General features: G+C 39.0%; 40 protein-coding genes. 10 read left to right on the top strand and 30 right to left on the bottom strand.

What is annotated here, in order from left to right; genetic code table 11:
• Window positions 1–427 precede the first annotated feature (427 nt).
• The 9 genes from DXB63_RS04825 to DXB63_RS04865 form a co-directional block, all read right to left on the bottom strand.
• Entirely contained in the window at window positions 428–1,060 is a 633-nt protein-coding gene (locus tag DXB63_RS04825) for a hypothetical protein (protein WP_158563639.1), read from the bottom strand.
• A 48-nt stretch (window positions 1,061–1,108) separates the two neighbouring features.
• Window positions 1,109–2,560, bottom strand: coding sequence for an MBOAT family protein (locus DXB63_RS04830; protein ID WP_122125274.1), 1,452 nt, complete (start codon window positions 2,558–2,560; stop codon window positions 1,109–1,111).
• Window positions 2,547–3,515: an SGNH/GDSL hydrolase family protein gene (locus DXB63_RS04835; RefSeq protein ID WP_122125275.1), complete on the bottom strand. Its 969-nt coding sequence runs from the start codon at window positions 3,513–3,515 to the stop codon at window positions 2,547–2,549. The genes DXB63_RS04830 and DXB63_RS04835 overlap by 14 nt, the downstream gene beginning before the upstream one ends.
• Window positions 3,484–4,842, bottom strand: a complete 1,359-nt coding sequence (locus DXB63_RS04840; RefSeq protein WP_122125276.1) for an SGNH/GDSL hydrolase family protein — start codon at window positions 4,840–4,842, stop codon at window positions 3,484–3,486. The genes DXB63_RS04835 and DXB63_RS04840 overlap by 32 nt, the downstream gene beginning before the upstream one ends.
• Before the next feature lie 210 nt (window positions 4,843–5,052).
• Window positions 5,053–5,346 (bottom strand): PG0541 family transporter-associated protein, encoded by a 294-nt coding sequence (locus DXB63_RS04845; RefSeq protein WP_122125277.1) that lies wholly within the window; start codon window positions 5,344–5,346, stop codon window positions 5,053–5,055.
• Between the two features lie 17 nt (window positions 5,347–5,363).
• On the bottom strand, window positions 5,364–8,501 hold the full coding sequence (locus DXB63_RS04850; RefSeq protein ID WP_122125278.1) for an efflux RND transporter permease subunit: 3,138 nt from the start codon (window positions 8,499–8,501) through the stop codon (window positions 5,364–5,366).
• 13 nt (window positions 8,502–8,514) lie between these two features.
• Window positions 8,515–9,543 (bottom strand): efflux RND transporter periplasmic adaptor subunit, encoded by a 1,029-nt coding sequence (locus DXB63_RS04855; protein WP_122125279.1) that lies wholly within the window; start codon window positions 9,541–9,543, stop codon window positions 8,515–8,517.
• A gap of 21 nt (window positions 9,544–9,564) precedes the next feature.
• The gene (locus DXB63_RS04860; protein WP_122125280.1) at window positions 9,565–10,914 is read right to left on the bottom strand and encodes a TolC family protein; all 1,350 of its coding nucleotides are present in this window, start codon (window positions 10,912–10,914) and stop codon (window positions 9,565–9,567) included.
• A 17-nt stretch (window positions 10,915–10,931) separates the two neighbouring features.
• Complete coding sequence (locus DXB63_RS04865) at window positions 10,932–11,576, bottom strand: TetR/AcrR family transcriptional regulator (protein ID WP_122125281.1); 645 nt, start codon at window positions 11,574–11,576, stop codon at window positions 10,932–10,934.
• Between the two features lie 242 nt (window positions 11,577–11,818).
• Between DXB63_RS04865 and dnaG the strand changes: the two genes are divergently transcribed.
• Window positions 11,819–13,801 carry a DNA primase gene (gene dnaG / locus DXB63_RS04870; protein ID WP_122125282.1) on the top strand — a complete coding sequence of 661 codons (1,983 nt, stop codon included), beginning with the start codon at window positions 11,819–11,821 and terminating at the stop codon, window positions 13,799–13,801.
• A gap of 399 nt (window positions 13,802–14,200) precedes the next feature.
• Here the strand turns inward: dnaG and folE are convergent, their stop codons facing one another.
• The 14 genes from folE to DXB63_RS04940 all read right to left on the bottom strand — a co-directional run bounded on the left by folE (window position 14,201) and on the right by DXB63_RS04940 (window position 25,670).
• Window positions 14,201–14,788 carry a GTP cyclohydrolase I FolE gene (gene folE / locus DXB63_RS04875; RefSeq protein ID WP_122125283.1) on the bottom strand — a complete coding sequence of 196 codons (588 nt, stop codon included), beginning with the start codon at window positions 14,786–14,788 and terminating at the stop codon, window positions 14,201–14,203.
• A gap of 1 nt (window position 14,789) precedes the next feature.
• The gene (locus DXB63_RS04880; protein WP_122125284.1) at window positions 14,790–15,245 is read right to left on the bottom strand and encodes an SPOR domain-containing protein; all 456 of its coding nucleotides are present in this window, start codon (window positions 15,243–15,245) and stop codon (window positions 14,790–14,792) included.
• 72 nt (window positions 15,246–15,317) lie between these two features.
• Entirely contained in the window at window positions 15,318–16,073 is a 756-nt protein-coding gene (gene tpiA / locus DXB63_RS18195; RefSeq protein ID WP_122125285.1) for a triose-phosphate isomerase, read from the bottom strand.
• Between the two features lie 27 nt (window positions 16,074–16,100).
• Complete coding sequence (locus DXB63_RS18200) at window positions 16,101–17,423, bottom strand: BT_3928 family protein (protein ID WP_122125286.1); 1,323 nt, start codon at window positions 17,421–17,423, stop codon at window positions 16,101–16,103.
• Complete coding sequence (locus DXB63_RS04895; protein WP_122125287.1) at window positions 17,413–17,955, bottom strand: DUF1599 domain-containing protein; 543 nt, start codon at window positions 17,953–17,955, stop codon at window positions 17,413–17,415. The genes DXB63_RS18200 and DXB63_RS04895 overlap by 11 nt, the downstream gene beginning before the upstream one ends.
• 126 nt (window positions 17,956–18,081) lie before the next feature.
• Window positions 18,082–18,948 carry a peptidoglycan DD-metalloendopeptidase family protein gene (locus DXB63_RS04900; RefSeq protein WP_122125288.1) on the bottom strand — a complete coding sequence of 289 codons (867 nt, stop codon included), beginning with the start codon at window positions 18,946–18,948 and terminating at the stop codon, window positions 18,082–18,084.
• A gap of 18 nt (window positions 18,949–18,966) precedes the next feature.
• Window positions 18,967–19,428: a nucleoside-diphosphate kinase gene (gene ndk / locus DXB63_RS04905; protein ID WP_122125289.1), complete on the bottom strand. Its 462-nt coding sequence runs from the start codon at window positions 19,426–19,428 to the stop codon at window positions 18,967–18,969.
• A 226-nt stretch (window positions 19,429–19,654) separates the two neighbouring features.
• Entirely contained in the window at window positions 19,655–21,751 is a 2,097-nt protein-coding gene (recG, locus tag DXB63_RS04910; RefSeq protein WP_122125290.1) for an ATP-dependent DNA helicase RecG, read from the bottom strand.
• The gene (locus DXB63_RS04915) at window positions 21,739–22,410 is read right to left on the bottom strand and encodes a 2-C-methyl-D-erythritol 4-phosphate cytidylyltransferase (protein ID WP_122125291.1); all 672 of its coding nucleotides are present in this window, start codon (window positions 22,408–22,410) and stop codon (window positions 21,739–21,741) included. The genes recG and DXB63_RS04915 overlap by 13 nt, the downstream gene beginning before the upstream one ends.
• A gap of 11 nt (window positions 22,411–22,421) precedes the next feature.
• A complete protein-coding gene (locus tag DXB63_RS04920; protein ID WP_122125292.1) occupies window positions 22,422–22,970 on the bottom strand; it encodes a DJ-1 family glyoxalase III in 549 nt (182 codons plus the stop codon).
• Between the two features lie 8 nt (window positions 22,971–22,978).
• Entirely contained in the window at window positions 22,979–23,767 is a 789-nt protein-coding gene (locus DXB63_RS04925; RefSeq protein ID WP_122125293.1) for an energy transducer TonB, read from the bottom strand.
• 39 nt (window positions 23,768–23,806) lie between these two features.
• Complete coding sequence (locus DXB63_RS04930) at window positions 23,807–24,226, bottom strand: biopolymer transporter ExbD (protein WP_122125294.1); 420 nt, start codon at window positions 24,224–24,226, stop codon at window positions 23,807–23,809.
• Window positions 24,227–24,228: 2 nt separating this feature from the next.
• The gene (locus DXB63_RS04935; RefSeq protein WP_122125295.1) at window positions 24,229–24,957 is read right to left on the bottom strand and encodes a MotA/TolQ/ExbB proton channel family protein; all 729 of its coding nucleotides are present in this window, start codon (window positions 24,955–24,957) and stop codon (window positions 24,229–24,231) included.
• Window positions 24,957–25,670 carry a pyridoxine 5'-phosphate synthase gene (locus DXB63_RS04940; RefSeq protein ID WP_122125492.1) on the bottom strand — a complete coding sequence of 238 codons (714 nt, stop codon included), beginning with the start codon at window positions 25,668–25,670 and terminating at the stop codon, window positions 24,957–24,959. The genes DXB63_RS04935 and DXB63_RS04940 overlap by 1 nt, the downstream gene beginning before the upstream one ends.
• A gap of 200 nt (window positions 25,671–25,870) precedes the next feature.
• On the opposite strand from DXB63_RS04940, the gene DXB63_RS04945 reads away from it, so the two are divergent.
• On the top strand, window positions 25,871–26,743 hold the full coding sequence (locus DXB63_RS04945) for an NAD kinase (RefSeq protein ID WP_122125493.1): 873 nt from the start codon (window positions 25,871–25,873) through the stop codon (window positions 26,741–26,743).
• An 81-nt stretch (window positions 26,744–26,824) separates the two neighbouring features.
• Here DXB63_RS04945 and DXB63_RS04950 read toward each other — a convergent pair whose 3' ends face one another.
• Both DXB63_RS04950 and DXB63_RS04955 read right to left on the bottom strand, forming a co-directional pair.
• Window positions 26,825–28,843 (bottom strand): LruC domain-containing protein, encoded by a 2,019-nt coding sequence (locus DXB63_RS04950; RefSeq protein WP_122125296.1) that lies wholly within the window; start codon window positions 28,841–28,843, stop codon window positions 26,825–26,827.
• Window positions 28,844–28,950: 107 nt separating this feature from the next.
• Entirely contained in the window at window positions 28,951–31,416 is a 2,466-nt protein-coding gene (locus DXB63_RS04955) for an outer membrane beta-barrel family protein (protein ID WP_122125297.1), read from the bottom strand.
• Window positions 31,417–31,826: 410 nt separating this feature from the next.
• Between DXB63_RS04955 and DXB63_RS04960 the strand changes: the two genes are divergently transcribed.
• Complete coding sequence (locus DXB63_RS04960; RefSeq protein WP_122125298.1) at window positions 31,827–33,116, top strand: MATE family efflux transporter; 1,290 nt, start codon at window positions 31,827–31,829, stop codon at window positions 33,114–33,116.
• Between the two features lie 211 nt (window positions 33,117–33,327).
• Here the strand turns inward: DXB63_RS04960 and DXB63_RS04965 are convergent, their stop codons facing one another.
• A complete protein-coding gene (locus tag DXB63_RS04965; protein ID WP_122125299.1) occupies window positions 33,328–34,227 on the bottom strand; it encodes a diaminopimelate dehydrogenase in 900 nt (299 codons plus the stop codon).
• A gap of 240 nt (window positions 34,228–34,467) precedes the next feature.
• On the opposite strand from DXB63_RS04965, the gene ruvA reads away from it, so the two are divergent.
• The 4 genes from ruvA to DXB63_RS04985 all read left to right on the top strand — a co-directional run bounded on the left by ruvA (window position 34,468) and on the right by DXB63_RS04985 (window position 44,767).
• Window positions 34,468–35,052: a Holliday junction branch migration protein RuvA gene (gene ruvA / locus DXB63_RS04970; protein ID WP_122125300.1), complete on the top strand. Its 585-nt coding sequence runs from the start codon at window positions 34,468–34,470 to the stop codon at window positions 35,050–35,052.
• Between the two features lie 15 nt (window positions 35,053–35,067).
• Window positions 35,068–42,459 (top strand): cell surface protein SprA, encoded by a 7,392-nt coding sequence (sprA, locus tag DXB63_RS04975; protein ID WP_122125301.1) that lies wholly within the window; start codon window positions 35,068–35,070, stop codon window positions 42,457–42,459.
• 211 nt (window positions 42,460–42,670) lie between these two features.
• The gene (locus DXB63_RS04980; protein WP_233522793.1) at window positions 42,671–43,594 is read left to right on the top strand and encodes a radical SAM protein; all 924 of its coding nucleotides are present in this window, start codon (window positions 42,671–42,673) and stop codon (window positions 43,592–43,594) included.
• 18 nt (window positions 43,595–43,612) lie between these two features.
• On the top strand, window positions 43,613–44,767 hold the full coding sequence (locus DXB63_RS04985; RefSeq protein ID WP_122125303.1) for a DUF4468 domain-containing protein: 1,155 nt from the start codon (window positions 43,613–43,615) through the stop codon (window positions 44,765–44,767).
• An 82-nt stretch (window positions 44,768–44,849) separates the two neighbouring features.
• Here DXB63_RS04985 and DXB63_RS04990 read toward each other — a convergent pair whose 3' ends face one another.
• The 4 genes from DXB63_RS04990 to DXB63_RS05005 are packed head-to-tail and all read right to left on the bottom strand — an operon-like array spanning window position 44,850 to window position 51,216.
• Entirely contained in the window at window positions 44,850–45,821 is a 972-nt protein-coding gene (locus DXB63_RS04990; protein WP_122125304.1) for a DUF4466 family protein, read from the bottom strand.
• 24 nt (window positions 45,822–45,845) lie between these two features.
• On the bottom strand, window positions 45,846–46,253 hold the full coding sequence (locus DXB63_RS04995) for a hypothetical protein (protein ID WP_122125494.1): 408 nt from the start codon (window positions 46,251–46,253) through the stop codon (window positions 45,846–45,848).
• Window positions 46,254–46,273: 20 nt separating this feature from the next.
• Complete coding sequence (locus DXB63_RS05000; protein ID WP_122125305.1) at window positions 46,274–48,115, bottom strand: RagB/SusD family nutrient uptake outer membrane protein; 1,842 nt, start codon at window positions 48,113–48,115, stop codon at window positions 46,274–46,276.
• Between the two features lie 20 nt (window positions 48,116–48,135).
• Entirely contained in the window at window positions 48,136–51,216 is a 3,081-nt protein-coding gene (locus DXB63_RS05005) for a TonB-dependent receptor (protein WP_122125306.1), read from the bottom strand.
• A gap of 379 nt (window positions 51,217–51,595) precedes the next feature.
• Between DXB63_RS05005 and DXB63_RS05010 the strand changes: the two genes are divergently transcribed.
• From DXB63_RS05010 to DXB63_RS05020, 3 genes are all read left to right on the top strand, one after another.
• Window positions 51,596–52,447, top strand: coding sequence for a T9SS type A sorting domain-containing protein (locus tag DXB63_RS05010; protein ID WP_122125307.1), 852 nt, complete (start codon window positions 51,596–51,598; stop codon window positions 52,445–52,447).
• 428 nt (window positions 52,448–52,875) lie between these two features.
• A complete protein-coding gene (locus DXB63_RS05015; protein ID WP_122125308.1) occupies window positions 52,876–55,029 on the top strand; it encodes a cadherin-like beta sandwich domain-containing protein in 2,154 nt (717 codons plus the stop codon).
• Between the two features lie 151 nt (window positions 55,030–55,180).
• Window positions 55,181–57,289: a glycoside hydrolase family 97 protein gene (locus tag DXB63_RS05020; protein WP_233522804.1), complete on the top strand. Its 2,109-nt coding sequence runs from the start codon at window positions 55,181–55,183 to the stop codon at window positions 57,287–57,289.
• Window positions 57,290–57,671: the final 382 nt, after the last annotated feature.

Genomic DNA, 57,671 nt, shown 5'->3' on the forward strand with positions numbered 1-57,671 from the left:
CTTTATTATTAACACACAAATAATACCGCCTATTTTTTAAAGAAGTTTCGTAACTTTATTGTAATATGCTGAGCCAAAATGTGTTGTGGAACATAAAAACGCCGTCTCTCCGAGAAAGCGGCGGGGAAACGGCACATTAATATATATTGTGCGCGGGAATACCATTTATAAATGGAAAGGAAAAGGCGGGAACTTGCGTTTAACCAGGGCAAGACTTGCGTTCGGCCATGCGTAAACGGCAGGTTCACCGGGCGCAAACGATACAAACACCGGGACTGAACGATACAAACTGCAGGGAGAATGGAAACAAATACAAGGGAGAATAAACGAAGAAAACTGACTGATTTCAACTCCTATATATATTTATATTTATATAAATATAAATATATATAACGGAGTGGAAAATTAGGAAGATAGAGGACAATAACTATCTCCTCTTAAACACAAGTGGAGTATCATCTTTTGCTCTAAGTTCTTTTTTATCATAATCGACATTCATCAACGTATGGCGATCACCGGAAACAAATACCAAAACATCCTCCGCTGATAAATACCATTTCCCTGATTCTGTTTCTCCATCCTTAGCCATAAGTTTATAAGTATGATCGGAATTAAGAGAAAGAGCTTGGTCAACTGCTTGGTATTCGCCGGTTAAAAGTTTATCACCTGACTTAGCCTGTGGGTTAAAGTCTATAAATTGTGTAATAAACAGCTGGTTGTCATTACCTTCTTCTTCAGCTCCTTTTTGTTTTAATATTCCACGGAATTGACCAAACACAGGTTTACCACCTGATTTTAAATCAGTATATGCTTTTTCTGCATCTAAAAATGCTCCATCTATTACCACTGGAAGATTCACTCCGGTAGATGATTCTTTTAAAACAGCTGCATCCGCCAAGTAACTGAAATTCCCTTCAAAATAATATTCCATTGCAATCGTTATCTGAGTAGCAGGTATAGTGTCATACTGAATTTGGGCAGACTTCTCATTTTTCTTTTGTCCGCAAGAGCTCACCATCAACACAACAATAGGCAATATCACATAAAATAATTTTTTCATAATCATATTTGTTTTAAAACGTAATCAGACAAAACTACATAATATTTTTTAGAACTGAAAATAAATGAACGGCTGTATCTCAGCACTTTTCATCTGAATTACCAGATAAATAAGAGCTATTAGCAGAAATGCTTTGCCAAGTAACGGTAATGCCGTCACGCCACGCCGGCAAGCATCTTGCCAATTATCCGGAGCGAAATGGAGCAAGAAGCCTAATGTCATCAGTGCAAAGACTTTCCAGTACCCTGCAACTAATTGTCCGAATAATTGAGGTGTGAAATCTCCGAATATCTGTCCAAGCATCGTCAATGAATCATCAAAGGTACTGTTACGGAAAAAGATCCAGCAGAAACAAACAAAGTGGAAAGTGATGATGATCCCCAAAAACTTACGGATGCCATGACTTCTCTGAGTTTTCGCTTTTCCGGTAATACTCCGCCAAAATTTATGAACGGCAAGGGCGATACCATGAAAAGCGCCCCATACCACAAAGTTCCAAGATGCTCCATGCCACAATCCGCCGAGTAACATGGTCATAAACAGATTGAAATAAGTACGCAATTTACCTTTCCGGTTTCCTCCCATCGAAATATACAAATAATCTCTCAGCCATGTAGACAAAGAAATATGCCAGCGATGCCAAAAATCGGTAATAGAGTCCGCTTTATAGGGAGAATTAAAGTTGATAGGAAAGCGAAAACCAAGTAACAGAGCAATGCCTATCGCCATATCGCTATAACCGGAAAAATCGCAGTAAATCTGCATGGCATATCCATAAACGCCAAATAAATTCTCAATACCCGAATATAACCCCGGATTATCGAATATACGTTCTACAAAGTTGACACTGATATAATCCGAAATAATAGCTTTTTTAAACAATCCGCTTACAATAAAGAAAACTCCTTCACCAAACATTTCTCTTGAAACAAACAACGGACGGCGTATCTGAGGAATAAAGTCACGTGCCCGTACAATAGGCCCTGCCACCAACTGTGGAAAGAATGAAACATAAAAAGCATAATCCAACGGGTTATGCAAGGCTTTTATCTCACGGCGGTAGACATCTATCGTATAACTCAGACTTTGAAATGTAAAGAAAGAAATTCCTACGGGAAGAAAGATATCATAAATGGTATTAAAGAAGAAATTAGTATATTTAAAATAGACCAGCAACCCAAGATTGATGCAAAGGCTGAGTGTTACAATCAACTTTCTTTTTATCTTTCCTCCGGTATGATCCATCAATAAAGCCAACAGGAAATCGGCTATCGTCACGATACCCAACAAGAAAAAATAGAACCCGCTACTTTTATAATAGAAATAATAAGAAAAAGCTATTACAAACAAGATACGTGCCGTATTCTTCTTTTGCAACAACATATAAATAAAACTAAAACCGAGAAACAACCACAAGAAAAATCCGCTACTGAATATCATCGGCTCTTGAGGATTGTATTCCAATACGTCTTTCAGACGTTCCCAATCAATTTGAAACATAATCGTTATATGCTTTTATCAATGCTTCGTAAAGCAAATTTCCCTGTACGGTATATCCGGCTGCTGTATAATGCACCCGGTCACGTACCATATAATTTCCATTCACCCAGTTCAAACAAGCCCGTTCCCGTCCGCCTACAATATTATACATATCCCAAACGGCATAACCACGTTTCCATGCATATTCTACAATTGTTTTAGCCACTAAAGGAGTACGGGTATTGATACTTCTATTTCTACGATAACGGATATAGGAACCGGGAGGGGTAGTCAGTAAAATTGCAACATTCGGACAAGCCTCGCGCAACATACCAATCAATGCATCCATCTCCTGCTCGTGTACAGAAGGTGTATATCCACGCCCATGACTTTCATTTGTACCGAAAGACAGAATTATCAGATCAGGATGCAGACTTGCTATTTCACTTACCTGCATTGCATTTGTAAAACCGGCACAAGTGGAACCGTTAATACCTATCATCTGGTACACAACACCCGGTTTTCCGGTTTCGCGAGCTATACCACTGGTATGGTACGTTATTGTATCCGGATATACCGCTTCTCCACCAAATTCATTCTCCAAATTACGACGAACGGTTAAAGGTAATACATGACCACGTATATGAGAATCACCGATATGAACAATGCGGACCGGTTCTCTACGTACCCGCAATTTTTCAAAAAAAGGAATAAGCACATGAGCTGTATCCATGATAATGTTCTCACGTGTGTTCTTAAAAGTTTTCGGCATGGAGTTTCCCACCATAACAGGATCTTCCGGACGACGATATTCCGGAGTTTCTTCGGATAAAGAAGAAGGACGCCCCTCTTTCGAAACCACAGGCAAACGATCTTGTCCATAAATCAAGGGCACGACAAAGATATTGCAGCAAATCAATAGAATGAGCAGACGAATTATTTTATTATTTCTGCCTATCATACTGCTCCTTTCCATAAATCAATGTTTCATATAGCAAAACTGCCAAATGCTTTCCGCCACGAAAGTTTATATGCGTATAGTCATAATTCGCCATCGAAGGTTTTGCATGTACCAGTTCGGCCATGCTCCCCTCTCCGCCCATTGCTTCAAACATATTCCAAAATGCAATATTGCTCTCTGCTGCAATGGACTGTTGATAACGAATCAGGTTTTTAACCCCGGGCATCGTACGTAGCTCACCAGTCTCTGTCCTGTAATCACGATCGCCGACACTGAGCAGTAGGATTCCTGCCTGTGGAAATGCATTCTTCAAATGCTCTATCGTCGCCAACATTCCTTTTTCATAATTATCGTAATTCTTTCCACGTTCAGTAGCTACATTCAATCCGTATTGAAGAATAATCAAGTCATAAGGACGTTGTTTATTAAACTGCCTCAACGCCTTTTCCGGTATACCCCGTAGAGAAAGTCCGCTACTTCCTCGTAAGCTAAAGTTATCTACGGCCACTCCATTATAGCCGTCCATCGCCACACCATAAAAAAGTGCGGAATCCGCTTTTTGTACTGTCCAACGTACACGCCCTATATTTCCTTCGGTTTGCGCCATGCACAATGCTCCTTTTCCTTCAAAATGATGCTCAGTCCCATTTCCTCCATTTATGGAAGATGTAACATCAACCTCACCGACCGCAGCAAAATAGAGCGTCGATACTTCACAAGTATCAAGATGAGATGCATATTTTGTCTGACCTTTTAATTCCACATATGCACCGGGGCGAGGAATAAAATAGCCGCTTGAAACTCCCTGTTTGGATTTGTCAAAATAGACGGTGTCCGTCACCAAATGACTCCTCCATCCACCAAACGAATGTCGGACGGTAGGGCGATAACCATTTGTCATTGAAGTAATGGGAAGAAAACCGACTCCGCAACCTCCATATTCGGATTGGAGCATACTCCGCAAATCTCCCGTAAAAATATCCGCTTCGATAAAAGAGTCTCCAAATACGGCAATGTATACCGGATGTTCCAATTCATTCCGCCTATCCAATGCTGCATAAAACGGCCTCATCCCTCTTTCCGTAGAATCCGCATAATCTTCGATACAGGTAAGGCCGGCCTTGCACGTGTCTATAAATTCCGGTTCTACCGGCAGAAGAAGCGGTACAGAGTCCTCTTCCAGTTCCTCTTCATCCGGTTCCTGTAACTTAATATCCGACAATACGTCTACCCGCCTCAATGGTTCTCCATTTATTTCCAATGAAGGCAAAAGATGAAGCGCCAATAACGCCAATACCACAACCAATGTCAGTATAAATGTATAAGATATATAATTTCTCATTTCTCAATACGTATGTAAACGCCGCGCAAACTTACAAAAAATAAGTTGGACGTAAGAAATCCTATCTTAAAAAAACAGGGGCTCCACCATTTTATAGATAAATTCCTTAGAAACTCCTTTCCCATGAATCTCAAACAAAATTAATGAGATAAAAAAATAGCCGGAAAGCCCAACAGGTACTTCCGGCTATTCATTTCAACAGTTATTCTATCAAATATTCTTTTCTACATTCCAGACAAAGGCTCTCAAACCGAGCATCTCGGTTGCCTTATCCATCTTATGAAGAATCTCCAAAAGCGGGTCTACCTGTTCATCATTCACCATTGTTATAATAGCAGAGCACATAGAAGGCCAGGCATGACTGCCATAGTGCGGTTCTCCTGTCTTGCTGCCACGACCCTGTACTTGTTCAAAGTAGGTAAAGCCACGACAATTCTGTCGGTCGAGCACTGCCATAATACGCTCATAAAATGCTTGGTCAAATGTTATAAATACAGCTTTCATGTTCAATCCTTGTTTAATTATTTACTATTTTCCAAATCCTCTATTGCCTGAATCTGACGCATTTTACGACGTTGACGTTTTACACCCGTACCGGCAAACATACAATAAAGTACAGGAACAAGCACTAAAGTAAGCAACGTAGAAACCGTCAGACCACCAATCACGGAAATACCCATCGGCTGCCAGGTTTCAGAACCTTGACCACCACCAATAGCCATCGGCACCATACCGAGGATTGTAGTCAATGTTGTCATCAATACCGGACGAAGACGACTCTTACCTCCCGTCACCACAGAGTGAATGATGGAAGAACCACGCTCGCGGTTCAGGTTAATATAATCGACCAGCACAATACCGTTCTTCACAACAATACCCACCAACATAATCATACCAATCATGGAAATAACATTCATGGTGGTTCCGGTCATAAATAACGCCATAAATACTCCGGAGAAAGAGAACGGCAATGCGAACATGATAATAAACGGATACGTCAATGATTCGAACTGAGCTGCCATCACTATAAATACCAAAAGAATAATCAATACCATCAGCGTCATCAAATCACCGAAAGACTCCTGTTGGTCTTCATAAGAACCAGCCAACTTGATTGTTACTCCCTGCGGAATATCCATTTGAGCAATCTGTTCACGCGTTCCCGCTACTACTTTGTCCATAGACTCTCCGGCGATAACACCCTGAACCGTATTGATACGTTCACGGTCTTTACGCTCGATGGTAGGAGGAGCAAAACGTTCCACTACCGTACCTATATCACGGATACGCACTCCCTTACCCTGATTATTATAGACCAATATATTTTCAATTGCATCTACACTCTGACGATATTCCGGTGCATAAACCACACGGATATCATACTCTTCACCGTCCTCACGGTACTTAGACTGAATAGAGCCATTGATACGGTTACGTACATAAGAAGCAGCGGTAGAAAGATTCAAGCCGTTCAACGCTAATTTCTCACGATCAAAGTCAATCTGGTATTCCGGTTGATAGTCACCACGACTGATCGTAATATCCGCCATACCTTTCACTTTACTTAAACGTTCCTTCAACTCAGTAGCAACACGGTCTGTCTCATCAAAATTATAGCCATAGACTTCTACGTCAAGCGTAGACTGTCCACCCATACTCTGACCACGACTACCTCCCACATTTACCTGATATTTCTTAATCTCAGGAATAGCAGCAAGGTCTTCACGCATCATTTCACAAATCTCTACCACCCCTCTTTCACGATCACCCGGATCACTTAAATTGATGTTAAACGAAATGATATGCGTACCATTATCACTCATGGAAGCAAATATATTATCCGTATCAGCCTGTCCTACTGTAAAGTTTAGAACTTTTATTTCCGGATATTTCTTCGTCCATTCCTGTTGTACTCTCAAAGCAAGATCGCGAGAAATCTCTGTACGTGTACCGATCGGCGTTTCAATCGTTACACCGATACGCCCGTCATCACTCGTCGGGAAAAATTCTGTTCCTACATATTTCACTAATACCATACTGAGTACAAAGAAGCTCAAAGCAGCAAACACTACAGTCTTACGGTGACGAACAGACCAATCCAGTAACTTAGCATAAGCTACATCCAAAGCATCCAAGGCCTTTTGAATCGGTCCGTAAAGAACATCAAACATCTTACTATGCTTCGGATTCAGTTTTAACAACTGTGAACAAAGCATCGGAGTCAGAGACAATGCGGAAGCTGTGGATATAATCATGATAATGGTTACCATCCAACCCAATTCATGGAACATCACACCCATCATACCCGGAACCATCGTTAACGGGAAGAACACAGCCAACAAAGTCAAAGTAGAAGCGATAACAGAAATTGCCACCTCATTTGTGCCATGCACAGCTGCCTGTTTCGGTTCACTACCTCGTTCAATATGGGTCGTAACATTCTCCAAGACCACAATAGCATCATCCACCACCATACCAATCGCAATAGACAGAGATGATAAAGAGATAATATTCAACGTACTTCCCGTGATAGCCAGATAGATAAATGAAGCAATCAAAGACAGCGGGATCGTAATTAAAATAATAACCGTAGATCTCCATCTTCCTAAAAAGACAAACACCACAATTCCCACGAAAATCAATGCATCACGAACTGTATTTGCCAATGACGAAATCGTATTACGGATATTATCGGAAGTATCTACAATTATACCCAGTTTTACATCGGAAGGCAACGCAGCCTGCAAATCCGGCAATGCTTTCATTACTTTATCTGAAATCTGCACGGAGTTCGCCCCGGTCTGTTTCTGGATAACAATCATCGCACCCTGAACTCCATTATTATAAGTAAGCTGTGCACGTTCCTCTACAGAATCGACAACACGTGCCACATCTTTCAAATAAATATTTTTACCGTCATAGCTGCCCACGACAATTTGTTCCATTTGCTTAGCATCCTTGAATTCTCCTTCCACACGCACGGCATAGGTTTCCGTACCCACATCGAAATTACCACCCGGAATATTCTTATTTTCCGCTGCAATAATTGCAGAAACAGTTTCAATACTAAGATTATATGCCTCCATACGTATCGGGTCTACATAGACTTGTACTTCACGTTGGGGGGCACCGGAAATAGAAACCGTACCTACACCACCGATACGCGCTAAAGGATTCGCCACTCCGTCATCCAAGATTTTATACAACGCCGGCAAACTCTGTTCTGCCTGTACAGACAGCAATACAATCGGAATCATATCCGTACTGAACTTGAAAATGATAGGGCTTTCCGCATCGTCCGGTAAACTGGATTTAACCATTTCCAGCTTATCACGCACATCATTGGTAAGCACATCAATATCCTCGCCAAATTCAAACTCCATTGTTATAACGGAGATATTCTCTCTTGACTTAGAAGTAATATGTTTCAGGTTACTAACCGTATTCAAAACATTTTCCATCGGACGCGACACGTTGTTCTCCACATCGGCGGCACTCGCACCCGGATACGCTGTCATGACCATTAAAGTATTGGTCTCAATATCCGGATATAAGTCTATAGGCAACTTTTGTAAAGAGAAAAGTCCGAATATCACCACCGCCAAAAAGACCAGCGATGTCATAATAGGTCGTTTGACCGATCCTTCGTATAAACTCATACTCTACTATTTTTTATTTTTCAACTTCAACTTCTATACCATCTGCCAATCGGGATTGTCCTGCAATAACCACCTGTGAACCATTGTCCACACCCGATTTCAACTCATATTCACCTGCCATACGACGACCCAATTCAACCTTATTATAAGAGACTTTACCATCCTTATACACATACACAAAGCGTTCGCCTGATCCGATTTGTTTCACAATAGCACGATCCGGCACAACCACGCGGTCAAGCACTCCGAAACTCAAGGTCACACGGGCAAACATACCCGGACGCACACGTTGGTCACTATTATTCAAGACCACTTCCACAGGGAAAGTACGTGTAGATGAATCAATAGTAGGATAAATTAAGTTCACTTTACCTTGAAACTCCTCATCACCGTATACATCTAATTTTATAGCAGCAGGCATTCCTTTTTTCATATAAGCAAAATACCCCTCGGATACATTGATTATTAGCTTAACCGGAGTAATCTGTTCTACTGTCAGAACCGGGCTTCCACCGCTATACATATCTCCGTTATCATAATTACGGGCTGTTACAATACCATCAATCGGACTTACCAAATAAGTGTTCTCTTTAAGGTTTTTATAAGCTGTCTTCGCAACGTCCAAACTGGTCTTCTTTGCATCCCACTCAGATTTAGACACTCCTCCTACTTTGTAAAGTTCATCCACACGATTAAATTCTACCTGAAGATTGTCCAACTGTGTTTTGGATTGTTTCAAATTCGCCATATCCATCTGTACCAGCTTCTGCCCTTTCTTCACATGATCACCGACCTCTACAAATATCTCTTCAATACGTACAGGCATTGACGGCGCTATATTATTTTTCACATCAGCTTCAACAGTAGCTGTAAAGTTCTCTATCTGATCTACAGGCTCTGTTTTTACTAAAGCTAATTTTACTTTCACTTTATTCTCTTCCTGTGTAGTTTGCCCGTCTGCTTTCTGTTCTCCTCCTCCGCAAGAAATTAATGAAAGAGCTGCAGCCCAAATTACTAACTGAATTTTTCCAAATCGTTTCATATAATGTTCTATTTAATTTACTTAGTTATTCATACTGTCATCTTCGTGTCCCAAAACCTTATCCAAGTCTGCTTTAGCTATCAGATAGTCATAAATAGACTGGTTATAAATCAATTGTGCCTGTGTAAGCGCAACTTCCGAGCTATTCAATTCAAGAATAGTTCCATTTCCCACCTCATAACGTTTCTCGGCAATCATACGTCCTTTTTCTGCCTGAAACACAGCTTCTTTATTACTTACCACCTGCTCCGTACTTGCAGACATATTATCCATATAGCTTTGAACTTGCATATTCAACTGACGCTGTACATTTACACGATTATCAACCAACTGACTCAACTGAATCTTCGTTTGCTTCGTCTTCGTAAAATTACTAGCTTTAAACAATGGTATACTCAGGCTCAAACCAAATGTAGAATATGGGAACCACTTGTAGTGAGCTATTTTAAAATCATTATTCAATGACGTATACATATAATTAAAAGAAGCGGCAAGAGTAGGCAGGAAGTTAGTACGCTGCACTTTCAGACTCCGTTGCAACATCTTCTCATTTAAATCCAACTGCTTCAAATCGCTATTATTGTTCAGATTTATCGGATCGGAATTAAGTTGACGTTTAAACATTTCCATTTCATAATCCTGCAACTTTCCATTAATCGCTATTTGCAAATCAGGTTCAACCCCCAACAATACTTTCAATTGAAGTTTCGCCAAGTTCACTCCATTTGCAGCAGATACGACAGAAGGTTTCAGGCTACGCATCTGCACTTCCGCACTAATTTTATCATATTCGCTAACAAGTCCTTGCTCAAATTTAGCTTTTACGATATTATAATTCTCCTCACTCTGCGCATAGCTTTTCTTCAAAACTTCATAACTATCCTGAGACAAGAGTAATTGATAGAATGCCTTTGTCACCTGATTGACCATATCTAATTTAGAAGCGCGAGATTTTTCCAACGCTAAATCAACATCAGTTTTTGTCAACTTAATACTCTGATAGAGAGCCGGAGCATAGATAGGAAGACTGACTGTCAAGCCACCACTATAGGAATTATCACTACCCATTTGGATAGTCTGAGGCTCACCACCTAAATCCATCACCACCGTCTGCTTTTTAATAGCCCTTGAATAACTTCCAGCCAAAGCCACTTCCGGAAATAATCCGGCAAAAGCTTCTTTACGAGCTTCTTTCTTCAATTTTATTTCCTTATCCGCTACTCTGATCGTAGGATTCTCACTTAGAGCAATCTCCAAAGCCTGATTTAAATCTAACCTCAATGTGTCTTGTGCTTTTACTAATGGTATAACCATTAACAAGGACAAAGCCAGCAAAAGTTTTTTACTAACCATAAACTTAATTGTGTTCATATATTTATTATTCTGATTTATTTTTGGGAGCGATATTCTTTAATAAAGTTTTCCAGAATTTCCTGTCCTCTTTCCGTGGAAATTCCACGCATATAGACGAACATAATGGACTCGTACACTTCTACAAAAGAATAAGCACTGCAAAGATTAGTATTCATCAAGATATTTACTTGTTCACGAACTAACAAATTTATAATTTCGAAATTTACATCACTACGGAATATACCTTGTTCAATTCCTTTATTAAAAAAGGCGACCGTATTCTCCGAGTTTTCTTCATGGTTATGCTTAACCATAGCTTTCACTTTCGGATATTTACTCATATCCTCAAAAAAGCGTTTATTTTTCTTATGGTATATCTCAAGGCTTTTCTTATAAAACTTCAGCAAAACTTCTAACACATTCTCGGATTCATTCAATACCTGTTGCAAAGCTTTTTCCGTTTCCTTTTGCTGACGTGATACACATTCCATCAATAAAGATTCTTTATCTTGGAATATTTCATAAAGCGTACGTTTCGATATAGAAAGAGTATTCGCTATATCATCCATCGTAATTGTCTTAATACCATATTTAGCAAAAGCATCAATGGCTGTTGCTACTATGCGCTCTCTAAGTTCTACTCTGGAGGCAGATAAATCGTTAATATTCTCATGTATCATCACAAATATTTAGCTGATTTTTTTAACTTTTCATGTTAACGGGACAAATATAGATAGAAAACTCCAAAGGCAAACATAGTTTTTTATGTTTTAATCTCTAATTGATAATTATTAATTTTTACCATGCTATATTGAAATATTAGTTAAACAGCCCGGCCGGTTCATTTTAGTATCCACCCCGACTTACATATATGAATAGATTTTTGTAATTTCGCATCCACAAAAGGAGAAAAAACAAGATAATGATAGACCAAGCGACTATAGACCGAATAATTGATGCAGCACAAATTGTGGATGTAGTATCAGAGTTCGTAACCTTACGCAGGGCAGGAGTCAATTATAAAGGCCTGTGTCCTTTCCATAATGAGAAAACTCCGTCATTCGTAGTATCTCCTTCAAAAGGCTTATGTAAATGCTTCAGCTGCGGAAAAGGTGGAAATGTGGTACATTTCATTATGGAGCATGAACAACTTTCTTATTATGAAGCATTAAAATTCCTTGCCAAGAAATATAATATAGAGGTAAAAGAACGGGAATTGACTGATGAAGAGAAACAAGTTCAAAGCTTGCGGGAAAGTTTATTCATTGTCAACGGATTTGCGGCGGAATACTTTCAAAGTATCCTTTATAACCATATCGACGGGAAATCCATCGGTATGGGTTATTTCAGACAAAGAGGTTTCCGGGATGACATTATTAAAAAATTCCAATTAGGATACAGCACCGATCAACGAGATGCCCTGGCACAAGAGGCAATGAAAAAAGGGTATCAACAGGATTATCTCACCAAAACCGGACTTTGCTATACAACGGACGACGGACGAATACGCGACCGTTTCTGGGGAAGGGTGATTTTTCCGGTCCACACTCTTTCGGGAAAAGTTGTCGCATTCGGAGGACGTGTATTAAAGACAGATGCCAAAACAGCTAAATATGTCAACTCTCCCGAGTCGGAAATCTATCATAAAAGCAGCGAACTTTACGGCATTTATTTTGCGAAACAGGCTATTGTAAAACAAGATCGTTGTTTCCTGGTAGAAGGTTACACAGATGTTATCTCCATGCACCAATCGGGCATTGAAAATGTTGTTGCATCCTCCGGAACATCCCTTACCTCGGGACAAATACGATTAATTCATCGTTTTACAAATAACATAACCGTACTTTACGATGGCGACCGAGCCGGAATCAAAGCCTCTATCAGAGGTATTGATATGCTATTGGAAGAAGGAATGAATATCAAAGTAGTTCTTTTACCGGACGGCGACGACCCTGATTCATTTGCACGTAAGCACAATGCTACGGAGTTTCAGGCATATATTGAAAGTCATCAAGTCGATTTTATCCGTTTCAAAACGAACCTGTTACTTGAAGAAGCAGGCAAAGACCCGATTAAGCGCGCCGAACTGATTTCCGACATAGTCCGAAGCATTTCAGTTATACCCGAAGCCATCGTACGTACCGTATATACCAAAGAATGCAGTCAGCTTCTGCAAGTAGACGAGAAGTTACTCATAGCAGAAGTTGCCAAACTGAAAGGGCAACAAGCTGAAAAAGCTGCAACACCAATAAAAGCGGGAACAGAAGGAAATCCCTCCCCAAACGGTGAGGAAACAACTCCTACTGATACATACAGCACTTATATCCCGCAAGAAGGGAAAGAACATACAGAATTCTATCCCAAAGAACAGCTTATTATGCAAATTCTGATACGTTACGGTGAGAAAGTAATGTGCCACATCTCTAATGAAGAAGGTGAAAACATTCCAATAACCGTCATTGAATATATTATCAATGATCTAAAACAAGATGAATTATCTTTTCATAACGCATTACACCGTACTATTCTATCAGAGGCCGGAACACATATCCACGACAAAAGCTTTGTGTCCGAACGCTATTTCCTTGCACATCCTTCACAGGAAATAAGCAAACTGGCTGCCGAATTAGCAAGTGACCGTTATCAATTAAGTAAATATCACTCCAAAGCACAACACGTCATAGCGGATGAAGAACGTCTTTACGAACTTGTACCACATTTAATGATTGATTTTAAAAGTGCTATCATCAAAGAAGAACTAAAACACATACTCCGTGCATTACAAAATCCCGATAATATTAAGGATGAGACAAAATACATGGAAATAATGAAGCGTTACAGAGATTTATGTCTGATACAGAGTGAGATGGCAAAACATCAAGGTGACCGGGTGGTTATCCCCTAATCTCAAATTCATAAAGAACACCCGATTTTCTCATTTTCTTCATACAGACGAACATTATCAATACCATAAGGGAATAATAATTTTCCTCCTAAGGAATAAGCAAATTCAAGCGTATCGGTGCACCGAAAGATGTAGTGCGTTAGGCAAGAAGACGTAGTGCATCAAACACAAAGATGTAGCGCATTTATATAGACCATGCAAAAAGCGCGACAAATTTTCAGCGTTCATAAGGGAGATTAATGTCACAAGTTTTCTTTTTTGAGGCTTTTTAAAAGATAAAGTACTGATAATGAGCTCCGCGACAAAAATAAACGAGGGGTATATAAATTCTATAAAATATAGGTAGAAAAACGCTGATTTCTCTACCTTAAATATCATAAGTAAGTATCAGAAACAAAATCAGGAATTACGAATCAGGTTCATAAATTCCTCACGCGTTTTAGCCTGATTAAATGCTCCGGTAAAATCAGAAGTAGTAGTAACAGAGTTCTGCTTCTCCACCCCACGCATCTGCATGCACATATGACGTGCTTCTACCACCACCATTACACCCAAAGGATTCAATGTATCTTGAATGCATTGCTTAATCTGAAGTGTCATGCGCTCCTGTACTTGCAAGCGATGAGAAAATATATCTACTACACGGGCTATCTTACTCAACCCCGTAATATAACCGTTAGGAATATAAGCAACATGCGCTTTACCATAAAAAGGAAGCATGTGATGTTCACAAAGAGAGAAGAAATCTATATCTTTTACAATCACCATCTGACTGTACTCCTCTTGAAATTTAGCAGAACGAAGCACTTCATGAGGATCCATTGTATATCCTTTTGTTAAATTAAGCATAGCTTTTGCTACCCGTTCCGGTGTTTTCAACAACCCTTCACGCTCCGTGTCTTCCCCGAGTAAAGAAAGTACCTCTTTATAATGAACCTTCAATTGTTCAATTCTCTCTTGTGGCAATGCCCCTTGTAGTTCTTGCATGTTATAGTGAAATATTAATGACCTCTTTAACAATAGACACCTCTTTAAAAACTCCGGTTGCTTTCAGTTTACGCATGGTTGCATCTGCTTCCTCTATACTTTTAAAATCTCCTACCCGGCATAACCATCGGGGAGATGAAAAATGAGTATAAACCGGAAGTTCGGGAAAATACTCCTTAACCTGAGACGCTTTTGCCGCAGCTTCTTCCCTTGCTATACGAGAATTGTTTCCCGCATAAACCTGAACGCGATAACCTGTTGTTTTAAGAACCTTTTTTTCACCCGATCCATTATTTGAATCCGGTTTTCCAATCAAAGCTCCTATACGCGAATCCTGATGGATAGTTACTTTCCCTTCACCCGCCTTACGCGTTTCAAGGTCTTTTAATATATCCTGAGACTGTGAATAAAAAGGCATCATCAGAAAACAGACAAAAAAGAATAAAAAGGTTCTCATACATGTATCCGTTAAGAAATAAATTAAAAACAAAAATGTACAGGCGAAACAAGTCCGCCTGACAATATTTTATTAATTAAAAGCGTCGATGATGCCTTTGAAATCAGCTACTTTCAGCGCAGCTCCACCAATCAAACCACCGTCAACATCCGGATTAGCGAACAATTCTTTAGCATTGGAAGGCTTACAGCTACCACCATAAAGGATAGAAGTATTTTCTGCAACTTCTTTGCCATACTTATCAGCTACCAAAGAACGGATGTAAGCATGAATCTCCTGTGCTTGTTCAGGAGTAGCAGTTTTACCCGTACCAATAGCCCAAACCGGTTCATAAGCCAAAATAATTTTAGAGAAGTCCTCAGCAGACAAAGAGAAAACAGAAGCCAACTGAGCAGCTACAACTTCGTTTTGTCTGTTTGCTTCACGTTCTTCCAAAACTTCACCGATACAGAAGATAGGAGCCAAACCGTTAGCCAAAGCCAATTTTACTTTCTCAGCAAGTATCTCTACTGTTTCGTGATAGTAAGCACGACGTTCAGAGTGTCCTAATATAACATATTTTGCACCGGTAGAAGCTACCATAGCAGCAGAAACTTCACCTGTATAAGCTCCGGATTCTTTATCTGCACAGTTTTCTGCTCCAACACCGATTTTAGCCGGATTAACAAGCGGAGTAACGGATGCAAGATGGATAAACGGAGTACAGATGATCACATCACAATTTTGTTTTTCTGCAGCCAATGCTTCATTCAATTCTTTAGCCAAAGCAATACCCTCCTGAAGGGTTTTGTTCATTTTCCAGTTTCCTGCAACAATGTTTTTTCTCATTTTGTTCTAATTATTTTAAAGGGTTAATTAAACAGTCTCTTTATTCTCGTTTTCTTTTTTCTTCTTTTTCTCTCTTCTTCTATCCAGACGCTTTACAATAACTATATCCAGACCGATAAACAACAATAATGGAATAGCAAACCATAAAACAACATTTATAATTGTATGTGTCATACTATCCGGCACTAATTGGCCAACCTCTATTTTATCCAGTTTGTCTGTCAGAACATATTCATCAGGCAAATTATTATCACTCCATTTACGATAAACCGTACCGTCTTTCAAGAGCAATAACCCCGGATTGGAACGTATAATTGTTTTCAACGTTATATCATCCGTCAAACAAAAAGGATATTCCGCCCCGGTTTTATCTTTCCATTGCTCTATATCTTCCTCTAAAGAAGAAGTCAAGCAATAGAAACCATAACCGTTTTCCACACTATAATCATAAATTTCATTTATCAAGTCAATATTACTGTCATCCGCTTCGCTCATGCGATGAGCAATCAACAGAAAAGTATATCCTTTATCTTCCAATACCTGTTCCGTAATATCTTCTCCGTCAGCTATATTCATAATAGAAAAATCATGAATAGCAGGCTCATAACCTTTTTCCTTCACAATCGTACGCGAGTCAACAAACGTCCATGTACTGTCAGGATAGTCAGCCAGTGTAAACTCTTTCCTCACACCGTCTTTCTCCAATATAAACACGCTTTCATAAACACTTTGCTTCGCACCTTCCGGTATGGACATGGCTTGAGGAATATTTGTCCCTATCTTATAAGGACGGAAATCAAAAATCGGCAAGTAATACAAACAATAGGCAGAAACGCCAACAATAAATACTAACGTATAAACGGCCACAAGCCACTGTGACTTCTCACTCACGAAACGTACAATGCGATTGCCCCATTTAAAAACAGAGATAGCAGCAATAAGTAAAAAAACATTCTTCCAAAATGTTTCCCAATTAGTCAGTATCCATGCATCACCGAAACAACCACAATCTGAAACCGGATTCTTCAATGCCAAATAAAGAGTAAGCGGAGTCATAACAAGCATCACCAAAAGAATAAGCACGGTACTCAGCTTACGCCGTATACCAAAAAGCAAATAGACGCCCAAAGTAAACTCCAGCATTGCAAGAAGAATAGATGCCAAAATAGGAACAAAATCCGGAATGAAAGATGTCCACCCAAATGCTTCAAGATAATCTTGGATTTTATATTGCGTACCCAGCGGGTCTACTCCTTTTACGAAGCCCGAAAATATAAAAACAATAGCCAGGACAAAACGACAAAAGTTCGTCCAGACTCCTTGTATCATATGTAAACGATTATTCTCCAAATTCCAATTTGATTAATCCAAAGACCGAATAATTAATCATATCCATATAATTCGCATCAATACCTTCCGATACGACCGTCTGCCCCTCATGGCTCTCAATCTGCTTCGTCCGGTATATTTTCATCAGAATCAAATCCGTATAAGAACTGATCCTCATACTGCGCCATGCCTCATCATAGTCGTGATTCTTGGCAATCATCAGTTCCAAAGCCTCTTTCGCATACTTATCATAAAGAGCTAATGCCTCATCTTCTGTCATATCTGCAGATTCGGAGTGTCCCAATTCCAATTGAATCAATCCGATGATACCATAATTTACAATAGCAATAAACTCGGAACGAATCCCTTCATTGACCATCGTGACGCCTTTAGTTTCAATACTCCGTATTCTGTTAGCCTTGATAAATATTTGATCTGTCAATGATGTAGGACGCATTATTCGCCATGCCGCACCATAATCATGCAATTTCTTGGCAAACAAATCACGACAGATAGCTATTACATGTTCAAATTGTTGTTTAGTATCTTTCATATCTTTATGAATAGGCAGCAAAGGTAGTAATAATTAAGTAAATAAAAAACGTAAGAACATCTAAAAAAAATGACCTGACGTTTTTAAACATCAGGCCATTCTTATTCCAAACACTATATTATCAATTTATGAACATCTCAATACTTGCCCCGGTCTCAAGATTGTTGTCTTCGTGATACGGTTTAACTTACAGAGTGTATTGACCGATACTCCGTTACGAACAGCAATCTTAGAAAGAGAATCACCTTTGCGTACTTTATAATACTTAATCGCACCATTAGATGCAAGAGAAGTATGTGATGAAGAATGACTTCTATTCTTGACAAACAAATAAGAGTCAGCCGTCACGTCTTGACGAGCAAAATCAAACATCAACGCCGGATTTATCGCTACACCGAGAAAACGTATTTCAAAATGAAGATGAGAACCGGTTGAGCGCCCCGTATTACCACCCAAGCCTATAGGTTCTCCGGCTTTCACCGTTTGGTTTATATTAACTAATTGCTTAGACAAATGTCCGTACACAGTTTCTATTCCATTCTCATGACGAATTACAACATAATTACCGTATCCTCTACGTTCAAACTTCACGATTCGCACTTTTCCATCAAATGCTGCAACAATCGTATCGCCAATATTTACTTTCACGTCCAATCCGTTATGCATACGTCTCCAGCGCGGTCCGAAAGGTGAAGTAATTCTTGTGCTGGGAGTAGGCATACAAAAACCTGTCAAATCAATACGGAAAGAATCAGGAATAGAAACAGAATTGCCATATGCATGAACATATTCATTGTTCCAATTAGGATACAGACTATATGCCGGATACTTAGATTGTTCGGCTTTTATCTGTTTTTGTAATGCAAGAGAGTCTACTGCTTTCAATTTTCTGTCGATAGGAGCCTGTCTAGCGATCAAATCCTGCGAAAAAGAATTCAGGCTGACCATTGCTACGATAGCTACTGCGACTGTTTTGATACAATTAAAATTCATTCGTTTAAAAATACTTTTTTAATATTCATCATTCGCATAAAGGTAATCAAATACCGCTTGCTTATAATCAAATATCTCTTCAGGTTTAAAAAATCGTTTTAATTCAGCCTCCGCTGTTTCAGGAGAATCCGATGCATGAATTATATTTTCTTGAAAACTCATGCTATAATCTCCTCGAATTGTACCGGGTGCCGCAAGACGTCCGTTTGTTGGCCCGGCCAATGTACGAACTGTCTGAATAGCATCTACACCCTCAAAACAACATACGATAACAGGAGCAGCCATCATGGAATCTTTCACACGCTGAAAGAATGGTTTCGTACTAAGATGTACATAATGCTCGCTTAATACCGCATCTGTCAATTGCATCATTTTCATACCTGCCAACCTTAATCCTTTCCGCTCGAAACGATGAGTTATCTCTCCGACTAATCCCCTTTGAAGAGTACAAGGCTTTAAAATTACCAAGGTCTTTTCCATATTACTTCTGATAACAATTTAATACAAACGTTGACGCTTTATCGAAAAAATTCTTTCAAAGATAACATTTTCTACTGAAAAGACAGCTATAACATTAACTATTTTTTTAATTACCCATGAAATATCATTGAAGGAATCTTTCTCTAACTCGCTATAAACAGGGTATGTAGAACAATAATATGTTATGCAACATATTATATAAACTCGCCATATATTTAACTGGTTTTCAACTTATGGAAGCCCAGTTCACATTCGTTTTTCTAAGTTTCTTTAACTGATTCCACAAAATTTGATTTTCCGAACTTGTACTTTCAGGATCATTATCTACGATATTTTGAGCTATCTCACGAACATACTGCAATAGCTGTCCGTCACGAGCAATGTCTGCTATCTTTAAATCAAACGCAATACCGCTTTGTTGGGTACCTTCTAAATCTCCCGGTCCACGCAACTTCAAATCAGCTTCGGCAATCTCAAATCCATCATTCGTTCGAACCATTATTTCAAGTCGCTTACGAGTATCCTCTGTCAACTTATAATTCGTTACCAATATGCAATAAGATTGCTCTGCTCCACGCCCAACCCTGCCACGCAACTGATGAAGTTGTGACAAGCCAAAACGTTCCGCATTCTCTATCACCATTACAGAAGCATTAGGAACATTCACCCCTACTTCAATAACCGTAGTAGCTACCATTATTTGTGCTTCACCACTAACAAAACGCTGCATTTCTTCATCCTTTTCAGTTGCTTTCATTTTGCCGTGTACCTTACATATCTTATAATCAGGAAAGACTTCACAAATATGTATATAACCCTCTTCCAGGTTTTTAATATCCATCTTCTCACTCTCTTTAATTAATGGATATACAACATAAACCTGGTGTCCTTCTTCTATCTGTTTCTTAATAAAAGCATAAAGGCTTTCCCGACGATTATCAAATTGATGTCTTGTTTCAATAGGCTTACGTCCCGGAGGTAATTCATCAATTACCGAAACATCAAGATCACCATATAATGTCATCGCCAATGTTCTGGGAATCGGAGTAGCGGTCATAACCAAAACGTGTGGAGGAGTAACATTTTTATTCCAAAGTTTTGCACGTTGAGCAACACCAAAACGATGCTGCTCATCTATCACAACAAGACCTAAAGAGGAAAAATTCACCGTATCCTCAATCACGGCATGAGTGCCTATCAGCACATGAATATCTCCAGTAAGCAGACCGGACAATATTTCCTGCCGTTTTTTCCCCTTTACCGAACCGGTTAATAACCCTACGCGAACATCCATTCCAAAAAGTAGTTGACGAACAGTTTCATAGTGTTGGTTTGCAAGAATTTCCGTAGGCGCCATCATGCAAGCCTGAAAGCCATTATCTATCGCCATGAGCATGCTCATCAAAGCAACCAACGTCTTACCGCTACCTACATCTCCCTGCAACAAACGATTCATCTGCCTACCACTACCCACATCTTTACGAATCTCCTTGATCACCCGTTTTTGTGCTCCTGTTAATTCAAAAGGGAGATTATCATGATAAAAGGTATTAAATACATTCCCTACTTTACTAAAGATAAAGCCTCTATACTTTCGTTGTCTGTCTTTACTATAACGCAATATATTTAATTGCACATAAAAAAGTTCTTCAAACTTCAGACGCAACTGTGCCTTACGTAACAATTCCGGATTTTTCGGAAAATGAATATTGCGTAAGGCATCAGTTAAAGGCATCAGATGGTGTTCTTCCAGAATCTTTTTGCTTAATGTCTCCTCCAATGGAGAAGTTATCCGGGAAAGAAGAGTCTCCGTTAATTTCTCAATCGCATGTGAATTGAGAAAACTACGCTTCATTTTCTCTGTTGTATTGTAATATGGTTGAAGTCCCATAGTAGACAAGGTAAGTTCCGAAGCATTGTCAATATCCGGATGTGCAATATTGATACGACCATTAAAAACCGTAGGTTTCCCAAAGATAATGTATTCCTGATGTACTTTATATTTATTTATCAAAAACTTAATGCCTTGAAACCATACCAAATCCACAACTCCCGTTCCATCAGAGAAATGTCCTACAAGCCTGCGTTGCCGTCCTTCACCAAAAGTTTCGAAGCTAAGAATCTCTCCTTTCAGCTGAATATAAGGCATATTGCCATCTATCTCATGAATATAGTAAAGACGGCTGCGATCTACATATTTATAAGGAAAATAATAAAGTAAATCATGCAAAGAATAAATACCTAATTCTTTATTAAGAATTGCCGCCCGCTGAGGTCCGACTCCGGGAAGATAGGTAATATCTTGCGTGCTTAAATCAAACATTCCACCAAAACATTAGCTACTATCAAATCAAAAGGAGTTGTCAACTTTATATTTTCACGATTCCCCTCCACCAAAGAAACAGAAGCACCCATTGTTTCAACGACAGAAGCATCGTCCGTAAACTCAGGAGTATATTCTTGCTTATATGCTTCTTTCAATAAAGATATCGAGAAGACTTGAGGGGTCTGTACCAACTTATAGGCATCTCTATCTACTGTTTCACTACCTGTTCCCAATAAATGCCGAACTGTTTCAACCATTCCAACAACAGGTATTACAGCCTTTTTCTTCTTTGCTTCCGAGAAACATCGTCCGATTACCTCTTGTGAGACAAAAGGGCGCACACCATCATGCACCCCTACCAAACCTTCGCCTTCCACCAAAGCTAAACCATTCTTTACCGAATGAAAACGACTATTCCCACCATTAACGATTCGATGTGGTATTGAAAAAGCATATTCCTTACATAAAGACTTCCAATAGTCCTGTTGTTCAACCGGAAGCACTAATATCATATCTATAGAAGAATCATATTTATAAAAAGTCTCTATCGTACGCATCAGCACAGGTTTTCCTCCGATGGGCAGAAACTGTTTCGGAATATCCGCCCCCATACGTAACCCTTTACCTCCTGCTACAATCAGAATATACTTTTTCATTCATACAGTTTTTATTCGATAATCATTCCGGCTTTTAATTCACGCACTTTATCCTTCCCACAGAAATGTTCCAAAATAGTAAATGCAAAGCACATAGCAGCACCGGGACCCTTACCTGTAATAAAGTGACCATCCTGCTCCACTAATTTTGCAGTATATTCCGCTCCATCCAAATATTTTTCAAACCCCGGATAACAAGTTGCTTTTCGTCCTTTTAGCAGACCGAGTTTCCCATAAACCATTGGAGCGGCACAAATAGCAGCCAAAGGTTTCTTTTCTGCATCAAAGGTTAGAATCAACTTTCGCAAGCCTTCATGCTCACTTAAATTCAAAGCACCCGGCATTCCTCCGGGAAGCACTAGCATAGCTGCATCTGAGAAAGACTCATTTTCAAATAAAGTATCGCAAATCACAGAAACACCATGCGCACCCGTGACCTGTTTTTCACCATTGACAGACACTGTTTTTACATTCAACTCACCACGTCTGAGGACGTCTACCGGAGTTAGAGCTTCTACTTCTTCAAAGCCTTCCGCAAAAAATACATAAATTGTTTCCATAACTGTTCTTATTTAAGTTTGAAATAATAAGTTATCGTTCCTGTCTGATTGTTCACTCCATCCACACTATTAAAACGGGCTTTCTTTGCAGCATCCTCTGCCGCCTTCCGCAAAGAAGGATTTACAGTATTCGTACGCTTATTAATACTGGTACTGATTACTCTTCCTGAAGGATCAACCGTAATCGTTACAACCACACGTCCTTCATCCTGTACATTATATATAGGGCGAGGCAAACCTCCCTCTCCTAAAGAACGTCCATTAAGGTCAAATGTTCCATATCCTCCTGTTCCTGACGATTTACCCGTAGAGGAATTTCCATCTTTACTACCTTCGGCTCCGCTTCCTGTTGTTCCGGAACCTTTATTCTCCATTGTTGAACCTTTTCCAAAAGCTCCTGCAATCCGCTTATTAGCAAGCTCTGCTGCCGCTTTCTCTGCTTCTGCACGTTTTTCCGCTTCCGTCTTTTCTTTCGGTTTGTTTACTTCCGGTTTCTTCGGCTTTTCGATTTTCGGTTTATCTTCTTTTTTCTTTGGGGGAATGACAACTGTAGGCTCCTCTGTCTGAGTTATCATTTCCTGTTCTATTTCTTCAGGAATGATATCTTCTTGTTGAACCGCATCTTCCTGCCGGATATCAACCTCAGTCATCGTTGCCGAATCATACATTCCTTGCGAAATTTCAGTATTACCCAACATAACAGGTACACCACCTTCTTCCTGATTCTCCGGTTTATGTATATAAATAATGAACAGAAGAATTAGAATAGCGATATGGACAAGCACTGTCCCAATCATACCTATTATTTGTCGATTATCTCTTTTCACTTAATTATTTTATTTCTTCATTTCAGGCGGACGAGTTGCCAAAACCATCTTAAAATGGTTTTCATTAGCAATATTCAATATCCTCACAATCTCGCGATAAGGCACCGTTTCATCAGCATATAAAGCAACATACATTTCCGGCTCACGATTTGCACATTCCCTTAAGAAATCCGGTAATTCATTCAACTCGATTGGCATTTCCGCATCATTCCCAAAGGCAGCATAATAATTCAATTCTTTATCAATAATTACCCTTGCCAGTGGCTTGGCCGAAGTTTGCTGTTTCCCTTGCGGAAGCAACACCTTGATGGCATTCGGAGAAACTACCGTTGAGGTTATCATGAAAAATATCAATAACAAAAATATGATGTCCGTCATAGACGCCATACTGAAGTTCGGAGATATTTTCGTTCTTCTTTTTAATGCCATAGTTACGATTGTTTCTGCGCAGGTTCATTGAGCAAATCAAGGAAAGCTATGGTTTTAGCTTCCATCTTGTTAACGACACCGTCGACTAACGTTACCAAATAATTATAAGCAAACATGGCAATAATACCGACGATAAGACCACCTACAGTAGTTATCATCGCTTCATAGATACCACCGGACAACAGTGTTATATCTATATTATTACCGGCATTCGCCATTTCCCAGAAAGCACGTACCATACCGGTAACCGTTCCAAGAAATCCAATCATAGGAGCTCCTCCTGCAATAGTTGCCATAATAGGAAGCCCTCTTTCCAAATTAGATACTTCCAGATTACCAACATTCTCTATGGCTGCCTGTACATCCTGAATCGGTCGCCCCATACGGGAAATTCCTTTCTCAATCATACGAGCAGCAGGAGTATCTGTCATCTGGCAATAATTTATAGCAGATTTAATTTCTCCACTTTGGATATAATCCTTGATTCTATCCATAAAACGGGGGTCCTCTTTTTTTGCCTTACGAATAACATAAATACGCTCAAAAAGAATATAGAAACAGGCTACTGAAAGCAAAGCAAGGACTATCATTATCCATCCGCCTTTCATAGCCATATCCAACATATTCATTTTTGTTTCCGAAGAAACCGGAGTAAGTACCGGATTCGTCATATCATTTAACGAGTCCACCGTTTGCGTAGCAACTTGTGCCAATATTAATAAAGTATTCATTAGCGAAGACATTTTTTATATTCCTGAATAGTTTTCTCCAATCCCAAGTAAAGTGCATCACTAATCAAAGCATGCCCGATAGACACTTCATCCAGCCATGGAATGTTTTGATATAAATAGTTAAGATTCACCAAGCTAAGGTCATGACCGGCATTAAGTCCCATTCCTAATTTACGGGTAATCTCTGCTGCGGCAATGAAAGGAGCAATCGCTGCTTCACGATCTTTAGAGTAGCCTGAAGCGTAAGGCTCTGTATAAAGCTCCACGCGATCAGCACCGGCTTTCGCCGCATATTCTATCATTTCAGCATCCGGGTCAACAAAAACAGACGTACGTATCCCTGCTTTCTTAAATTCATCCAAGACATCAGTCAGAAAACCTAAGTTCGCTTTTGTATCCCAACCGGCATTAGAAGTAAGTTGTGTAGGAGAATCCGGAACCAACGTCACTTGATGTGGTTTTACTTTCAATACCAAATCAATAAATGCCGGAGCAGGATTACCTTCAATATTAAACTCGGTCTCTAACAGCGGACGTAATTCATAAACATCGGCCTGACGGATATGACGTTCATCCGGGCGGGGATGAACAGTTATTCCATCTGCCCCGAAAGATTCACAATCCAATGCCACCCGTACCACATCCGGCGTATTTCCTCCACGAGCATTACGTAATGTAGCAACCTTGTTTATGTTTACACTTAATTTCGTCATAATACTTATCTTTTTATCGGAAGTTTCTCTAATACATTCTCCAAAATGCAAAATAAACAGGCATTATAATGAATGAATGAAAAAAAAATCCCAAATTTGCATATCTTACTTTAGCGTACAAAAGTAATAGTTATTACCGAAACAGGAGACTTTTACTTTTAAAAGATTCATAAAATTTAATGATTAAATTAGTAAACAATATGAAATTTGCCATATTCGGAAATACCTATCAAGCTAAAAAGTCTTTTTATGCACAAACGCTTTTCTCTATTCTTGAAAAGCATCATGCCGAAGTGTATATATGCAGGGACTTCTATGAATTCCTGACCAATGACCTTAAGCTGAACATTCCTACTGCCGGATTATTTGACGATGATAACTTCGATGCGGATATGGTAATTAGTGTCGGTGGTGACGGAACATTCTTAAAGGCTGCCAGTAAAGTGGGAAGCAAAGGTATACCGATTCTTGGTGTCAACACAGGACGTCTGGGCTTTCTTGCCGATGTTTCACCAGAAGAAATGGTAACGACCTTTAATGAAATCTATGAGAACCGTTATACTGTGGAAGAAAGAAGTGTTTTGAAAATATCTTGTAAAGGACAAGAGTTGGAAGATTACCCTTATGCTTTGAATGAAATAGCGATACTAAAACGCGACAGTTCCTCCATGATTAGCATTCACACAGCTATCAACGGAGCTTACCTCACGACCTATCAGGCAGACGGTCTAGTCATTGCCACTCCTACCGGCTCTACCGCCTATTCTCTTAGTGTAGGAGGACCGGTTATCGTGCCGCATTCCAATACAATTGCAATAACCCCTGTAGCACCGCATAGCCTAAATGTACGTCCAATCGTAATACGTGATGATTGGGAAATAACATTGGATGTGGAAAGCCGCAGCCATAACTTTCTCATTGCCATAGACGGACGCAGTGAATCTTTCAAAGAGGGAACTCAAATAAGCATCCGAAAAGCGGATTATGCGATAAAGGTGGTAAAAAGACACAATCATGTATTTTTTAATACGCTACGCACTAAGTTAATGTGGGGAGCAGATACCAGATTATAAATTTCAATCCTATATAAAAAAAGCCACTATCAGGACCTAACTTTGATAATGGCTTTTTAATTTCTATTTTAAATATCTTATCTATTTGGCATAAACCTTCTCCTTATTAGGATGTGCATACCAAGTTTTACTTTCATTACCGTTAGAGGAAACCCACACTTGATACTGAGGATAAGCATCATTTATTGAAACACTTTCAAGCGGATAAATCCATCCTTCGGCATCTGCACTCATACGTGGAATATCCAATCCCCAAGCATGCCCTTCATTTGTTTTGTAGAAGCTATTTTCTCCATTAGTAGCATCATCCGCTACCCCAAAGGACACTTTCCCAAATATTGTCGGTTGATAATCAGGAAGATGAATTTCACGTTCTCTTCCATTAACAAAAATGAACGGATTAAACTTACTGAAAGAAACCTCAGAATCAGCAACTGCTTTCTTTAATTCAATACGCATATTGACATCTGCAGAAGATTCAACATGATCTATATTAGGATAGGTATTGACAAGACCTTCCATATTATTAAAGAACTCTCTCACATTATCTTTAATTCTGATAACAGTACGTCCCGCATCGTTAGTTGTTTCCAAACCTGCGCCAATAACTCTTGCTATGTTACTTAACTTCACGGGTAACTCTATACCAAAACCACTTTCACGAAGACCACCCAAAGCTCTTACTTTAAATTCAAGAACTATGGCTGTAATCTCACCGGTAGAAGCATCCTGTTCCTTTGTATAGACATAATCGGTTACAAAATCATTGTGATCCCAGTCTCCCTTATAAGGATACATATCCTCAAAAGCCAATGTACCGAACACTTCGGATTTTATAATTCCAGCAGACGGATCCTCATCACCTTCAACAGGTATCTCAACATCCGGTTTTATAACCGGAGTAGCCGTCACAGTAAATAAGATATCATTATAATCTCCATCATAAGCACGATGACCAATCTCGCGATTTTCCATTCCTACGATATTACAGCCAAACTCATCACTCCATCGGGCAATACCCTGAGTAGTCTTTGGAGAACCCACCGTAGATAATTCAAACGTAGAAAAACGGTATTTATTGACATCTTTAATTGAGTTTTCATCATACTCTTTCTGATTATACCCCTCTTGTATCAAAGCCCAGCCAATATGTATTCCTTTTGGAAAGACTTTCACATAGTTTTCACCATTCCAATATAACAATTGAACTCTACGCCCATACGGCATTTCCCTCTGATTCGTATTATTAAAGATAATCGTTTTATGCAATGCTTTCGAATCATTCGGTTGTTTCAAACTAGCATGACCACCTTCGTATTGATAATAGCAAAGCATATTTCTGATGTTCACATTGGCATTACTAAATCCACCGTCACCAATATATGTTACCCAAACTTCACAACCAAACTCATCTTTAATCTCCATATCCGTACAATACTCCGGATTGACCAGATACTTATCATCTCTTACATTTTTCGCTTCCGGATACCATTCACTAACCAATTTAGTAAGTTCCTTAGATATAGTAACATCACTCACTAAATCCCCGTCCTTAAGCGGACACCCTTTATTATCCAAATCGTTCAGATAAGTATAAAGATTCATATCTTTATTAATAAGCTTACCGCTATATTCTTCCACAGCCCGTGTTTTTGATTTAGCGATAGTAGACTCGTCCGATTGTGGTCCCCTAAGGATAACATCTCCTCCGGCTTCGAGTTCATACGTTTGCATTCCTCCAAATCCAGGCCAATCCGTCAATACATATAATTGAGAACATTCATTAGGAATTTTGCTCAATTCAACATTCAACTTACCATTAGCATCTGTTACTCCATAAGCAATAGATGTTACACCAGATTTCCTTAAACCATTTTCATCATAAGGGTTTTCAACATAAATAGAAACCGGAACATTCGATGCATACTCTCCTGAAGAGTTCTGGGCATACACGGACAAATTCTTTTCCGTTGTATTCTGAAAAGAAAAATCCATCTGACCTCCTTTATTAGAATTACCATCATTCTCATAAAGATCCTTTTCCGTACAAGCAAACAGGAAAGAGCAGATACACATCAATACCAATAACGATCTTTTCATAATGAATAAAATTTGCAACTATTGAATAATATCCGCAAAAGTACAACTAATTAATTAATAAACAAACTTATTAATAAAAAGAATTAAAATTTTCCACTTAATAATATTTATTGCGCCTGTTTACCCTGATTTCCTTCGCCTCCACCTTTAACATCGTCATTCACAATGCCTCGGGCTACTTTTTTTACAGCGGATTTTAAGTCACCAAAACGATAAGAGACATTTATCCTGAAGCTACGTTGTTCTGTTTTTTGACTATTATCCAATCTAAAAGTCTTGGTAAAAGTGGAATAATCATAAGTAATATACTTATTAAAGAAGTTCGTGCCCGACAAAGAAACCGTTAATCTGTCATCCTTCAGGAAACTACGATTCAAATAAAGACCGTAATAATAATAACTCATGCTTTTCCCCTGCAACTGAACATCCGGTCCATAATAACCTCCATATCCTCCCAGTTGCAGATTCCACGGCAGACGTTGTTGAAATCCGATAGAGAATCCTTCATTCCAGCCACTTGCCTTTTCATCCAGTTTTTTACTTCTTAAATCCGTATAATCCACACTGCCGTTCAGCCATATATTCGTCTTGCTCCCTATATTCACATTTGCGTAGAGATTCAATCCGGCACTCCGCTGCTTGCCTATATTCCCGTACGTACTCTCCATTACATTTTTATTTTGTTCATTCAAAAAGCTGTAACGTTGGATGGAATTGTTACTGAAACTATAATATAATGTGGCATTAAGCATTAAAGTACGCGCGAAACTGCTGAAACTAACTTCCGTATTATGAAATTTTTCTGTCTTCAGATGAGTATTACCATAAGAGATGGAATGAGGATCACGTTCATCACGATAAGGATTCAAATACCAGATACCGGGACGGGCAATACGGAGATTATAACCCGCTTTTATTGTTTTCGTGTCGGATAACTGATAAGACAAGTTAGCCGTAGGTACTACATCGGTAAAATCAGCATCAAAATCCGGTTGTGTATCCGAATGTAACTCTGCCTGAAGCATGGAATGTTCTATACGTGCACCGGCTTTCAGCCCAAACTTCTTATACTTTAAAGTATATGCCCCATAAGCAGCTAAAATGTGTTGATGATGATCGAAATCCGATAAATTTTGTGCGACGGGTATCCATGCTTCCGTTTGCTTGTCAAATTGTTCATAAAGAATATTGCTGAAATTATTCCGATAAATATATTTCGCACCGGCCTCCAATGTATGCATAGGGGTAAATGGATTCACATAGTCCACCTGTACGGTATGTTCATCCGTAGCTGCATCATTATCCGTACGTATATCCGAATAATCCGCATTTATCATATTAGAAAAGTGTTGATAAGAATCACCACCAGACGGACTATGGCTATAACGATAAGATACTGTAAGCAATTCTTCTTTTTTCCCGAGCATGCGCTGATAGTTTGCAGAGACATCCGTACCTCCGTAAGTATTATTATTTTCATTGAATAAATCATAGGCATACTGCATCTGCCCGTCTTTATCCAACATTTCCGTATACGTGTTCATCTGCTGTTTGGATCTACCGTTAAAAGTACCGAACGTAAACGTCAGTAGATTCAACGTATCAATCTCATAACTAGCCTCTACGGAACCAAAATGCATGGGCTGACGAGGCTTCATTGTCGCATTACTATTCAGAAAATGATTCCGGTCATCATTAAAATATTCGGTTCTGGAGCTCAAAGCAGGTATATTCGAACGATAATAGTAATAATTGTAATTTCCGGAAACCGAGACCTTTCCAATCTTAAAGATCGCATTCACACCTCCATTTACGCCTCCTATAGTATTTCCCCCCGCATTGAGTGTGACCGTATAACCTTCCAAACCTTTACCGCCGACCGTTATTATGTCTATAATGCCTCCTACCCCTTCGGCATCATATTTGGAGCCGGGATTGGTTATAACCGCAATATTCTTAACCGAAGTAGCCGGCATACTTTTCAAGGTTTTACCGGGATTATTTGAAAGCATATTGGAAGGACGACCGTTCAAGTGGATCTTAAAGTTACTTTTTCCGTTTAGCTTTATATTATCATCCCCGTCCACCGTTACCAAAGGAACTTTACGAAGCATATCCAACACGGTTTTAGTCTCCGAATCGGGATCAGACTCCACATCGTAAGTTATCTTATCAACTTCAGCCTTTACCAAAGGTTTCTGAGCTACAACCGTCACATTCCCCAATTCCTCAACCGATTCGGATGTAAACAGTGCTCCCAAATCAATCGTCTTCATGCCCTTTTCCGTCGAAAAGTCACGAACAACCGTACGGTTACCCACGGAAGAAATCGTTATAGAATAGTCTCCTGCACTGGGGAGTTGTTCCTTAAACTTTCCCTTTACGTCTGTCACCAGCATCTTTACCGGCTTTCCCGGATTGTCTTTCCGCGCAATATGGATAGTGGCATAAGGAACCGGCTCTTTACTTATGGAATCAAGTAAAAATCCTTTTACTGTATAATCTGTTACATTCTGTGCACAAAGCATGAGAGGTAACAAAAAGAAGAAACATAGAAATAGTCTTGTTTTCATTGTTCTTAATATAATGTTTTTCACTGTTTTGCCGTCAATTAATCATCTGTGCCATATCATCGCAGCAAAGGTAAATAAATATACAACCGGATAACCTGCAAGGATGATATTGTACGGTTAAAAAACGATAAAAACAGAACTTACGAATGAAAACATTAAAGTAATGAGCAAATCTTTTCAAAATAATAATCCCAACGAAATCACTTCGTTGGGATTATACCTATCACTTCATGTGGCTACGTAATATATATATGACTAACATTGAATTTCTTCAACGTTACAAAGATAGGGTTGATTATCTACCCGGACAATCCCCTAATCATGGTATTCTTTCCCTCCTCCCTCACCATTTATAGCTATACGGAAGTATAATCCGCAAGATATTTGCTATTTTTGCCGAAAATTATCTTATGAATAAGAAGATTCTGCAACTGGCAATACCCTCCATAATATCCAATATCACAGTCCCTTTATTGGGATTGATTGATGTTGCCATTGTAGGACATCTGGGAGCGGCAGCTTATATCGGAGCCATAGCCGTAGGAGGAATGCTTTTTAATATGATTTACTGGATATTCGGATTTCTTCGGATGGGTACAAGCGGCATGACGGCACAGGCATACGGCAAGCGTGACTTTGATGAGATGGCCCGTATCCTTTTCCGGTCAGTCAGCGTCGGATTATTTATCGCTCTCTGCCTCTTATTACTGCAATACCCGATCCGATTATTTGCTTTTACTTTGCTGGACAGTACTGCCGAAGTAGAGCAACTTGCCACCGTATATTTCAATATTTGTATATGGGGAGTACCTGCTGTATTGGGACTTTATGGTTTCGCCGGATGGTTCATCGGAATGCAGAACTCTCGTTTCCCCATGTTTATCGCAATCGCCCAAAACATTATCAATATCATAGCTAGTCTTAGTTTTGTATTCCTGCTAAATATGAAGGTAGAAGGCGTAGCACTCGGTACACTCATCGCACAATATGGCGGACTGTTGATGGCTATCATACTATGGATGCACGCTTACCGGAAACTACGCAGGCGCATACGTTGGAAGGAAGTTCTGCAAAAGAAAGCCATGAAACGGTTCTTCATGGTGAACAGCGACATCTTCTTTCGTACGCTATGCCTCGTAACTGTCACCGTATTTTTTACTTCCAGTGGCGCAAAGCAAGGAGACGTCATATTAGCAGTCAACACCCTGCTCATGCAACTTTTTACTTTGTTCTCCTACATCATGGATGGATTTGCATACGCAGGCGAAGCCCTCACCGGACGTTACATCGGAGCACAAGACGGTAAATCACTTCACCGCTTTATCCGCTTACTATTCCGTTGGGGTACCGGATTATCATTTGTCTTCACCTTATTATATAGTATCGCAGGAAAATACTTCCTGGAGCTACTGACCAATGACGCAGAAGTAATCCATGCGGCAGAACAGTATTTCTATTGGGTGCTTGCCATCCCTCTTGCAGGATTCTCCGCATTCCTATGGGATGGTATTTTCATCGGAGCAACGGCCACCCGTCAGATGCTCTACTCAATGATAGTTGCCTCCGGTTGCTTCTTTATCATCTATTATTCATTTCACGGCTTCATGGGGAATCATGCTTTATGGATGGCTTTTATCATTTATTTGTCATTAAGGGGATTTATGGAAATGATATTGGCAAGAAAGAGTATAGGTATGTAATATCGAATCGTTTCACCACGCTCAACCTTGCGTTTCAGCATGGACAACCTATCGTTCAGGCATGGTGAAACGAATGGATTTCCTGCGAAAAACGAAGTAAAGGAAAAGATATTCAAAAAACAAAAAATGCAGTTTCTTATCTAAATTACCCCTATATATTTATATATATAAATATATAGGGGTAAATATAAGATAGAACTTATTTCAAGAACTATACCAAATGCTTGATCAGTTCTTCTTTGTCACCGTAAAGCAAATCAATCACCGGAATTTCAATCATGGTATAACATCCCGGCTGTTGTTTCATGACCGCACGTGCCACACAAACAAGTACCTGTCCGGTTAATGCCGGATTATTTATCTTCATATTAAATTCGAACAGCTGATTTTGAGTCTTTCCGGATACACCTTTACGAGTAAGGTTGACGCCATGTCCCATATCAAGAAGATCATCCACACAAGGCACTTGAATCACATGCGTTTCATCATGTACAAAGTATGCGTCAGACTTGATGGCAGCAGCCACCTCCTCAAACTTATATCCGTCTTTCAATTCAATGTAAACCATACGGCGATGAATACCCGTTCCCGTAGGAATAGTCATGGAAAGAGCTGCTTTCACCCCCTCTATCGCCTTTACGGCAACCGTGTGCCCCATGCTCATACCCGGACCGAAGTTTGTATAACTGATACCTTTAGGGGCAATCGCCTGAAGAAGTGCACGAACCACCGAATCACTTCCCGGATCCCATCCTGCAGAAATAATAGCAGCAGAATTATGTGCTTTTGCTACGGCATCCAGCTCACGACGAAGGTCTACGATACCGGTATGAATATCAAAACTGTCTACCGTACGAATGCCTTGGGCCAGTATTTCCTTTGCATATTTCTCTACACTTCGTGTCGGAGTAGAAAGAATAGCGACCTCAACATCTTTCAACTCTTTTATATCTTTAACTACCGCATAATCATTCAATTCCGCCGGTTGATTCTCTGCTCCGTTACGACGAACCACTCCTGCCACTTCAAAATCAGGTGCAGCTTCCAGTGCTTCCAACACATATCGACCGATATTACCATATCCTACAATGGCAGCTCTAATCTTTTTCATCTTCTATTTCCTTTATTAGTTACATATTTCTTTAAACTGGAGACAAAAATAAACATTTTGCATGAATGTTCCATACACCCTCTGGAAATATATTTGAAAAAATAACGTTTCTATTCGTACTTTAAAACAATAAACACCTATATGCATACGTTTCTAAAAGGCAGACTTTAGTTTTTAAAACAATTATATGTATTTTTGCAGGCATTTATGATGCAAATCAACAATTAAGAACAGACGTCCATGATAGAATATATAAAAGGAAATATAGCTGAAATAACCCCCGCAATGGCAGTAATAGACTGTAACGGCATGGGTTATGGGATCAATATTTCACTTAACACATACGCAGCCATACAAAACCTTAGCAGTTGCAAATTATACATTTACGAAGCTATCCGTGAAGATGCTTATATCTTATATGGTTTCGCAGACAAAAGGGAACGGGAATTATTTTTATTACTGATATCTGTTTCCGGCATAGGTGGAAATACGGCACGGATGATTCTTTCCGCACTCTCCCCAAGTGAACTATGCAATGTAATCAGTTCCGGGAATGCCGATTTATTAAAGACGGTAAAAGGTATCGGACTGAAAACAGCCCAACGGGTTATTGTGGACTTAAAAGATAAAATAAAAACAAACGAAATAACAGAGAATACAGCATTCCTATCGCAAGATACTGAAGTGCAGGATGAAGCAGTTGCTGCACTTACGATGTTGGGATTCAACGCAGGAGCATCACAGAAAGTGGTAGTCGCCATTTTGAAAGAACAACCCGCATTACCGGTGGAACAAGTCATTAAATTAGCTTTGAAAAGACTTTAACTTCCCAATGAATTGATGAAACGTTCGCTCAGAAAAATACTTTATATCCTACTGACAGTTTGCAGTTTCCACGCTATCGCATCTATCGGTTCAAACTCATTATCACCAATGAGTAAAGAACTCTCCGTTCCTGCCGACAAAGCGGAAGAAGATACGATTAAGCCTCGTTATTCTGTTCGAAAGACAGCGGTGGAGACATTGGAGGACATGAAGCAACCAACTGCCGACCTTAAAAGCCCGGATAACCTGAAAACAGAAGTTACGTATGACGAGAAAGCAAACAAGTATATTATAGGTACTAAAGCGGGAGAAGATTATGTGAATGTCCCTCTGCACCTTACACCGGAAGAATACGCTGAATGGAGTATGAAAAAGTCGTTGGAAGAGTTCTATCGTTCCAAAACCGCAGAAGCATTTACAACAGGAGACGGAAAAGACAAATTCAACTTTGCAGACATGAAGTTCGACATCGGTCCGGCTGAAAAAATATTCGGACCGGGTGGTGTGCAAATCAAGACACAAGGAAGTGCGGAACTGAGCTTCGGCGGCAGACTGGAGAAACGCGATAATCCGGCCGTACCCGAACGGGCAAGAAAATCATTTGGTTTCGACTTCGATGAAAAAATCAATATCAATGTGAACGGTAAAGTAGGTGACAAAGTAAACATGAATATGAACTACAACACCGATGCCACTTTTGACTTTGATACCAAGAAGATTAAATTAAAATATGAAGGTAAAGAGGACGAGATAATCAAGCTATTGGAAGCCGGAAACGTAAGTATGCCTACCAACAGCTCGCTTATACGCGGTGCATCGTCTCTATTCGGTATTCGCGCCGACTTGCAATTCGGAAAGCTCAAGTTACAAACAGTAATATCTCAACAAGAATCCGAATCCAAAACCGTAACCTCCAAAGGAGGAGCACAAACTACAGATTTTGAAATTACCGTAGACAATTACGATGAAAACCGTCATTTCTTCCTTGCACACTATTTTCGTGATACGTATGACAGGAATATGACGCAGCTACCTAATATTATGTCCGGAATCACCATCGGACGTATAGAGGTGTGGATCACCAATAAAAAAGGTAATTATGATAATCCAAGAAATATTATCGGGTTTACTGATCTCGCAGAATTCGAACATATTACTCCCGATCGACCATGGTCAGCAAAAGGAGTAGAAAAATACCCGTCTAACAGTGCCAATAGTTTATATGAACTGCTTAACAGTAAGCAATACGAGGATATCCGCGACATTGAAAAGACAATGAATATACTCGACAATGCTCATTTGGAAGCAAGTATGGATTATGAAAAAATAGAAAGTGCACGTCTGTTAAGCAGTTCCGAATACACATTAAATCAAAAACTCGGATATATCTCACTCAAACAAACATTACAGCCTGACGAAGTATTAGCCGTTGCCTTTGAATATACTAAAGGAGGAAAACGGTATCAAGTCGGCGAATTTGCAGCAGATATTCCGGATACAAAGAAAGCCTTATTCTTAAAACTACTAAAGAATACATCCAACTCTCCGGCTTCTACCAGTTGGGATTTAATGATGAAAAACGTTTATTCATTAAATGCCTATCAGGTACAGAGCGATAAATTCCGCTTGGACATTCTATACCAAAGCGATACCGCCGGAGTTTATCTCAATTATATACCGGAAGGAAAAATTAAAAAAAGGCCATTACTAAGTGTTATGAACCTTGACCGTCTGGATAATAACAACCAGCGTCAGCCAAACGGATTCTTCGATTTTGTGGAAGGATATACAATCATAGCACAAAACGGTAGAATCTTCTTCCCGGTTGTTGAACCGTTCGGTAAACACTTACGAGACTCCATTGGTGATGATGCCATAGCAGATAAATATGTGTTCCAGGAGCTTTATGATTCTACAAAGACCACAGCAAAACAGATTGCCGAGAAGAATAAATTTAAATTAAAAGGTAAATACAGGGCATCATCCGGTTCCGAAATCCAACTGGGAGCAATGAATATTCCTGCAGGATCAGTGCACGTGACGGCAGGAGGACAGACACTAATCGAAAATTCAGATTATAGTGTTGACTATACAATGGGTGTTGTCACCATATTGAATCAAAGTATTATCGATGCAGGAACAGCCATCAGTGTAAACTTGGAAAGTAATACCAATTACAGTATGCAACGAAAGACGATGGTCGGCATGAATTTCATGTATGATTTTACCAAGAACTTCCAGATAGGCGGTACCGTCATGCACTTAAGCGAAAAGCCATTGACCAGTAAAGTATCAATGGGAGACGAACCGATTTCCAATACTTTATGGGGATTGAATACTGCATGGAAACAAGAGTCCCAATGGCTCACAAACATGATTGATAAGATTCCTTTCATCAATGTGACCCAACCGTCAAACATCAGCTTCAATGCGGAATTTGCACAGCTGATACCGGGACATGCGAAAGGGATTCAGGATAATGCATCTTACATTGATGACTTTGAGTCAACCAAAACAGGTATCGACGTTCGCTCACCTTCTTACTGGATGTTGGCAAGTACCCCTTCTACATTTAGTGAATATAAAAAAACAAATGATATCTCTTATGGTTACAACAGAGCCTTGCTAAGTTGGTATACGATCGATCCACTTTTTACAAGGAAAAATAACAGCTTGACTCCAAGCCATATTAAAAATGATATCGAGCAGTTATCCAATCACTATGTACGTGAAGTTTATCAAAGTGAATTATTCCCTAATAAAGAACAAACTTATGGTTCTTCATCTACTCTATCCATACTTAACCTGGCCTACTATCCGGAAGAAAGAGGACCATACAATCTGGATACGGACCTTACTCCCGACGGTAAATTAACCAATCCGGAGAAAAGATGGGGAGGTATGATGAGAAGACTAGATACCAGTGACTTTGAAACGGCAAATATCGAATACATTGAATTCTGGATGCTGGACCCGTTTATCTATGAATCAGAAGACACAAGAAAACGAGGAGGTAAATTTGTCATCAATCTTGGAGAAGTATCGGAAGATGTACTGAAAGACGGTAAGAAATTCTATGAAAACGGACTTCCGATAGATGGTGATACGACAAAAGTTTATTCAACCGTATGGGGACGCGTTCCGAAAGATAGAAGTATTGTATATGCCTTTGATAATTCCAATATCGATAAACAAGATTTAGGTCTAAACGGATTATCATCTGAGGATGAAAAAAACTATCCGACTTATAAGAACTATCTGGACGCTATACAAGGTAAGGTTTCACCTGAAGTATTTTCTAAATTTCAAGAAGACCCCGCCGGTGACAACTATCGTCACTATCGCGGAGCAAGTATGGACGAAAGACAGGCCTCCATACTCGATCGCTATAAATATTATAACGGAACAGAAGGCAATTCAATGGCTACGGACGATATGGCTCCCAAAATTGGTCCTGATATTGAAGATATCAACCAAGACAACACCATGAATGAGACGGAGAAATATTATGAATATACTATAGAGCTGGACCCTTCTACGATGCAAGTCGGCTCCAATAATATTACTAATATCAGAGAGGCTGCGGTAAAACTCCGTAACGGAGAAAGACCCGTAGTAAAATGGTATCAGTTCAAAATACCTGTAAAATCAGGAAAATCAGTCAACGGTATAAAAGATTTCAAGTCCATACGTTTCATGCGTATGTATCTTACCGACTTTACTCAACCTATTATTCTGCGTTTTGCAACAATGGAATTGGTACGCGGTGAATGGCGTACCTACGAGCAAGCATTGTCTACCTCGTCTACATCAAGCGGTACACTCGATGTTTCTTCCGTGAATATTGAAGAAAATAATGAAAAAGAGCCGGTCAATTATGTGTTGCCTCCGGGTATATCACGGGTAATAGATCCTAGTCAGCCACAGCTCCGTCAGGAAAACGAACAGGCTATGAGTCTAAAAGTAACCAACTTGGCTCCGGGTGATGCGCGTGCCGTATATAAAAATGCAGGAATGGATATGCGTCAGTACAAGAGACTGAAGATGTTTGTCCATGCTGAAAAATTAATCGGTGATATGAACTTGGAAGACGACCAAGTATCTATGTTCATTCGTTTAGGTTCAGACTATAAGAACAACTATTACGAATACGAAATCCCATTGAAACTAACTCCGGAAGGTAAGTATGACGGATATACCTCAGCCGGATGTCTGGCTGTATGGCCACAGGAAAATATGTTGGATATTCCTTTCTCTGTACTGACCGATATTAAAAAGGAGCGAAATACGGAAAAGAACTCCGGTGCTTCAGACGTCAGTTACAGTAAAGTTTACAGTTCTTATGATCCGGACAAACCGGCAAATAAGGTAAGTATTATCGGTAACCCGAGTTTAGCTGAAGTTAAAACCATTATGATAGGTGTACGCAATAACTCACGCTCCACCCAATCGGCAGAAATATGGGTAAATGAGTTACGTCTTACGGATTTCAACGAAGAAGGTGGATGGGCAGCACAAGGAAACCTAAACGTACAATTATCGGACTTAGGTACGATAAATGTAGGAGGTCATGTAGAAACTGCCGGCTTCGGTGGATTAGAGCAAAGCGTCAGCGAACGGAGACTGGATGATTATTATCAGTATAACTTTACGACAAGTTTTGAATTGGGTAAATTCTTCCCGGCCAAAGCAAAAGTAAGTGCACCGATTTACTTCTCTTATTCTAAGGAGTTGACAAGTCCTAAATACAATCCGTTGGATCAGGATATTTTGTTGAAAGATGCATTAAAGACACTTTCTACCCAACATCAAAAAGACTCTTTAAAGAATATAGCACAAGAAGTTTCCATATACAAAAATTTCAGTATAAGTAATGTGCGAGTGGATATTTCCAGCAAAAATCCGATGCCTTACGATCCGGCAAACTTTACTCTTGGATATTCTTTTACCAAACACCGTAATCAAGGAAATACCACAGCATGGGAATTGGAAAACGATTGGAGAGGAAACTTCGGATATGCCTATTCTCCGGCAGTACCGGCATGGGAACCGTTCAAGAAAATAAAGAGTAAATCAAAATGGATGCGTATTTTTAAAGAGTTTGGTATTAACTATTTACCACAGAATATATCATTCAATACGGATATGTCACGCCACTATTATGAACTTCAAATGCGTGACCTTGAAAATACCTACGGCGGTGAGAATGAAATTCCAATCTCTACCTCCAAAGAATTCCTTTGGAATCGTGAATTCGCGTTGCGTTGGGATTTAACAAAAGCATTGAAACTAAATTTCACATCCGCCACACACGCAAGAATAGAAGAGCCATACGGTGTAGTAAACAAAGACTTATATCCGGATGAATACGCTGCATGGAAAGACTCTATTAAACACAGTCTGCTTTCTTTCGGACGTCCGTTAGATTATCAACAGACATTTAATGCCAGCTATCAAGTTCCATTAAACAAATTACCTATATTTGATTGGATTACATCCGACGCCAAGTTCTCTTCTTCTTATAACTGGGACAGAGGAGTAGAATTGGAAGATGGAGCAACAATGGGAAATACAATTGCCAATCAACGTTCATTTGACATAAACGGACGTTTTAATTTGGAAATGCTTTACAATAAAGTACCGTTCTTGAAAGCTACAAATAAAAAATTTGCTTCAAGCAGTAGATCCAGCAGTAGTAGAAATAATAATAACAAAAACCAAAAAGATAAAAAAGAGAAAGTTAAGAAATTCGAGAAAGAGATTCAGCTTAAACAAGATACAACCATAGCGCTATCACATAAGCTCAACACTAAACGCCTAAAAGTAACGGCACTTACGCAAGCAGGGAAACGTTATATTTTAAAATATAAGGTAAAAGATGCCAATCAGATAATCATCAATAACCGGGACTCTATAAAAATTAAAGTAACAGTTATACCCGGAGAGAAGCCGGATGAAAAGACTTGGTACAAAATGGCGCAATATGCTACACGTTTTGCGATGATGGTCCGTAACGTTAGTATTACGTACCGTAACACCTATGCCATGACTTTACCGGGATTTATACCCGAAATAGGCGATATGCTAGGGCAAACGAAACAAGGAGGAGTATTTGCTCCGGGACTGGATTTTGCATTTGGTATGCAAGGTGACAGCTATATTGCCAAAGCAAAGCGGAACAATTGGCTTATAGATAATGATTCTATCGTAGATCCGGCAACAAGTAATGCATTAGAAGATTTACAGATACGTGTGACTTTAGAACCATTTAAGGATTTTAAAATCGATTTAAATGCCAGTCGTACTGTCAACAAATCAAGGAGTATTCAATATCAGTTTGACGGCATTGAAAGTCAAAGTGGTAATTTCAACATGACGGTAATCACAATAGGAAGTGCATTCGGGAAAAGTAATGCAGGTAATGGTTATCATTCTAAAACATTTGATAAATTCCTAAACAACCTCGACGTTATCCAAAAACGTGTCGAGGCTCAGTATAGCGGAGCTTATTATCCAAGTACAAATAATAAATTTGATGCTAGCAAAACACCTATAAACAAATATTCACCGGACGTTATGATACCGGCATTTCTTGCGGCATATACAGGACGTAATTCCAATAGCTCATCTTTGGATTTCTTCCCTAAATTGTTCTCAATGATGCCTAACTGGAAAATTACTTATAGTGGATTAAGCAAACTGGATTTCTTTAAACGCTATTTCAAGAGCTTTAATATCAACCATGGTTATCGTAGCCTCTACTCAGTAGGTTCATATAACACTTATCAAAGTTTCTTGAGTTATATGGGTGATATTGGTTTTATAGAGGATGTTACCAACGGAAGTCATATACCGTCAAGTATCTATGATATTAGTTCGGTTTCCATCAATGAACAATTCTCTCCGCTTATTGGAGTAGATATGACATTTAACAATAATATTACAGCCAAAGTAGAATACAAGAAAACACGCGTATTAAACTTAAGTATGGCTGCAAACCAACTTGTAGAAAGCGGGTCGAAAGACTTCGTCATTGGATTAGGATACAAAATTGCAGACCTTAAACTATTCAGTGGAGGAGGTGGTGGAAACAAAGGAAGAGGAAATAACAAAGGGGGCAAGAATAATCAGCAAAATCCTGTCAGCAACGATTTAAACATACGTGCAGATTTCTCATTAAGAAACCAATCCGCACTATGTCGCGACATACAAGCTGCTACGACACAAGCTACCAGCGGAAATAAAGCGCTTAAGCTTTCTTGTTCTGCGGACTATACCTTCTCCCGATTACTGACAATACGTTTATACTATGATCGGGAAAAGAGCATGCCGCTTGTATCATCAGCTTCATATCCGGTGACAAGTTCTGACTTCGGTGTAGCACTCAAGTTTTCTTTAACACGATAAATAATTATAAATATTAAAATACATAGCTAATTTCAAAACATAATGAAGGAATAAAAAGTCATCAGAATTCATGATTAATCCCTGAAATAATAAATATCCGGAAAATACTTATTTCTGACACTTTGTTTCCATATCAACCCATAAGTTCAGGTAACTCATTCTTTTTCTTTGGCATAATATACAATTAGTGCTAAAAAGAATTACCTTTGCAATGGTATTAATAACGACAGACGATATCTTTATGAACAAGGTCCTATACATTGCTGGATGGTTTTTCAAAGCTAAATTCTTAGGATGGAGACGACCGTTGCAATCAGTGATTTTCATTTCGGATCAATGCAACTTAAAATGTAAACACTGTAACATACGCAACTCAAGTAATCCACACGTAAAAACCTACAGACAAATACGTGAAGAGCTGGAATACTGCTATATGCTGGGTTCCCGTTTTATTGACATAAAAGGAGGGGAGCCAATGATATGGCGGGACGGAGAAGAAACGATCAATGACCTATGCCTATTGGCTAGACGAATTGGTTTCTACTTCGTCACAGTGACAACTAATGCCCAAAAACCATTTCATGATAATGAGGCAAACCTTATCTGGGTAGAGCTTGATGGTATCGGAGATTGCCACGATGCAATTCACGGAGAAGGGACGTTTGAACGTCTCGAAGAGAATGTAGCCAAGTCCGGTCATCATAAGCTTTACGCAACTATGACTATCAACAATTTGAACTATAAAAATGTTCATGATACGATATTGTATGTAAGAGAAAGTCCGTATTTTCAATCTATATCACTGAATTTTCATACTCCTTACCAAGGAACTGAAGAATTTATGTTAGATACAGATAAGCGCAAAGAAGTGATAGACATGATCTTAAAAATGAAAAAAGAAGGTTATCCTATTGCTAATTCAAGGTCCGGATTGAAGCTTATGAAAAGAAATAAATTCAAACGGCAATGCTGGATGACAAATTACGTTACAGCTGACGGAACATGGTATCCTTCCTGTCCCGGTTCACGATTTGGAGTATGTGACAATTGTGGTTTCAGTGCGGCTGTAGAAATGAGTAGTAGTTTCTCTTTCAAATTAGATGCAATATGGGCACATATACGATTAAGATTATAACCATATAAAATAACAGCAATGAAAAAATATTTATTTCTACTATTATTATTTACTTCAAGTTTTCTATCAGCTCAAGATGAAAGTAAATATTTAGCGGGAGCAGTACCTGTCGTCGATGGTAAAGTAACATTCACGTATACATTTGAGAATGTGCAGATGTCACAACAACAGATATACGATACTTTACTCAAATGGGCACAAAACCGTTTCAAAACAGAAGAAAAACAAAATTGGGGACGAGTACTCTATTCTAATTTGGAAAAAGGACAGATTGTTTGTCAAGGTTCCGAATATCTAGTATTTGCTGACAAAGCATTATCATTAGACCGTGCAAAAACGAATTATCGTGTTGCTTTCTTTATCTTTCCTTATAAATGCACGATGGAAATATCCAATATAAGCTATATCTACCGGGAAGACAATGAAAAACTTCCTGCAGAAGAGTGGATTACAGACGAATATGCATTGAATAAAGATAAGACTAAATTATCGTATGGCGTTAAGAAATTCCGCATAAAGACTATAGATCTTGTAGAAGAACTTGAAAATAATGTAAGCAAGATACTTGGAAGTAATACAGAAAGTGCTTCCTTACCTCAACAACAAACAGTAAAACCTGTCATCTCGGCAAAAGAAACCACCATAACTGCATCCAACGAAAGCTCTATGCCCGGCTATAAACAAATAGCTCCGGATAAAATACCGGGTAATATCATCAAACTTTTATCCGAAGATTGGATGTTGATTACCGCTAACAATGGAAATGGCTTTAACATGATGACAGCAAGTTGGGGAGGATTAGGACATTTATACGGAAAGCCCGTTGCGTTCTGTTTTATCAATCCATCCCGCTATACTTATCAATTAATGGAAAAAGGTGATACTTATACTTTAAGTTTTTATACGGAAACTTATCGGGATGCATTAAAATATTGCGGTAGCCATTCCGGAAAAGATGAAGATAAAGTTAAAGGTTCCGGCCTTACTCCAATCACAACACCTATGGGAAGTAAATCTTTCGGAGAAGCGTGGATGATTATCGAATGTAGGAAAATGTTATCTCAATCCTTCACTCCGGAAGCATTCAACGATGAAAAACTAAAAAATGAATGGAACGGTAAACCTCTACACAAAATGTATATTGGAGAGATTATTAATGTATGGGTAAAATAAATAGTCCCATCTGCATATTATAATAAAAATCGTGAGTGCTCTTTTTTAGACCACTCACGATTTCAATTTTAACCCCCGACAATTATTTCATCGTATAGCGTTTCATACTTAAAGTTCCTCCCGGGATTGTCAATAAGCTATTCAAATAGATAAAAGCACGATATTTACCGTCCTGTGTTTCAATCCACATACCTCCTTTATCTTTCATATTGACAATATAGTCAGGCATATTAGATAAATCGATTGTTTCAAAATCAATATCATCAATATATGTACCATTGTTCGGTTCATCTGTCAGATGCGAATCTATCATACCAAACTCTCTACGTATTTTAGCATCTCGATTCACTCCTGCAGGTAAGTTTATATCCGGAAGCCATTGGGAATCCGCAGCCGGAGCAGCAAAAGAATGTCCATAAGTGCTTACGCGCTGCCATGTATATATAAGATCTATTTTATCAGGAATAGCAGCCGCCTCCGCTTCATTATAAATGGCCATATCTTCAATGGAAATATAACAATCATCATCATCAAACTTAAGATTACGTACCATTTCCATCTTAGCAATCTTATAAGGCCCCATTACCATAGAAACAGTTTCTCCGTTATCTGCTTTTGCCGAAAAAGTAAAAGAGACAGATTGTCCACGAGCCTCTTCCGGAATCTTGTAATAATACCTTAATGTGGCGGCACAAGTATCCACGCAAAATTCAACTTGCGTCAGCTTATCTTTTGTGGTACACGGATTGCCTACCAGCACAGGAACATCCACTCCTTCAGCATTAGTGTAATAAGAATTATTTTCCAAATAAGTTCCTTCTGCCCCTTTTATACTGGCTTCCACTTGTGCAGACAGAATCTTGCCGGTATGATAGGGTAAAGCCATAGCATAAGCAAAATAAATATTTTCACCTACCACATTCGGTCCCAATGTCCTTTTAAGACAATTATTCTTTAACAATGTATCATCTTTATCATCTTCACAAGCAAAGAAAGAAAAAGACAAACACAATAAAAGAATGAAACTAATAGTTTTATTATATCTTTTCATCATTATTCATTGTTTATAATTAGGACTTTATTTTAAAGGTTGTACAGAAACAAACACTGTATATGTCTTACGAACCTTCCGATTCCCGGAAACAACGGTATACTTCTTTGGATTATCTAAATCCGAGAAATCAGTTATACCTGTAATTTTAGGTTCCAATTTAGCATCTGTCACCAAAGAAAATTGCGGATACAGGTTTCTCAAGTCTGTTCCATACGCCACTACAACTTTAATTGTACAATCTTCATCATCGATTTCCGCATTACCAATCCTTACGGATAAGCGGTCTGTCCCAAGTAAATCAAAATTACTCACATAGCACTCCTCTCTTCCGGTAATCAACAAACCGTCTTCATCAACAGGATTCTCCGTACACCCACTCCATGACAGTGCTATCAAAAGAATAAATAATATGTTTCTGCAATATGTTTTCATATTCATCTATTATAAAATTATTATCTATATGGTTTATTCTGAGTCAAATTCGGATTGCGGTTACGTTCGGATTCCGGAATCTGGAATATATAACAGCGTTCATAAGCCAGACTATTCTGATTGACATAATATTCAGCAACTTGTGCTCCGTAAGTATCATACATCTTCACACCTTTGCCACTAGGTTCACACCATACTTTTTCAATTTCTCTCCATCTCCGTGTATCAAATACGCGTTGCCCCTCTCCTAACAACTCTACAATCCTTTCCTGCTTAATAGCCTCAAAGAAAGCCTCTGAAGTTGCCGTTTTATTAGAGACCAAAGGAGGAAGATTACCTCTATGGCGAATTTTATTCACTAAATTGATAGCATAAGGTTGAGGACCGTTTATGGCATTATCAGCCTCCGCATACATCAAGTATACATCAGCAAGACGTATTACAGGCCAGTTAAAATCTCCGTCAGCTCTTTCTTCACCCGGATAATTCCTCACAAACTTACGGAATACATATCCGGTATTAGTACCATCTGTATTATAAGACATATAAGTTTCACCATTAATAGTAACTTCACTTCCCCACATCTTATAAATATAAGGTACCCATCCCGTTACTTTCTTGGACATTAATCCCTGACAAACCTCATAATCCCACATGATAGAGGCTTTCATGCGATAATCTCTATTCTTGTAACTTTCCGGATTTACCGCCGAATTAGGTTGAGTACGGGCATCCGGTACTGAAGCAGGATTCAACTTCACCAATGCTGCACAATATTCTCCGGTTACCGTAGATTGATATCGATCTGCAATTTCAAAACGAGGTGATACCCAACATTGTGAATTTTCAATACTTCTTCCGGCTAAATCTCTCATCAACTGATCACCCTGTCCGGTATTAGTACCACCATGGTTAAATGCCAATACAAATTCTCCATCACCATTTGCCGTAGGTAAAAACAAATAATAATAATTAGGTAATTTATCGGCTTTGCCTAATTCATCACATTCTCCCGGTTCACCATTTCTGAATAAAGTCAAACCATAGTCATCTATAACTTTCCTGAAATCTTCGGCCGCTGCTTTATAAGCTTTTTTTGCTTCTTCTTCATTCGGAGTAAATGTATCTAACTCCGGCCATCCAAAATGGTTCCAACATGCCCAATAAAGCTCTACCTTTCCACGCAACGCCAATGCTGCCGGTTGGGAGAAACGACCTCGTACAGAAGCCTTTTCCGGTAATTTATCAAATGCATACTGCAAATCATCCAATATATGATTCTTTACTTCAACAAGAGGAGTACGTGATAATTTATCAACTTCCGAATTATCATAAACCCTCCAATCAATATAAGGAACATCACCCCACATCGTTATCAGCCTAAAATAAACCAAGGCTCTCATCAATTTACATTCTCCGATGATAGATTCCAGATTCTTGACTACTTTTTCATTACTTGTATTAGCTATCATTCTTTCGACATTATCAATCACATAGTTTGCACGATTGATACCACCATAACAATATCTATACATTTCAGACCATCCACCGCCATAACCTATCGGACTTATTTCCCAAAGACCTCTATAAGCACGTCCGTCACGTCCTTTACTGTCCAAAAAAGAATTACCTCTTACTCTGACAAACTCTCCCATTCCATCCAGATAATAATCTCGATTAAAAAGCCAGCGTATGTCAGATACCAATCCATTTAATGCCGATTCGGCATCGGATTCTGTTTTCCAATAATTAGAAGACGGAAGATCTACCGTAGGTTCTTGATTTAACAAATCAGCGCAGGAACTAAGTGTCATTATCATCCCGGCAATCAAACCTATATATTTAATATTCATTCGTTTCATAATTTCTGTTTTTCATCCGTTTAAAAACTAAGATTAATACCTACGGAATAGGATTTAGTTATAGGATACAAATCCTGCGAACTAGCTGCTTTCTCAGGATCAAGTCCTTTATAACCGGTAATAGTAAACAGATTTTCTGCAGTTCCGTAGATTCGAAGATTCTCGATAAAACATTTTCTAGTCCATTTCTTTGGGAATGTATACCCCAGCATAAGGTTCTTCATTCTCACATAAGTCATATTCTCCAACCAAAAGTCAGATTCCGTTTTATTCGTAACCAAGCCTCCCAAACGAGGCCATTCCCCATTTCTATTTTCCCATGACCAAGGTTTGTTCCACTGATCCCAATTGGAAGCATAACGTTTATCCGGCAAAATCACCTCCGTATATTTATTATTCCAGAAGTCTTTTCGTCCCGCAGATCCCTGGAACAATAAGGATAAATCAAATCCTTTCCATGCCATCTGTAGATTCAACGCAAAGTTTGTAGTCGGCATATCCCGCTGGAAGTTGGTATCAGCAATTTTATCATTCCCATCAATACGTCCGTCACCATTTGTATCCAAACGAATTATATCTCCCGGAGCCACTCCCTGCGGAGTTGCGTTGTATGAATCACTCCAAGTCTGCGCCAATCCACGATCCGGCTGACTATACACAAAGTGATAAGGCATATCTATATAAACATACCCTTTATCCAGAAATTCGCCCCACTTCTCCAGGTTAGTACGGTTGTAAGATATATTAAAATTAACTGAGTAAGTAAAATCGGCAACATTATCTCTCCATGTCAAATTAGCTTCAAAGCCTCTGTTACGCAGTGTTCCCAAATTCGCCATAGGTGCTTCATAAGCTCCGGTCAGCAAGATAGACATTTGCGATTTCTGCAACATACCGGTAGTTAAACGGTCATAATAATCAAACTCCGTAGATAATTTACCGTCAAAAAACATCAAATCCAATCCTAAGTTAAATACTCCTGTAGATTCCCATGTTAAGTCCGGATTCAGCATCTTAGAATAGACAAAACCTTTTGCAATAGAGCCATCCAGCATATAATTATTCTGATAAAGCACTTCTTGTTGCTGATATCTGCCAATACCACTATTATTACCCAATTTACCATAAGAGCCACGAAGTTTTCCACTTGCCAGCCATTTCCCCACATAAGGTTTGATGAAAGGCTCCTCGCTAAATCTCCATCCTAAAGCCGCCGATGGGAAGAAACCATACTGATGTCCGGGTTGGAATTTAGAGGAACCATCCACACGAAAGTTTAGTTCAAGTAAATATCTGTCATAAGCAGAATAATTAATACGCCCGATATAAGAACGAAGCCCTTCGGCAGAGGAATTACCGGAAGTAGATTGTGTTCCGGATAATGCCGCATCTATCTCAGATAAAGAAGGATGAATTCGGTCCTGCCGGTATGACATTTGATAGCGGTCATGCCAATACTCTTCACTATATACAAACATCGCATTAAGATCATGATGTTTGGCAAATACCGTATGATAATTCAAGCGTGCATTCAGCAATGTCTTATAACCGGTAGTAGTCTGATCTGTAACTCCGGCATTATCTGTCACATATTCTCTGATTCCATACGAATCCGTTTGGAAATTATAAGAACGATTAGGTATTTCCGCTTCTTTATAAAACTGATTATAATACTTCAAACCATAATCTACGCGTGCAACCAATCCTTTCACGGGTTCCCAATCCAGATAAAAAGAAGCATTCAGTTCTTGCCTGTCTTTCTTCTTCAACTGATTAGTGAAGAAACTCAATGGATTAAATGCCTGCGGGTCTTCACCATACGCCATCACACCACCATAAACATCCAAAACAGGGTCATAAGGATAAATACCTGCAATAGCACTTTGCATATCTAAGTTAGAATCACTTGTAAAACCATTGTCCAGAGCATATTGAAAATTACTCCAGTTTCCATCAAAACGGAATCCGGTATTCACATTCTTCATCACTTTATAGTCAAAATTGAAACGGGCATTATAACGATCATAATCATTATTAATCTGTAATCCCTTTTGTTTCATATACCCCACAGATGCATAGAAGTTTGATTTATCACTTCCACCGGTTGCCGAAACATTATAATTCTGAATAGAACCGGTACGCATAATATAATCCCACCAATCTGTATTCGGATAACGCTTTTCATCAATCATTCCCAGTGCAAGCCACTGGTCAATTGTTCCATCCTTAAAATTCTGGTTTTCTCCATTTTTACCGGGATTGGTAGAAGAAGAAATCTGCTGTAAAGTCAGAGCCATTGGATAGTTAGATATGAAATCATAAGTATTGGTAGGCTTTTCCCAGCCATAAGAGCCGGAAAAAGAAATCTGTGTTTTCTCCAAACCTTTACCGGATTTAGTTTTGACAAGTATTACACCATTTGCTGCACGAGAACCGTACACTGAAGAAGCTGTAGCATCTTTCAACACGGTGATACTTTCTATATCATTCATATTTAATCGGTTAATATCGGCATCCGGCATATCATCCACTACAATCAACGGATCGGCATTATTAATAGTACCCAATCCGCGAATCAGCAATTTTGCGGAGTTATTTCCCGCCATACCGGAACTTTGATTTACTGACAATCCCGGCATCAATCCTTGTAAAGCAGAAGAAACATTTGCAACCGAACGTCCGGCAAGGGCCTCATCGACAGAGATCGCAGCTACGGAACCGGTCAAATTCACTTTCTTCTGGCTACCATATCCCACAACCACTACTTGATCCATCAAAATAGATTCTTCCTCAAGAGAAACATTTATCACCCTTTGACTTCCAACCTTAATTTCTTTTGTTTTATAACCGATATAAGAAAAGGAAAGAACTGCATTATTATCAGGAACCTGAATAGAATATTTTCCGTCGACATCGGTTATTGTCCCTATTGTAGTATTTTTTATCACAACCCCTACTCCAATGAGAGGTTCTTTATTCGGATCAAGTACTTCACCTTTTATAATGCGCGACTGTGCCCACAACGTAGACCCTGCAACACATAATACAAATAAAATACCGGCGATCCTTCTTTTTATTATATTTTCGCTTTTAGTAATCATACAATATTAGTATTAGATTTTTAAAGTAAATCATTAACTTATTTAATTCGTGAATATTATAATCACATCACAAATATCACATTCTCTTAACCTCAGTTTTACTCTTAGAATAGCCTCCTTTCTTTATTAACTGTTTATAACCACTTTTATGTTATTCACAAAATAACCTCTTTTCAGTCTAGTTTCATAGAAGAATATTTCATATTTATATAAGAATACAATAAAGATAGATAAAGGTCACAAGAAAACGGGGAAAATACACAATTAAAACAATATTCTTATAGAAAATAACAATATTGTTATAGCCGAAGGGATTTCTTTTCTATTACTTTGCCTATAACAAAACAATCAATTTCATTAACATTAAAATTACAACATTATGAAAAAAATTACTAACTTAATCGCCGTTACAGCCTTGTTATGCTGTTCACAATTTGCAAATGCACAGGAGCCAACCGTAGCCGCACCAACTCCCGGTTATCCGGAAACAGACGTTATTGCATTTTATGGAAAAACTTATGCACCGGCTGCTGAGAACAAACTACAACTACGTACTAATTGGGGACTTAAAGAAGAAAACTTTGTGGATGATTATATAAACAAAGATGCGGTTCTACACATGATTAATCTGGAATGGTCTGCTTTTTCTATTGATGGTAATGCCAATGTTACTGACTACGACTACCTCCATTTCGATTTTTGGGTAGACCAAGATTGCAAATTTGTTATATCCGTTACATGGAATTTCCCGGAAATGGGAGATGGCTATAGTGACATCTTCGATCTAAAAGCAAACGAATGGAACTCGATGGATTTTCCTATTAAGAGTTTTGACTGGCCTGTAGAAAATAAGAACTATGTCATCAATGGTTTCAGATTAGGTAGTAGAGACGGCGAATATGAAGAACTTTCAAAACAATATGCTCCTAATATCTATGTATCAAACATTTTTGCTTATAAAGGCGAGCCGGGTGTTACAGGTATTAATTCTGCAAAAGCAAACGTTGAAACAAACGTTTATCCTACTACTGTAACAGACTATATAACCATTAATTCAAAAGAAATGGTTGAATCAGTAAATATCTACAATGTAAGCGGTTTGTTAACCGGTAGTTACAACATGGCAGGAGAAAATCAGATTAATCTGTCTGCATTACAAGCCGGTTCATACATCGTTTCTATAAAATTAGCTAATGGAGAAACCGTAAGCAAGCATATCATCAAATTATAAATAGATAAAGGTTAATTATAACTTATGAATGCATATCCCGGAATTGTTACGTTCCGGGATATTTTTTTCAATAAGCCAAGCCTCATTCCTCCCCCGATATTTATAGGGAATAAATATTAATATCTTTCATTTTATATGCCCTCAGAACAACTATTATCAGAAACACCTTGACGCTTTACAAAGCATAAGGACGATTGAAGCCAAACATACGGTCGATTAAAAACAAACGTACGGTCCTTTGTTCACAAACTCCTATCGTTTGCAAACAAAGGACCGTATGCTGAATAGCAGGTACCAACAATACCATCGTTAAAAGTAGAAGTATATGATTGAATATAATATTCTGGTATAAATAAACAATAATCTTATATCCGTTCTATACTGAAAAACCTTTCTTTGCTACCATATAAACCATTATTAATAATATTATGAAGAGAATTGTTACTATGCTTTGCGCAGCAGTTTTTGCTACCGCATCATTACTGGGAAAGAGTATGGAAAATGACTCAAAAACACTAGTCGTAAAACCTGTTTTTACAACTACACAGAACACCACTACCGACTGGGGAGGTAGTATCGATGTAGCCAGTGTCGACCCCAGATACGAGATGTCTAAAGTTGACGGTACAGATAATCTATACAAATGTACCATAAAGTTAAATGCTTATTTCAAAACCAATAAATGGAAAGGTTCGCTTGGTGAAGAATACAATCCTGAAAGTCCGAATGAAGGATGGAATAATGAACATTGGTTTGTTGTGGTATATCAGGACAATTATGGCGACCAAGTAGATAAAAACAATCCCAATGCCGCAGACAAATCGCAATCATTCAAGATTGAAGAAGACGGTACAGAAGTAACATTCTACGCAGTCATTAATGCCGACGATAAAATAAGATCGTATTGTGATGCGCAAGCTCCTACCATTAGCATTCAAAACAACAGTGCCGGCAATGTCACCCTACCGGCGGCCATAGGAGAAACAACGACAAGTGCCCCCATCTATATCGATGGTAGCGGAAAGATAGAAATAGCAGCAAATAATCATATCTTTAACCCGGATGGAAAAGCCGGTAAATATGCTGTATATTCAAGAGGAAATCATGTTTTCAAGATTGATTTTACTACTATCTCCTATTCAATAACCAAGATACTAGACAATGTGACGAATCCTCAAATACAAATCGGAAATGAAGAAGCCATATCTGCACCGACAACAGTAACAAATATCGGAACATTCACGGCCAACAACCCTCTCCATTTTGCCGCAAAAATTAATGGAGCCAGTGCAACAACCAGCCCTTTCAAAGTAGAAGATGTGGAAGCCAATCTATATTATGAGATTATTCCTACCGGAGAGACAAACGGTACAGAAGTTAAAGTTCCACTAAAAACAACGGCACAAGATGAACAAACAGTTGCGACGTGGGAAAGTGATGCTTTGAATTTATCAGAAGGATTGGCCGATGGTGAATATACATTAAAGTTCTGGTACGAAGCAAACGCTCTTGGAAATACAATTATCGATGATAATAACGGAGAGAAATACACCGTTTCATTCTCCTCATACAACGGACTTATCCTTAATACCTTAGAAGTATCCAAAGGTACATTAACACCAGAGTTTGCCTCAAACGTACTGGATTATACCGTAAATGTAGAAAGAGATATTGCAGCCATCACGTTCACTGCTACCGCAGCGTCTAATATGGAAATATCCGGCCATACCGGAGAGCAGGCTTTAGATTTCGGAACGAATAATTTCGCCATCACCGTGCGTCCTCAAGGTGTAGATAACGTTTCCGAAACATATAATATAACAGTCAACAGGGCTAAAAACAATGACGCTACTTTAAGTGAATTAAGCGTTACCGAAGGAACTCTCACTCCGGCATTCAGCCCTGAAGTACTGGAATATACCGTAGACGTAGCAAACGATGTTACAACGATAAGCGTAACCGCAACCGTTAACGACACCAATGCATCCGTAACAGGAACAGGAGAACATGCGCTTGAAGCCGGTGACAACACATTGGAGATTACTGTTACCGCACAAGACGGAACAGTCCAAACTTATACTATAGTTGTAAACAGAGCAAAAAGCAGTGATGCTACTTTAAGTGCATTAAGTGTCACTCAAGGAACTCTCACTCCGGCATTCAGCCCTGAAGTATTAGAATATACCGTAGATGTGGAAAATAATATCACAATAATAGGTGTGACTGCTACAACGAATGATGCCAATGCATCTGTAACAGGGGCAGGAGATCATGTACTGACCACCGGTGAAAACACATTGAAGGTAGTAGTTACCGCACAAGACGAATCTACTCAAACTTATACCATCGTTGTAAACAGAGCAAAGCCAAACGGTATCAATCAAGTAGATGCAGAAGTTAAAATAACAGTTGAGAATGGTACTATCCATGCTATATTTGATCAAGTAACTTCTATTCGTTTATATACAATCTCCGGATTATTGTTAGATACAACAGATACTACAGATTATACACAAGCCGTAACTAAAGGACTTTACATTCTGTCTGTAAATGGAAAACCTTATAAAATCCTGGTAGAATAGAAGACAATCATAAAAGGGAAGCGTCAAAAGTAAAAATATTTTTGACATAAATTACAAAGACAACGCGGACTTAGTTAACATAAGCTCCGCGTTATCTGTATAATAAACAAATAATTTAGAAGATATGAAAAAACATTTATGGTTCCTATTTATGATATGTACCATGTGCGCAAACGCGGTCACAGTCGAATCTCCCGACACAAATATCAAACTGGTATTTGAAGTAACCAACGGAGTTCCCACTTACAATTTAATATATAAAAATACACAAGTAATTAAGGACAGCCATCTGGGAATAGAGTTGGTAGATGCAGCTCCAATGATGGATGGTTTTGAATTATTAAGTTCGGAAACATCAAGCTTTGATGAGACTTGGCAGCCGGTATGGGGAGAGGTCAAGAACATAAGAAATCATTATAATGAACTATTGGTAGAGTTGAAACAACCGTCCTCGGATCGTTTTATGAATTTGCGTTTTCGTGTGTATAATGAAGGTATCGGCTTTCGATACGAGTTTCCTCAACAACAGAATCTGGTCTATTTCGTCGTCAAAGAAGAACATTCTCAATTTGCCATGACGGATGATCATACAGCATGGTGGATTCCGGGCGATTATGACACACAAGAATATGATTATACGGAATCTAAACTGTCGGAAATACGAAGATTAATGAAAGGAGCAATCACGAAGAATACTGCTCAGACTTCTTTCTCTCCGACAGGCGTACAGACTTCTTTGCAAATGAAAACAGCAGAAGGCCTGTATATCAACTTTCATGAAGCAGCTTTAGTGGATTATTCTTGTATGCATTTAAACCTGGATGACAAGAATCTTATTTTTGAATCCTGGCTGACCCCGGATGCCATAGGAAACAAAGCCTATATGCAATCGCCATGTAAGACTCCCTGGCGCACAATCATGGTTAGTGATGATGCACGGGAAATATTAGCATCCAACTTGATACTGAATCTGAACGAACCTTGCAAATATACCGATACATCATGGATTAAACCGGTGAAATATGTCGGTGTATGGTGGGAAATGATTGCAGGTGGGAAACCATGGGCATATACTTTTGATTTGCCTTCCGTGAAGTTAGGAGAGACAGATTATACCAAAATGAAACCTAACGGACTTCATCCTGCCAACAATGAGAATGTAAAAAGATATATCGACTTTGCGGCAAAACATGGTTTCGACCAAGTATTAGTCGAAGGTTGGAACATCGGTTGGGAAGATTGGTTTGATAAGTCAAAAGATTATGTATTCGACTTCGTAACTCCCTATCCTGATTTTGACATTAAAATGCTAAATGATTATGCACATTCAAAAGGTGTACGTTTGATGATGCACCACGAAACATCCGCTTCTATCCGTAACTATGAGCGTCACATGGAAGAGGCTTATAACTTGATGAATAAATATGGTTACAATGCAGTAAAGAGCGGTTATGTGGGCAATATGATTCCAAGAGGTGAACATAATTACGGTCAATGGTTGAACAACCACTATTTATATGCGGTAACAGAGGCAGCCAAGCATAAAATTATGGTCAATGCACATGAAGCAGTACGTCCTACAGGACTTTGCCGGACTTACCCTAATTTAATTGGAAATGAGGCTGCACGCGGAAATGAATACGAGGCTTTCGTAGGCAGCAAACCTTTTCACACAACAATCCTCCCTTTCACCCGTCTACAAGGTGGCCCGATGGATTATACTCCGGGAATCTTTGAAATGGAAATAAATAAACTGAACCCTAATAGCCATTCGCACGTAAATTCAACATTAGCCCGCCAGTTAGCACTTTACGTAACCATGTATAGTCCGTTGCAAATGGCTGCGGATATTCCGGAGAATTATGAACGGTTCATGGACGCCTTTCAATTTATTAAAGACGTAGCTGTGGATTGGGATGACAGTAAATATCTTGAAGCCGAACCGGGACGTTATATAACTGCTGCCCGCAAAGCAAAAGGCACAAATAATTGGTTCATCGGTTGCACCAGCAGTGAGCATGGCCATAACTCAACTTTAAAGTTAGACTTCTTGGATTCCGACAAGAAATATATTGCCACTGTATATGCCGACGCTAATGATGCGAATTATAAGACAAATCCACAAGCCTATACAATTTATCAAGGCATTGTTTCTCCTAAAACTGTCCTGAAGTTAAAAGCAGCTCCGGGAGGTGGTTATGCAATTAGCATTATGGAAGCCAAAGATAAAGAACAATTAAACGGCCTGAAAAAATTATAGATAAAATAAGAGCTATCTAATAAGCCTTTAATAGTGAGGATATGTCAAAGTATTCGGGTTCTCCATTCAAGTGGAGGAACTAAGGTACTTTGGAATATCCTCTTTTTTAAAGGCTCACCAGATAGTCTTCTCAAGGGACTTTAAGAATCGTCTAAGCTTATATTATAATTTTTCTCCTAATGTCTAACCGAATTCTCCCTGACGAAGTTCCCGAAAGACGTAGGGCATTCGACAAGAAGACGTAGTGCGTCATAGGTAAAGACGTAGCGTGTTTTTATGAGCCATGCAAAAAGCGCGACAAATTTTCAACGTTCATAAGGGAGATTAATGTCACAAGTTTTCTCATTTGAGGCTTTTTTAAAGATAAAGCGTTGATAATGAG

This window comes from Bacteroides sp. OM05-12 (assembly GCF_003438995.1).
Lineage (GTDB): Bacteria > Bacteroidota > Bacteroidia > Bacteroidales > Bacteroidaceae > Bacteroides.

Coding starts and splice junctions, on each gene's coding strand:
- DXB63_RS04825 (WP_158563639.1), bottom strand. CDS start 1,060: ATGAAAAAATTATTTTATGTGATATTGCCTATTGTTGTGTTGATGGTG.
- DXB63_RS04830 (WP_122125274.1), bottom strand. CDS start 2,560: ATGTTTCAAATTGATTGGGAACGTCTGAAAGACGTATTGGAATACAAT.
- DXB63_RS04835 (WP_122125275.1), bottom strand. CDS start 3,515: ATGGAAAGGAGCAGTATGATAGGCAGAAATAATAAAATAATTCGTCTG.
- DXB63_RS04840 (WP_122125276.1), bottom strand. CDS start 4,842: ATGAGAAATTATATATCTTATACATTTATACTGACATTGGTTGTGGTA.
- DXB63_RS04845 (WP_122125277.1), bottom strand. CDS start 5,346: ATGAAAGCTGTATTTATAACATTTGACCAAGCATTTTATGAGCGTATT.
- DXB63_RS04850 (WP_122125278.1), bottom strand. CDS start 8,501: ATGAGTTTATACGAAGGATCGGTCAAACGACCTATTATGACATCGCTG.
- DXB63_RS04855 (WP_122125279.1), bottom strand. CDS start 9,543: ATGAAACGATTTGGAAAAATTCAGTTAGTAATTTGGGCTGCAGCTCTT.
- DXB63_RS04860 (WP_122125280.1), bottom strand. CDS start 10,914: ATGAACACAATTAAGTTTATGGTTAGTAAAAAACTTTTGCTGGCTTTG.
- DXB63_RS04865 (WP_122125281.1), bottom strand. CDS start 11,576: ATGATACATGAGAATATTAACGATTTATCTGCCTCCAGAGTAGAACTT.
- dnaG (WP_122125282.1), top strand. CDS start 11,819: ATGATAGACCAAGCGACTATAGACCGAATAATTGATGCAGCACAAATT.
- folE (WP_122125283.1), bottom strand. CDS start 14,788: ATGCAAGAACTACAAGGGGCATTGCCACAAGAGAGAATTGAACAATTG.
- DXB63_RS04880 (WP_122125284.1), bottom strand. CDS start 15,245: ATGAGAACCTTTTTATTCTTTTTTGTCTGTTTTCTGATGATGCCTTTT.
- tpiA (WP_122125285.1), bottom strand. CDS start 16,073: ATGAGAAAAAACATTGTTGCAGGAAACTGGAAAATGAACAAAACCCTT.
- DXB63_RS04895 (WP_122125287.1), bottom strand. CDS start 17,955: ATGAAAGATACTAAACAACAATTTGAACATGTAATAGCTATCTGTCGT.
- DXB63_RS04900 (WP_122125288.1), bottom strand. CDS start 18,948: ATGAATTTTAATTGTATCAAAACAGTCGCAGTAGCTATCGTAGCAATG.
- ndk (WP_122125289.1), bottom strand. CDS start 19,428: ATGGAAAAGACCTTGGTAATTTTAAAGCCTTGTACTCTTCAAAGGGGA.
- recG (WP_122125290.1), bottom strand. CDS start 21,751: ATGTTTGATTTAAGCACGCAAGATATTACCTATCTTCCCGGAGTCGGA.
- DXB63_RS04915 (WP_122125291.1), bottom strand. CDS start 22,410: ATGAAAAAGTATATTCTGATTGTAGCAGGAGGTAAAGGGTTACGTATG.
- DXB63_RS04920 (WP_122125292.1), bottom strand. CDS start 22,970: ATGGAAACAATTTATGTATTTTTTGCGGAAGGCTTTGAAGAAGTAGAA.
- DXB63_RS04925 (WP_122125293.1), bottom strand. CDS start 23,767: ATGATTGGGACAGTGCTTGTCCATATCGCTATTCTAATTCTTCTGTTC.
- DXB63_RS04930 (WP_122125294.1), bottom strand. CDS start 24,226: ATGGCATTAAAAAGAAGAACGAAAATATCTCCGAACTTCAGTATGGCG.
- DXB63_RS04935 (WP_122125295.1), bottom strand. CDS start 24,957: ATGAATACTTTATTAATATTGGCACAAGTTGCTACGCAAACGGTGGAC.
- DXB63_RS04940 (WP_122125492.1), bottom strand. CDS start 25,670: ATGACGAAATTAAGTGTAAACATAAACAAGGTTGCTACATTACGTAAT.
- DXB63_RS04945 (WP_122125493.1), top strand. CDS start 25,871: ATGAAATTTGCCATATTCGGAAATACCTATCAAGCTAAAAAGTCTTTT.
- DXB63_RS04950 (WP_122125296.1), bottom strand. CDS start 28,843: ATGAAAAGATCGTTATTGGTATTGATGTGTATCTGCTCTTTCCTGTTT.
- DXB63_RS04955 (WP_122125297.1), bottom strand. CDS start 31,416: ATGAAAACAAGACTATTTCTATGTTTCTTCTTTTTGTTACCTCTCATG.
- DXB63_RS04960 (WP_122125298.1), top strand. CDS start 31,827: ATGAATAAGAAGATTCTGCAACTGGCAATACCCTCCATAATATCCAAT.
- DXB63_RS04965 (WP_122125299.1), bottom strand. CDS start 34,227: ATGAAAAAGATTAGAGCTGCCATTGTAGGATATGGTAATATCGGTCGA.
- ruvA (WP_122125300.1), top strand. CDS start 34,468: ATGATAGAATATATAAAAGGAAATATAGCTGAAATAACCCCCGCAATG.
- sprA (WP_122125301.1), top strand. CDS start 35,068: ATGAAACGTTCGCTCAGAAAAATACTTTATATCCTACTGACAGTTTGC.
- DXB63_RS04980 (WP_233522793.1), top strand. CDS start 42,671: ATGGTATTAATAACGACAGACGATATCTTTATGAACAAGGTCCTATAC.
- DXB63_RS04985 (WP_122125303.1), top strand. CDS start 43,613: ATGAAAAAATATTTATTTCTACTATTATTATTTACTTCAAGTTTTCTA.
- DXB63_RS04990 (WP_122125304.1), bottom strand. CDS start 45,821: ATGATGAAAAGATATAATAAAACTATTAGTTTCATTCTTTTATTGTGT.
- DXB63_RS04995 (WP_122125494.1), bottom strand. CDS start 46,253: ATGAAAACATATTGCAGAAACATATTATTTATTCTTTTGATAGCACTG.
- DXB63_RS05000 (WP_122125305.1), bottom strand. CDS start 48,115: ATGAAACGAATGAATATTAAATATATAGGTTTGATTGCCGGGATGATA.
- DXB63_RS05005 (WP_122125306.1), bottom strand. CDS start 51,216: ATGATTACTAAAAGCGAAAATATAATAAAAAGAAGGATCGCCGGTATT.
- DXB63_RS05010 (WP_122125307.1), top strand. CDS start 51,596: ATGAAAAAAATTACTAACTTAATCGCCGTTACAGCCTTGTTATGCTGT.
- DXB63_RS05015 (WP_122125308.1), top strand. CDS start 52,876: ATGAAGAGAATTGTTACTATGCTTTGCGCAGCAGTTTTTGCTACCGCA.
- DXB63_RS05020 (WP_233522804.1), top strand. CDS start 55,181: ATGATATGTACCATGTGCGCAAACGCGGTCACAGTCGAATCTCCCGAC.